This is a genomic window from Pseudoalteromonas sp. Of11M-6 (genome assembly GCF_022347905.1).
In the GTDB taxonomy this organism is placed as follows: domain Bacteria; phylum Pseudomonadota; class Gammaproteobacteria; order Enterobacterales; family Alteromonadaceae; genus Pseudoalteromonas.
The window spans coordinates 57,672-115,342 of the sequence record NZ_JAKRFW010000011.1 but is presented as its reverse complement, the minus strand read 5'-3'; the positions used below and the strand labels follow the sequence as shown (position 1 = coordinate 115,342).

Annotated in this window: 49 protein-coding genes (1 of these 49 only partly in view); 18 read left to right on the top strand and 31 right to left on the bottom strand. The window is 43.4% G+C overall.

Annotated elements, in window-relative coordinates; all coding sequences use genetic code 11:
- The 4 genes from MHN32_RS07870 to pgi all read right to left on the bottom strand — a co-directional run.
- Positions 1-2,476, bottom strand: the 5' portion of a protein-coding gene (locus tag MHN32_RS07870) for a TonB-dependent receptor (protein ID WP_239421458.1). 149 nt of this gene lie to the left of the window's left edge; the window shows 2,476 of its 2,625 coding nt (coding positions 1-2,476); its start codon is at positions 2,474-2,476; its stop codon lies off the left edge, out of view.
- Between the two features lie 735 nt (positions 2,477-3,211).
- A complete protein-coding gene (gene pgl / locus MHN32_RS07865; protein ID WP_102056572.1) occupies positions 3,212-3,922 on the bottom strand; it encodes a 6-phosphogluconolactonase in 711 nt (236 codons plus the stop codon).
- Positions 3,922-5,391, bottom strand: coding sequence for a glucose-6-phosphate dehydrogenase (gene zwf, locus MHN32_RS07860; RefSeq protein WP_239421457.1), 1,470 nt, complete (start codon positions 5,389-5,391; stop codon positions 3,922-3,924). The genes pgl and zwf overlap by 1 nt, the downstream gene beginning before the upstream one ends.
- Before the next feature lie 285 nt (positions 5,392-5,676).
- Positions 5,677-7,323 (bottom strand): glucose-6-phosphate isomerase, encoded by a 1,647-nt coding sequence (pgi, locus tag MHN32_RS07855; protein ID WP_239421456.1) that lies wholly within the window; start codon positions 7,321-7,323, stop codon positions 5,677-5,679.
- 382 nt (positions 7,324-7,705) lie between these two features.
- On the opposite strand from pgi, the gene MHN32_RS07850 reads away from it, so the two are divergent.
- Positions 7,706-8,743, top strand: coding sequence for a LacI family DNA-binding transcriptional regulator (locus tag MHN32_RS07850; protein WP_239421455.1), 1,038 nt, complete (start codon positions 7,706-7,708; stop codon positions 8,741-8,743).
- 50 nt (positions 8,744-8,793) lie between these two features.
- Here the strand turns inward: MHN32_RS07850 and MHN32_RS07845 are convergent, their stop codons facing one another.
- Both MHN32_RS07845 and MHN32_RS07840 read right to left on the bottom strand, forming a co-directional pair.
- A complete protein-coding gene (locus tag MHN32_RS07845; protein ID WP_010606507.1) occupies positions 8,794-9,861 on the bottom strand; it encodes an AI-2E family transporter in 1,068 nt (355 codons plus the stop codon).
- Positions 9,854-10,105 carry a hypothetical protein gene (locus MHN32_RS07840; protein WP_010375515.1) on the bottom strand — a complete coding sequence of 84 codons (252 nt, stop codon included), beginning with the start codon at positions 10,103-10,105 and terminating at the stop codon, positions 9,854-9,856. Before MHN32_RS07840 ends, MHN32_RS07845 begins: the two co-directional genes overlap by 8 nt.
- A 65-nt stretch (positions 10,106-10,170) precedes the next feature.
- Here MHN32_RS07840 and MHN32_RS07835 point away from each other — a divergent pair, with 65 nt between their 5' ends.
- From MHN32_RS07835 to MHN32_RS07815, 5 genes are all read left to right on the top strand, one after another.
- Positions 10,171-10,836: a hypothetical protein gene (locus MHN32_RS07835; RefSeq protein WP_010606506.1), complete on the top strand. Its 666-nt coding sequence runs from the start codon at positions 10,171-10,173 to the stop codon at positions 10,834-10,836.
- Position 10,837: 1 nt separating this feature from the next.
- On the top strand, positions 10,838-12,289 hold the full coding sequence (locus MHN32_RS07830) for a M48 family metalloprotease (RefSeq protein ID WP_239421454.1): 1,452 nt from the start codon (positions 10,838-10,840) through the stop codon (positions 12,287-12,289).
- A 120-nt stretch (positions 12,290-12,409) separates the two neighbouring features.
- The gene (gene arsC, locus MHN32_RS07825) at positions 12,410-12,757 is read left to right on the top strand and encodes an arsenate reductase (glutaredoxin) (protein ID WP_010606504.1); all 348 of its coding nucleotides are present in this window, start codon (positions 12,410-12,412) and stop codon (positions 12,755-12,757) included.
- Positions 12,757-13,308 (top strand): NAD(P)H:quinone oxidoreductase, encoded by a 552-nt coding sequence (gene wrbA, locus MHN32_RS07820; protein WP_102056566.1) that lies wholly within the window; start codon positions 12,757-12,759, stop codon positions 13,306-13,308. The genes arsC and wrbA overlap by 1 nt, the downstream gene beginning before the upstream one ends.
- The gene (locus MHN32_RS07815) at positions 13,305-13,742 is read left to right on the top strand and encodes a DUF2069 domain-containing protein (protein ID WP_102056565.1); all 438 of its coding nucleotides are present in this window, start codon (positions 13,305-13,307) and stop codon (positions 13,740-13,742) included. Before wrbA ends, MHN32_RS07815 begins: the two co-directional genes overlap by 4 nt.
- A gap of 94 nt (positions 13,743-13,836) precedes the next feature.
- Here the strand turns inward: MHN32_RS07815 and MHN32_RS07810 are convergent, their stop codons facing one another.
- On the bottom strand, positions 13,837-15,171 hold the full coding sequence (locus MHN32_RS07810) for an ankyrin repeat domain-containing protein (protein WP_239421453.1): 1,335 nt from the start codon (positions 15,169-15,171) through the stop codon (positions 13,837-13,839).
- A 145-nt stretch (positions 15,172-15,316) separates the two neighbouring features.
- Between MHN32_RS07810 and MHN32_RS07805 the strand changes: the two genes are divergently transcribed.
- The gene (locus MHN32_RS07805) at positions 15,317-15,523 is read left to right on the top strand and encodes a DUF2897 family protein (RefSeq protein ID WP_010606500.1); all 207 of its coding nucleotides are present in this window, start codon (positions 15,317-15,319) and stop codon (positions 15,521-15,523) included.
- A gap of 35 nt (positions 15,524-15,558) precedes the next feature.
- On the opposite strand, the gene MHN32_RS07800 is transcribed toward MHN32_RS07805, so the two are convergent.
- Together MHN32_RS07800 and MHN32_RS07795 are read right to left on the bottom strand one after the other, a co-directional pair.
- Entirely contained in the window at positions 15,559-15,969 is a 411-nt protein-coding gene (locus MHN32_RS07800) for a hypothetical protein (protein WP_017218873.1), read from the bottom strand.
- Positions 15,970-16,075: 106 nt separating this feature from the next.
- Positions 16,076-17,233, bottom strand: a complete 1,158-nt coding sequence (locus tag MHN32_RS07795) for an endonuclease/exonuclease/phosphatase family protein (RefSeq protein WP_239421452.1) — start codon at positions 17,231-17,233, stop codon at positions 16,076-16,078.
- 166 nt (positions 17,234-17,399) lie between these two features.
- Here MHN32_RS07795 and MHN32_RS07790 point away from each other — a divergent pair, with 166 nt between their 5' ends.
- Positions 17,400-19,430: an ATP-binding protein gene (locus tag MHN32_RS07790; RefSeq protein ID WP_239421451.1), complete on the top strand. Its 2,031-nt coding sequence runs from the start codon at positions 17,400-17,402 to the stop codon at positions 19,428-19,430.
- A 32-nt stretch (positions 19,431-19,462) separates the two neighbouring features.
- Here the strand turns inward: MHN32_RS07790 and MHN32_RS07785 are convergent, their stop codons facing one another.
- The 4 genes from MHN32_RS07785 to MHN32_RS07770 form a co-directional block, all read right to left on the bottom strand.
- Positions 19,463-20,434, bottom strand: a complete 972-nt coding sequence (locus MHN32_RS07785) for a RimK family alpha-L-glutamate ligase (RefSeq protein WP_102056561.1) — start codon at positions 20,432-20,434, stop codon at positions 19,463-19,465.
- 169 nt (positions 20,435-20,603) lie between these two features.
- Positions 20,604-21,893 carry a Glu/Leu/Phe/Val dehydrogenase gene (locus MHN32_RS07780; RefSeq protein WP_239421450.1) on the bottom strand — a complete coding sequence of 430 codons (1,290 nt, stop codon included), beginning with the start codon at positions 21,891-21,893 and terminating at the stop codon, positions 20,604-20,606.
- Between the two features lie 86 nt (positions 21,894-21,979).
- Complete coding sequence (locus MHN32_RS07775; protein ID WP_239421449.1) at positions 21,980-23,953, bottom strand: UvrD-helicase domain-containing protein; 1,974 nt, start codon at positions 23,951-23,953, stop codon at positions 21,980-21,982.
- 141 nt (positions 23,954-24,094) lie between these two features.
- A complete protein-coding gene (locus tag MHN32_RS07770; RefSeq protein ID WP_239421448.1) occupies positions 24,095-24,556 on the bottom strand; it encodes an HPP family protein in 462 nt (153 codons plus the stop codon).
- Positions 24,557-24,666: 110 nt separating this feature from the next.
- Here MHN32_RS07770 and MHN32_RS07765 point away from each other — a divergent pair, with 110 nt between their 5' ends.
- The gene (locus MHN32_RS07765) at positions 24,667-25,197 is read left to right on the top strand and encodes a TetR/AcrR family transcriptional regulator (RefSeq protein WP_237117315.1); all 531 of its coding nucleotides are present in this window, start codon (positions 24,667-24,669) and stop codon (positions 25,195-25,197) included.
- Here the strand turns inward: MHN32_RS07765 and MHN32_RS07760 are convergent.
- From MHN32_RS07760 to MHN32_RS07725, 8 genes are all read right to left on the bottom strand, one after another.
- Positions 25,187-25,498: a YciI family protein gene (locus MHN32_RS07760; protein WP_010606492.1), complete on the bottom strand. Its 312-nt coding sequence runs from the start codon at positions 25,496-25,498 to the stop codon at positions 25,187-25,189. The genes MHN32_RS07765 and MHN32_RS07760 overlap by 11 nt on opposite strands.
- Positions 25,499-25,518: 20 nt before the next feature.
- Positions 25,519-25,746: a hypothetical protein gene (locus tag MHN32_RS07755; RefSeq protein WP_237117314.1), complete on the bottom strand. Its 228-nt coding sequence runs from the start codon at positions 25,744-25,746 to the stop codon at positions 25,519-25,521.
- A gap of 551 nt (positions 25,747-26,297) precedes the next feature.
- Positions 26,298-27,176, bottom strand: coding sequence for a heme o synthase (gene cyoE, locus MHN32_RS07750; RefSeq protein WP_239421447.1), 879 nt, complete (start codon positions 27,174-27,176; stop codon positions 26,298-26,300).
- Between the two features lie 13 nt (positions 27,177-27,189).
- The gene (gene cyoD, locus MHN32_RS07745) at positions 27,190-27,549 is read right to left on the bottom strand and encodes a cytochrome o ubiquinol oxidase subunit IV (protein WP_239421446.1); all 360 of its coding nucleotides are present in this window, start codon (positions 27,547-27,549) and stop codon (positions 27,190-27,192) included.
- On the bottom strand, positions 27,549-28,169 hold the full coding sequence (cyoC, locus tag MHN32_RS07740) for a cytochrome o ubiquinol oxidase subunit III (protein ID WP_010606488.1): 621 nt from the start codon (positions 28,167-28,169) through the stop codon (positions 27,549-27,551). The genes cyoD and cyoC overlap by 1 nt, the downstream gene beginning before the upstream one ends.
- Before the next feature lie 3 nt (positions 28,170-28,172).
- Positions 28,173-30,155, bottom strand: coding sequence for a cytochrome o ubiquinol oxidase subunit I (cyoB, locus tag MHN32_RS07735; protein ID WP_239421445.1), 1,983 nt, complete (start codon positions 30,153-30,155; stop codon positions 28,173-28,175).
- 2 nt (positions 30,156-30,157) lie between these two features.
- Complete coding sequence (gene cyoA, locus MHN32_RS07730) at positions 30,158-31,066, bottom strand: ubiquinol oxidase subunit II (protein ID WP_235368021.1); 909 nt, start codon at positions 31,064-31,066, stop codon at positions 30,158-30,160.
- 335 nt (positions 31,067-31,401) lie between these two features.
- Positions 31,402-31,812, bottom strand: a complete 411-nt coding sequence (locus MHN32_RS07725) for a hypothetical protein (protein WP_239421444.1) — start codon at positions 31,810-31,812, stop codon at positions 31,402-31,404.
- A 392-nt stretch (positions 31,813-32,204) separates the two neighbouring features.
- Between MHN32_RS07725 and MHN32_RS07720 the strand changes: the two genes are divergently transcribed.
- The gene (locus MHN32_RS07720) at positions 32,205-33,839 is read left to right on the top strand and encodes a methyl-accepting chemotaxis protein (protein WP_239421443.1); all 1,635 of its coding nucleotides are present in this window, start codon (positions 32,205-32,207) and stop codon (positions 33,837-33,839) included.
- A 304-nt stretch (positions 33,840-34,143) separates the two neighbouring features.
- Here MHN32_RS07720 and MHN32_RS07715 read toward each other — a convergent pair whose 3' ends face one another.
- Positions 34,144-34,599, bottom strand: coding sequence for an NAD(P)H-dependent oxidoreductase (locus MHN32_RS07715; RefSeq protein WP_010375468.1), 456 nt, complete (start codon positions 34,597-34,599; stop codon positions 34,144-34,146).
- Between the two features lie 81 nt (positions 34,600-34,680).
- Between MHN32_RS07715 and soxR the strand changes: the two genes are divergently transcribed.
- Both soxR and MHN32_RS07705 read left to right on the top strand, forming a co-directional pair.
- Positions 34,681-35,187 (top strand): redox-sensitive transcriptional activator SoxR, encoded by a 507-nt coding sequence (soxR, locus tag MHN32_RS07710; RefSeq protein WP_010375466.1) that lies wholly within the window; start codon positions 34,681-34,683, stop codon positions 35,185-35,187.
- Between the two features lie 13 nt (positions 35,188-35,200).
- Positions 35,201-36,985, top strand: coding sequence for a DUF885 domain-containing protein (locus MHN32_RS07705; RefSeq protein WP_239421442.1), 1,785 nt, complete (start codon positions 35,201-35,203; stop codon positions 36,983-36,985).
- A 159-nt stretch (positions 36,986-37,144) separates the two neighbouring features.
- On the opposite strand, the gene MHN32_RS07700 is transcribed toward MHN32_RS07705, so the two are convergent.
- The 4 genes from MHN32_RS07700 to MHN32_RS07685 form a co-directional block, all read right to left on the bottom strand.
- Positions 37,145-39,304 carry a S46 family peptidase gene (locus tag MHN32_RS07700; RefSeq protein WP_239421441.1) on the bottom strand — a complete coding sequence of 720 codons (2,160 nt, stop codon included), beginning with the start codon at positions 39,302-39,304 and terminating at the stop codon, positions 37,145-37,147.
- A 151-nt stretch (positions 39,305-39,455) separates the two neighbouring features.
- Entirely contained in the window at positions 39,456-39,983 is a 528-nt protein-coding gene (locus MHN32_RS07695; protein ID WP_343224381.1) for a hypothetical protein, read from the bottom strand.
- Between the two features lie 70 nt (positions 39,984-40,053).
- The gene (locus MHN32_RS07690) at positions 40,054-40,590 is read right to left on the bottom strand and encodes a DUF2931 family protein (protein ID WP_045965395.1); all 537 of its coding nucleotides are present in this window, start codon (positions 40,588-40,590) and stop codon (positions 40,054-40,056) included.
- A complete protein-coding gene (locus tag MHN32_RS07685) occupies positions 40,575-42,638 on the bottom strand; it encodes a DUF2235 domain-containing protein (protein ID WP_239421439.1) in 2,064 nt (687 codons plus the stop codon). The genes MHN32_RS07690 and MHN32_RS07685 overlap by 16 nt, the downstream gene beginning before the upstream one ends.
- A 247-nt stretch (positions 42,639-42,885) precedes the next feature.
- Here MHN32_RS07685 and MHN32_RS07680 point away from each other — a divergent pair, with 247 nt between their 5' ends.
- Together MHN32_RS07680 and MHN32_RS07675 are read left to right on the top strand one after the other, a co-directional pair.
- Positions 42,886-44,481 (top strand): ABC-F family ATPase, encoded by a 1,596-nt coding sequence (locus MHN32_RS07680; RefSeq protein ID WP_010375453.1) that lies wholly within the window; start codon positions 42,886-42,888, stop codon positions 44,479-44,481.
- A 152-nt stretch (positions 44,482-44,633) separates the two neighbouring features.
- The gene (locus MHN32_RS07675) at positions 44,634-44,864 is read left to right on the top strand and encodes a hypothetical protein (RefSeq protein WP_045965390.1); all 231 of its coding nucleotides are present in this window, start codon (positions 44,634-44,636) and stop codon (positions 44,862-44,864) included.
- A 113-nt stretch (positions 44,865-44,977) separates the two neighbouring features.
- Here MHN32_RS07675 and MHN32_RS07670 read toward each other — a convergent pair whose 3' ends face one another.
- Positions 44,978-45,739 (bottom strand): peptidylprolyl isomerase, encoded by a 762-nt coding sequence (locus MHN32_RS07670; protein ID WP_010606474.1) that lies wholly within the window; start codon positions 45,737-45,739, stop codon positions 44,978-44,980.
- Positions 45,740-46,017: 278 nt separating this feature from the next.
- Here MHN32_RS07670 and MHN32_RS07665 point away from each other — a divergent pair, with 278 nt between their 5' ends.
- Together MHN32_RS07665 and MHN32_RS07660 are read left to right on the top strand one after the other, a co-directional pair.
- Positions 46,018-47,274, top strand: a complete 1,257-nt coding sequence (locus tag MHN32_RS07665; protein WP_010606473.1) for an aromatic amino acid transport family protein — start codon at positions 46,018-46,020, stop codon at positions 47,272-47,274.
- 208 nt (positions 47,275-47,482) lie between these two features.
- On the top strand, positions 47,483-51,688 hold the full coding sequence (locus tag MHN32_RS07660) for a DEAD/DEAH box helicase (protein ID WP_239421438.1): 4,206 nt from the start codon (positions 47,483-47,485) through the stop codon (positions 51,686-51,688).
- Here the strand turns inward: MHN32_RS07660 and MHN32_RS07655 are convergent.
- Together MHN32_RS07655 and MHN32_RS07650 are read right to left on the bottom strand one after the other, a co-directional pair.
- A complete protein-coding gene (locus MHN32_RS07655) occupies positions 51,672-52,778 on the bottom strand; it encodes an amidohydrolase family protein (protein ID WP_239421437.1) in 1,107 nt (368 codons plus the stop codon). The genes MHN32_RS07660 and MHN32_RS07655 overlap by 17 nt on opposite strands.
- A gap of 23 nt (positions 52,779-52,801) precedes the next feature.
- The gene (locus tag MHN32_RS07650) at positions 52,802-53,119 is read right to left on the bottom strand and encodes a DUF962 domain-containing protein (protein ID WP_095727714.1); all 318 of its coding nucleotides are present in this window, start codon (positions 53,117-53,119) and stop codon (positions 52,802-52,804) included.
- Between the two features lie 103 nt (positions 53,120-53,222).
- On the opposite strand from MHN32_RS07650, the gene MHN32_RS07645 reads away from it, so the two are divergent.
- Entirely contained in the window at positions 53,223-53,696 is a 474-nt protein-coding gene (locus MHN32_RS07645; RefSeq protein ID WP_239421436.1) for a DUF5067 domain-containing protein, read from the top strand.
- 94 nt (positions 53,697-53,790) lie between these two features.
- Here the strand turns inward: MHN32_RS07645 and MHN32_RS07640 are convergent, their stop codons facing one another.
- Entirely contained in the window at positions 53,791-54,696 is a 906-nt protein-coding gene (locus MHN32_RS07640) for an OmpA family protein (RefSeq protein WP_239421435.1), read from the bottom strand.
- A gap of 164 nt (positions 54,697-54,860) precedes the next feature.
- On the opposite strand from MHN32_RS07640, the gene rnt reads away from it, so the two are divergent.
- Complete coding sequence (gene rnt, locus MHN32_RS07635; protein ID WP_010606467.1) at positions 54,861-55,535, top strand: ribonuclease T; 675 nt, start codon at positions 54,861-54,863, stop codon at positions 55,533-55,535.
- 46 nt (positions 55,536-55,581) lie between these two features.
- Here rnt and MHN32_RS07630 read toward each other — a convergent pair whose 3' ends face one another.
- A complete protein-coding gene (locus MHN32_RS07630; RefSeq protein WP_206471620.1) occupies positions 55,582-57,234 on the bottom strand; it encodes a FapA family protein in 1,653 nt (550 codons plus the stop codon).
- Positions 57,235-57,671 lie beyond the last annotated feature (437 nt).

Genomic DNA, 57,671 nt, shown 5'->3' with positions numbered 1-57,671 from the left:
CTTCAAAAGTAACATCTAGATAATCTGTAGCCGAGTACGTAGCACTGAAATCAAGCTGTCCATATGCTTTATGTTCACGGTTACCATACCATCCTGGAGCCTCACGAATGATGAACTCAGAGCGCCAGTTATATGCTAGACGAGCAGAGAAGTTATCTTGCTCATAGAAAGCAACTAAATTATAGGTATTCTTTGACGAATCAGAGAAAATACCAACTCTGTCAGGGTAATTTTCTGCAGGAGCTTCAGCATCCGCATAAGTGTAGTTGAATGAATAACCAAAGCCATTTTCAAAAGCGTCTTGAATTTGGAACTCAATACCTTCTATCGAACCACCACTACCGTTTGTAGATGAACTAACAGTCCAACAATCTGTGATACCAGCACCACACGGTGGCTCTCCTGCATCAGGATTATTTGTATAAACTGGAATATCAATACCAATTTGTTGGTTAACCTGTTGCTGTGTCGAAATAAATGAACTCACATCTTTCGTGTAATACGTCAAGCTAACCATACCATCAGCACTGAAGTACCACTCAAGCCCTATGTCAGCTTGGAATGCTTTGAATGGACTTAGGCCTACGTTACCCGTCTGAAGGACTTCATTTAATGGGCGGTTATCTGTATAGCCAGCCAAGCTTCGTGTTGCAAACAGATCAGCATAGTTAGGACGTGAAATAACTTGAGCAGCTGAAGTACGAAGAATAATGTCGTCAGCAACATCAATCACCAAGTTTAAGCTTGGTAGAAACTCACTGTAATCGGCTTTGTCTGTAGATAAAGTAGTATCATATTCACCTGTATCACTTAAATCGTAATAGTCAGACTCAATATCTGTTGAAATATAGCGTATGCCTACATTACCACGGACACCCTCACCGCTGAATTCAGCCATTGCATATAGGGCCATATTTTCTTCTTCAACAGTACCATATGCTTGAGGTCTTTGTGTATAGCCCTCTGTCATTGCCAAGGAGTCAGCAATCATAAGGTCCATATTTGGTTCCGGGATAATAAATCCACCACCAGCAGATATAGTGCTAGGATAATACTCAGATGCATTTCTCATAGGGCGAAGTGCAACATTAACATTAGCACCGTTACCATCCTGTACTACTTTGTGGTCAGCGTAACGGAAACCCGTTTTTATCGCAGAAATTAACCCGAAGTCAACTGGAAAGTCAAAATCAAGATTTAGATAAGTTTCTTCATCTGAGTCTGGATTGTATTCAGGAGCCCAAGTCTGTGGACCGATCACACCCGGTAAAATACCTGAATCAAATGACTGTTTTGCCAGATTATATCGCGTAATGTCACCGGTCATGTCAACTGTGCCATTTAATTCGCTACTATCATTGACCGTCCACTCACCGTAATTTGCTGTTGTTACATCACTATCTGCACTAGTATTACCGACACGGCCTTTAAATGTGAAGTTCTCAGCCTCGTACTGCCAATCAAGGTCAATAGTATCTGACTTCATACTCGCTTTACGAACCCAAGATTGATAAAACGCTGTAGCAGTTCCATCAATATCTCGGAACGTGCAGTTACCAGAAGCATTCGTTTTTGTGCAAGAACCATCACCAGGGAAGATGATTATTTGTGAGTTAGCATTATTGGCGCCTAATTCTAAACTCGTTACATTTAGGCCAAATAATAAAGAGTCTGTCGGTCTATATTGCATTGCTACATTAATAGCCGTGCGATCTCTTTCTTGCTGGAATACAGTGGGAGCCATACCACCAGACCAACCTCCCGATGATTCAATACCATTTCGCTGATATTGAATTTCAGCAAGTGCGCCAGAAACAAGAATACCGAAGTTTTCATCTTCGTTTTTCCAGCTGTAAAGTCCCGAAAATTCAGGATCCGTTTCCTCAGAAACCGTACCGTAGTCAGCCTTTACGCTTGCAAATACTGTGTTAGCATCCAAATCCAATGGTTTACGTGTCTTAACAATTACTGTACCACCGATACCACCTTCCACTAAATTCGCTTGAGAAGACTTATAAACCTCTAAACCGCCAACCAACTCAGAAGGTAAAAGTGAATAGTTGAAACTGCGATCGACCGCTTGTTGGTCAAACCAACTAGTGGAAGCAACAGAATGCCCATCGAGCAAAGTGCGTGTCAATTGTGCTGACGCACCACGAATTGATACTTGCTGGCCCTGACCGAATTGGCGGGATACACTCACCCCTGAAATTCGAGCTAGTGACTCACCTACGTCACCATCAGGGAATTTACCAACGTCTTCAGCAGTCACAACATCAACGACAGCATTTGCGAAACGCTTACCATTGAGGTTTTCTTTATTTGAAGCGCGAATACCACGAACTTCAATGACTTCTACGTTTTCTTGTACTTGATTTTGACTTTCTTCTGCAACTACAACGCCTGAAAAGCCCGCACCTAGTGCGATGCTGACGTTAACTGCAAGTAAGCTTTTTTTGAAATTATTAGCTAACACAGGATTCCCCTTGAATCATTTTGTTGGTTTTTTAAATCACTTCTGCCCAGTGATGATGACAACGCTGTCATCTAATAACAAACCATACACCCTAAATTACATATTCGCTACAATTTTTTTGGCCTGTTATTCAAAAAATATTCATATAGATATATATCTTATTGATAAATATAAATTTAAATATGACCAAGATATGGTTTGTTACAAAAACGATTGGAGAATAGCACAAAAAATTTTGCTGCTGTAGGGTTTTAAGATGGAATTGTCTTAATAAAGGGACATTTTAATTATCTGAATACACACAAGGGGATGTGTATTCAATTCCCTCATCAAGCTTGGGCAGAAGCTAAAGATGAGAATCAATATCAATGACAACGCTGTCATTATAGATTTATCTGTAAGTACTGTCTAGTTCTTTTAAGAGAATTTTTTATGACAAAGGCTTATAAAATCTAAGATTAGCGAGTTAGCTATCACTATCTTTTGCACAAATTTGAATACCCTATTACGGGACTTATTGTAAGAAGTAAGAAGTAAGAAGTAAGAAGTAAGAAGTAAGAAGTAAGAAGTAAGAAGTAAGAAGTAAGAAGTAAGAAGTAAGAAGTAAGAAGTAAGAAGTGTTGTCGCTTCGAGCTGAATGTCTAGAGATATTCAATCAATTGACTCAAGTAATCAAGGTAAGGCCAGCTATCACGCCAGCCTTGCATTTTACTATTTTTAGTAGATGCACTCGGGTTACGGGCACCAGAATACGGTCAAATTAATATCAGGATGATTTAATACTGCACGCAGTGGTACTTCATACTCTGAGCCGGGTTGTTTTGCTGCTTCATACACCGCTTTTTTTTCATCACCAGAGATCAATAAAACAGCCGCCTTAGAATTAGCTATTCCTGCCAAAGACAAACTCATGCGCTCGGTGATCTCACCTGTCACTTCGCTTTGATGAGCATTAATTGCGCACACGGTGTTTGTGGTCGTTAATGCGTGTTCTAGGCCATTTGCACTTGGGAATAAACTGGCGGTATGACCATCCGGCCCCATTCCTAAAATAGTGACATCAAACGGCTTTTTCAACGCCGCATAAGCAGACTCACATAGATCAGCGCCCTCTTCTGCTGACTCTGCCGCATTCTTCATTGTCACAAATCGAGCATTTGCCGCTTTGTCTTTCAGCAATGTCGACTTAATAAATGCTTCGTTAGACTTTTCGTGATCCGGTTCGACCCAACGTTCATCAACCATAGCAACCGTAATTTTGTCCCAGCCTAGCTCAACACCTGAAAGGTAACGATACGCTGGAGCCGGTGATGAACCGCCAGACACTAGCAACACCGCTTCACCGTCTTGCTCAATACCTTGACTGAGCCCAGTTTGAAGTAGCTCTGCAAGCGCTGCTGTCATTTCGTCTTTCGAGTTGAAGTTTCTTTCTGTTAACTGTGCCATTACGCTTGCTCTCCCGCATTGAACCAAACATGTTTGTTTTCTTCAAGCAGTTCATCGGCATCTTCAGGACCCCAAGAGCCAGCACGATAAAGTGACGGAGTCCCTTTACTCTGCCAACGCTCAATGATTGGATCAACCCACTGCCACGCTTGGCGTACTTCGTCACGGTGAATAAATAAAGCAGGGTTATTTGCAGCTGCGTCTAGCATTAAGCGCTTATATGCATCTGAATGATAGCCATTGTTATACTTTTCACTCAATGAGATATTTAGCGTCACTGGCTCTAGTTGCATTTCAAGGTTATCTAGACGCTTAGACATTAGCGTTAATTGAATACTTTCTTCAGGCTGTAATCTTATCACCAAGCGGTTTGGCTGAATTGGACCCGCCGCATCACCATAGACGTTGTGAGAAACAGGCTTGTACTCAACCACAATTTCAGCACAACGCTTTTTCATACGCTTGCCTGTTCTTAAATAGAAAGGCACACCAGACCAACGCCAGTTATCAATGTGAGCACGAATAGCAACAAATGTTTCTGTTTTACTCGACCCTTCGCCCAGCTCTTCTAGGTAACCAGGTACCAGCTTACCTTCAAGGTCGCCTGGTACATATTGACCACGCACAACATTATTATCTACATCTGAGTCAATTAGCGGTCTAAGCGCTTCTAATACTTTAAGCTTTTCAGTGCGAATACTGTTGGCATTAAGTTTATGTGGTGACTCCATCGCAACCAAGCAAAGTAGTTGCAATAAGTGATTTTGCACCATATCACGAAGCGCGCCCGCTTTGTCGTAGAAGCCAGCTCGGCTTTCAAGACCTACCGTTTCAGAGATACTGATCTGAATATTATCTATGGCTTTAGCATCCCATAAATTCTCGAACAGTGCGTTTGAGAACCTAAGCGCCATCAGGTTTTGAACCGTTTCTTTACCTAAGTAATGATCGATACGGAATACTTGCTCTTCCGAGAAGAACTCACCGATTTTGGCATTAATTTCTTCTGCAGATTTACCGCAGTAACCAATAGGCTTTTCAACAACTACACGTGATTGCTCTGTGATTAGCCCTTTGATTGATAATAACTCACAACAACGACCATAAACCGCTGGAGGAAGTGACAAGTAGAAGACACGAGACTTATCTTCCCCATCAGCTAAAATATTCTTCAGCTTATCCCAGTGTTGGTCTTCTTCAGTAACATTGACTATCACAGGTACTAAAAACTGTTCAAATGCGGACCAATCTTTCTTGTTGTATTCGCCTTTGCCAAGGTGAGTTTGTAATGCGATATGTGCCGTTTCGATAAATTCTTGTTGTTTGTTTTGTTCACGAACGGTCGGTAAGATGCGAGTGCCTTCAGGTAAGTTACCTTCTTGATATGCACGATACAAGGCAGGTAGGAGTTTGCGAAGTGCTAAATCGCCTCCCCCACCAAAAATTACGATGTCAAAAGGATTAAGCATAATTCACTCTCATTAGGTTAGGCGTGCACTACAAGCACGCAGTGTTTATTCGATTTGGAGCCACTCCAAAGCCTACCAAACTCATTGTGTAACGGGTGATGATTTCGATTGCAATGCACTAGTAATATCAATTCGACTTAATACCTGCTCAATTTGAGGGATTAAGTAAGTTGGTATAAATGAGTCTTAGAAACCTGTATTTCCTCTCACAAAAATACAGGTTCTAAGCACTCCAGCGCTACCCGTTCAAAGGTATTTTGTTTACTTCCAGTTCCACTCGAAGTATTAATTTGTTCTCTTTTGCTTGTAATAAGCGATTAGACCCGCCGTTGAGCTATCATGCGGGTTAGTAACGCCTTCTTGCGTTAGCTCGGCTTCAATATTTGAAGCAAGCCCTTTACCAAGCTCAACACCCCACTGGTCAAATGAACACACATCCAAAATAATGCCTTGGCAGAAAATTTTGTGTTCATACAAGGCAATTAGTCGGCCCACAGCTTTTGCATCTACCTTATCTAAGATAAATGAAGAGGTTGGACGGTTACCTTGGTGTATTTTATGCGGGATCAACTTGTCGATTTCCGCATCCGACTTACCTTTAGCCGTTAAATCTTCACGAACCTGCTGTGCATCTACACCCGCCATCATCGCTTCCGTTTGCGCAAAGAAGTTAGACAGTAAAATATCGTGATGCTGGCCTACTTTGTTTTGCGGTTCAATTGAAGCGATAAAATCAGCCGGTACAATCACATTACCTTGGTGTAAACACTGATAAAAAGCGTGTTGGCCATTTATCCCTGTCATGCCCCAAATAATTGGCACAGTCGTATAGTTTACCTGTTCTCCTGCAAAAGTAACATGCTTACCGTTACTTTCCATTTCACCTTGTTGTAAATACGCAGGCAGCATATGAAGCGCCTGATCATAAGGCAAAATCGCTTGTGCTTGATACCCTAAGAAACTGGTATTCCAAACGCTGAGTAACGCCATCAACAGTGGAATATTGTCTTCGTTGTTTGCCGTTTTAAAGTGCTCGTCAATTTCAAACGCACCTTCAAGCACTTCGACAAACTTATCGAAGCCTAAATAAAGTGCGATTGGCAATCCTATCGCGCTCCAAAGCGAGAAACGACCGCCAACCCAGTCCCACATCGTAAATACGTTGTCATCGCTAATACCAAACGCTCTGGTCTTCTCAAGATTGGTGCTCACCGCAACAAAATGCTTGGCGATTGCCGCTCTATCACTTGCAGCATTCAAAAACCACTCAACGGCAGTCTTTGCATTGGTCATGGTTTCAGAGGTCGTGAACGTTTTTGATGACACAACAAACAAGGTGGTTTCTGCATCCAAACCTTTTAGTACTGAAGCAATCTGTACACCGTCAACATTCGAAACATAATGCACGTTTAGCGTGTCATCTGCATACGCGGCTAGCGCATCAGTCACCATTTGCGGACCTAAGTTAGAACCACCAACGCCAATCGCAACCACATCTTTTACAGCTTTGCCTGTATACCCTTGCCACTCACCTGAACGAACTCGGTTACTAAATGCTTGTAGTTTTTCTAATTCTGCATTGACTTGTTCAGTAACATTTACACCATCCACATAAATAGGTGTATTTGCTCGGTTACGCAGCGCCGTATGTAAAACCGCTCGGTCTTCGGTGATATTTATTTTTTCACCAGAAAACATCTTTTCTCGCCAAAGCGCGATATCGCTCTCTTTTGCGAGCTGCATCATTTCAGAGAATGTTTGGTCGTCAATGCGTTGCTTGGAAAAGTCGAACAACACACCTGGGATTTGACGAGAGAACTTTTCAAATCTTTGTGCATCGTTTGCAAACATCGTTTTTAAATGCTGCTGCTCTACTCGCTGCGCAGAACTACTGAGCTTTTGCCAACTATCCAAATCTACACGACCACCCATTACATATTCCCCTAAGACGTAAGTGATTGTTAGTTACCTTACTTTTCAGGTAGTAACAACAAAGAAACATTATTAAACAAGCACATTATGCCAAAATGACAACGCTGTCAAATCGCTTCTTTTCAATTTTACATTGCGAATAATAACCTAAAATAAAATTTTTGACACCGGTATCATTCATTTATTTCTGCGAATTGTAGTGCTAAATTCTGTACTTATTAGATAGACTAAGAAAAACAGATGATCCTGTTATTAAGCCAATAGTCACCTGAGCGGCTAAATATCTCAGAAATTGGGCGCTAGCTTCTGCATACATAAAGCGCTACTATTCCTCTGTGCTTAATAATGATCGATACAGACCTGTAAATAGAAGAACAATTACATGAAAGTCACTATTAATGATGTTGCCAAGCTAGCTGGCGTATCTATGAAAACCGTATCGCGGGTAATCAATAAAGAACCTTCGGTTAGAAAAAAAACCTACGATCAAGTAATGCAGGCTGTAAAAGAGCTTAATTATCAGCCTAATATTGCTGCGAGAAACTTAGCTGGTACTTCTTCATTTGCAATTGGCTTGGTCTACGACAATCCCAATGCGTATTATGTCATTGATATGCAAAATGGGGTGTTATCTCGCTGTAGGGATGAAGGGTATGAACTCGTCATCCACCCCTGTGAATCCAATTCGGAAAATATGGCCGAAGAATTCGTCACTATGATCAAACGCTCACGTCTTGCAGGTTTGGTTTTGACTCCTCCTCTATCCGAGCAACAAACCATTATTGATATGCTAGATGAGCTGGGCATTCATTACGTGCGTCTACTTTCAGGCCGAGCGCAAGAAGCGGAAAACAGCGCAAATAACTGTATCTTTGTTGACGACTACGCTGCAGCCTATGAAATTACCGAGCACCTGATCCAACTTGGACATAACAGAATTGCGTTTGTACTTGGCGATGAAGAGCATAAATCAACTGCAGAGCGACTAGCTGGATATCGCGATGCGCTGAAAGCACACGATATAAAACAAGACGATACACTGCTCTATCACGGCACGTACTCATTTGAATCTGGAGTAAAAGGCGCTAAAGCGCTGCTGGCCGATGGTAATCCAAACCAAATCACTGCGATTTTAGGTGGTAACGATGAGGTAGCCGCTGGAGCTTTATTTGCTGCGCGGCTGATGAATATAGAGATCCCGGGTCAATTGTCTATCAGTGGCTTTGAGGACTCTCCATTCTCCCGTCAAACTTGGCCAAAGCTTACGACTGCACATCAGGCTAACAACATTATTTCTGAACATGCTGCGCGTCTATTGTTTTCTAAAACACGTGGACATCGAAAAAATGATAAAGAAGTCTCACATGTGTTCACACCGAGCATGGTGGTTCGTGAAAGCACGGGTAGAGTCACACAATAACTACTTATTTATAGTCGGCTCATGAGCCGACTAACATCAAAAAAACTTCACTATTTCACCAATAGTTCTTCACTCTTACTCGACCATGCATTGATCAGCGCCTTGACCAGAGATGCAAGTGGAATAGCAAAGAATACCCCCCAAAACCCCCATAAACCACCAAAAAATAATACTGCAACAATAATATAAACAGGGTTAAGATCCACAGCTTCTGAAAACAATAACGGCACTAAAACATTACCATCTAATGCTTGAATAATGCCGTACGCGATGAGAATGGTCCAAAATTCTGGCGCTAGACCAAATTGAAACAAAGCTACTGCGGCAACGGGTAAGGTAACGAGTGCAGCACCAATAAATGGGATAAGTACAGAAAGTCCAACCAATGTCCCCAGTAATGCGGCATAGCGTAAATCCAAAATAGAAAAGGTCACAAAGCTCACTACACCAACGATGACAATCTCAAAAACTTTACCACGAATATAATTCATGATTTGTTGGTCCATCTCATGCCACACTTGTGAAATAAGCTTTCTGTCCTTAGGTATAATTTTTGACACTCCAGATGTAAGTTCTGACTTGTCTTTCAACATGAAAAAAGCAAGCAGTGGCACTAAGACCAAATAAATCATCCATGCGACAACGTCTTTTAATGAGGTTAACGAGGCTGAGACAATAACTTCGCCAAGCTCTAGCAATTTACTTTCCACAGAGCTCACAATTGCCTGTACCTGAGTTGTAGAGATCAGCGTCGGGTAGTATTCAGGTAAATGTAAAAGGAAGTCCTTACCCTCTTCTACCATGGTTGGACTTTCTTGGAGCAAGTTACTTAACTGTTGCCACAGAACAGGAACGATACCAAATACCAGCCCCAAAGCGACGCCCACAAATACCGCCATTACGACTACTGCTGATAACATCCTACTGCCAGTCACTCGGGTGAGCTTATTCACTGGCCACTCTAGTAAATAGGCGATCACAATTGCGACCAGTACCGGCATGACATAACTGCCAAAAAAGTACAGCAAAGCAACCGTAGCAACTAGCATAAGCAATAGAGTAACGGAATGTGGATCTGAAAACTTTTTGATATACCACGCTTTTACTAACTCAAACATCCATGATCTCCAAACACACTTCACCGCTTTCAATTTCAATAATTTGGTAACTCACCGAGTTACCATCCAAATACTTTTTGATATCTAACAAGCTCTGATCCTGACTCATCAGCAATTTTAGTTTGCCTAGAGTATAGTCATGGCGCTTTAACCGCCACTTAAACTGAACAAATAATGCAGGACAGGTAAATTCTCGTAGATCATGTACAAATTTTGTCGTCTTGTCTCCACACAAATCACTCAATGCGGTAGCCCTCAAGGCGTTGATGGTTTATTCTTAATAGCATACTCTACTTCTTGGGAATCTTAATGCCAGGCGTTAATAATAAGGCCCGATTGCCAGCCAATCCAACACTAAAAGAAATAAATTGGTACAAAAAGCAAATTAATTGGGGAGAACTTCCGCCTTTTTATCACCTTGTCGCCTCAGCGGTAAGTGAATGTGAAGGTCTGCTCCATCACGGCTTTGACAATGCGGTAAAGCGTTTGCTAGATAAGCGAAATTGGAATATAGAACTATTAGGTGGTTATGAAGATGACAGTGGCATAATTCACTGTGACAATAAACCTCAAATCGCGTTACATCAAGCATTTACTGACAGAGGTTTTGAGCTTTGGGCTTACCCAATAGCCAAAGGCACCAAGATTGATGCCTATGTTAAAGACAATCGTTTTTTGGAGTTTCGAGTATGGGATCCGCATACGATGAAAAACTTACTGCGCATCAACCAGCTCCATAAATTCATTGCGTTTTACTTTGAACGCGGTGATATAGCTGACAAAGCTCTGATACTTCATGCGCACAAAGTGCTGCATATGACAGTGACGTTTTTGCAAAAAGAATTGAACATCACTAGTGTTGCTGGGGTCTCAATAAAAGATTTTTACCAACTTTGTGAAAAAGATGCTCGAGCATGCAATGATGAAGTCGACTTAGCTAGGATCATGCTCGGAGAAGACCTTAAAAGGGATTAAAATGCGGTTAAAACCCCTATTAAATTCAATCGTTTTAACATTTGCGCTCGCTGCATCAAGCAGCGCTATTGCACAAACAGAACTGAAACTACCAGATTTAGGCACTTCAGCTCTCCAAGTACTACCTATTGAAAAAGAACAAGCGATCGGCGAAGTCATGATGATGCAGCTGCGCTCTCGCTCCCCAGTGGTTGGCGATCCGGTACTTGAAGAGTACTTAACCAGCCTAGGCAATCGCCTCGTCGCCAATGCTAATGACGTACGCTTTCCATTTACCTTTTTTTGGATAAATAACAAAGATATTAATGCCTTCGCTTTTTATGGAGGCCACGTTGGTGTACATACGGGACTCATTGCGCAATCCGATAATGAGAGTCAATTAGCATCCGTTATTGGCCACGAAATTGCGCACGTTACCCAACGTCATTTAGCACGCCGCGTACAAAACGCAAAAGACAACAGCGCCTTGACCATAGCGGGGCTTATTACTGGTATTTTGGCAACCGTAGTTGCCCCAGATGCGGGTATCGCCATTTTATCCGCAAGCCAAACGCAATCATCGTTGAACCAACTAACGCATAGCCGAAAAGCCGAGCAAGAAGCCGACCGATTTGGTATGAATACACTACATAAAGCCGGCTTTGACCCCTATGCGGCCAGTGAGTTTTTAACTAAGCTCTCGGATCAAATTCGTTTTAAAAATAAGCCCCCTGCATTTTTGCTTACGCACCCGTTACCTGACAGTCGAGTGTCGGACGTTAGGCTTAGGGCACAACAATTCGAGAAAAAGCATTATCCCTCAAGCCTTTCCTACGCGTTAGCTAAAAGCCGTGTGCTTGCACGATACTATTATTCAGAAGATGCTGGTGAAGCCTTTTTCAGAAACGCTCTAAAGCACTCAGCAGAGCTCGACAAGCGCCCGCTACAATACGGATTAGCAATTACGTTACTCGATCAAAAAAAATACGAGGAAGCTGGCAAACTATTGGATGAGTTGTTAGAAAAAGATCCGAATAACCTGTTTTATCTTGATGTGTATACCGATTATTTAATTGCGACAGAGCATTCTGGCAAAGCGGTTGAGATGCTTCAAGCTCAACATCAACTCAGACCCAATAACCAAGTTATCACGCTAAACTATGCCAATGCCGCAATAAAAGCAAAACAGTATGAAGTTGCCGAGCAATTGCTTAAGATCTTTTTGCTTGAGAAACCGGATCATATTCTCGCCCGTGATTTACTCACACAAGCCTATGAAGCCCAAGAAAACAAGGCTGCGTATCATGAGTCAAAAGCAGGGGTTTACGCACAATATGGCGCATTTACTAAAGCCGCGGATGAAGTCCAGCGTGCACTCAATCATGTCGAAGATAACGAAGATATCAAGCGTACCAGATTAAAAGCGCTACTTAGCCAATACCGTAATATGCAAAAAGAAATCGCTAAGCTGTGATGCTTGGCGATTGCTTACAGCAATAGTAGAAACGTATTTAAGCCAATTTTCTTGCACATCGCTTTTCGTCATCTCTACATTAAGCTATGATCCGTTTACATTACGAATTAGAGCGAAATCATGTCAGTAGAAATCTATCACAACCCGCGTTGTTCAAAATCACGTGAAACCCTAGCTTTACTAGAGTCCAATGGCGTTAATCCTACCGTTATTGAATACCTAAAGACGCCAATCGATAGTGACACTTTGGCTAATTTACTTTCTAAACTTGGATTTAGTTCTGCTCATCAGCTTGTACGTAGCAAAGAAACGCTCTACAAAGAGCTTGGACTATCGAAAGAATCGGATGAAGCGACACTGCGCACTGCCATGCTTGAAAACCCTAAACTGATTGAGCGTCCTATCGTTGTTAAAGGTGATAAGGCGGCGATTGGCAGGCCTCCAGAGTCGGTGCTTAATATCCTGTAATGAGTAAAATTCTTATTTTATACCACTCCAGTCATGGCTCTGTGGCGAATATGGCGCACGAATTTGCAGACACCATAGTGTCACAAGGTGGTGAAGCCATAGTGCGCGTATTTGAGAAGCGCCAAGACCATGATGTGATCGTAACAAAGCAAGACTTAGTAGCATGCGACGGGTTAGCGTTCGGTACTCCAACACGCTTTGGCATGATGGCAGCCCAAGCGAAAGCGTTTTGGGAAACCACCAGCGATTTGTGGCTTAAAGGCACGCTCATCGATAAACCAGCCTGCGTATTTTCGTCTTCAAGCAGTATGCACGGTGGCAACGAGGCTACCCTACTCAACCTCTCCTTACCGTTATTACACCACGGCATGATGTTGTTAGGTATCCCCTATGATGTTCCAGAGCTTTTGGCGACCGAAATGGGCGGAACGCCTTACGGTGCAACACATGTTGCGGGCAGCCAAAACAATGTTTCACTCACTCAAACAGAAATCAAAATTTGTCGTGCAGCAGCGAGTCGACTGCTACGCGTCGCGGAAAAGTTAACATGAATGAAATTGCAAAAAAGCCCATCACTAGACGCTTTCAACGCTTTGCGCTAGTCGGGTATTTTGGTCTTTTGATCCTGATGCCACTGTGGCTCTTTGTGCTTGCACCAAGAGAAGGTTACAGCTTGGGCTTTGTCTTCGTGGTGTACGTTTTACCTTTATTACTCCCGCTTAAAGGTATTTTACAAGATAAGCCATACACTTATGCGTGGGCAAACTTTGTCGTAATGTTTTATTTTATCCACGGCTTTACCCTGTTGTGGACATCTCCAGACGAGCTATTGTTAGTCCTGCTTGAGATTGGCTTTGCAACGTCCATGTTTATTGGTTGCACTTACTATGCAAGACACAGAGGCCAAGAGTTAGGGTTGAAGATCCGCAAGTTAAAAGAAGACCTTGCTGACGAAAAGGCAGCGCACGAGCATAAAGAGCCATAATCTCGCTCGCATAACTCCATTAAAAAAGCGCAGTCTTCAATGAAGTAACTGCGCTTTTTAGCATCAATCCGTCAGCTTAGTTCGTCACTGTAAGCTACTGCAACGATAGTACGGCTATCAACACCAATACTGAAAACAATATCTGCACACCAATACTAAGCCATGCTAACGCATTTACCCCGATCAGTGACCAAGGCGTTGAGCTGTTTGGGTATAGAGGGTTGCTGCGTTTACGCCTCGCAAAAACAAAAATTGCGATAGAAGCTGCCGTAGTGACAAGTGTTGCGATGGTTTTTTCATCCACCTCATCAGTAAAGAATAAAAATAACTGCAGTGGTAGCAAAATAGCAGCAAAGGCATAAAGAATATGGACAGTTTTTATTTTTTGATACTTTGCCTCATTAGAAAGCTCGATAATACCGTGCTGCTCAAATGTTTGCTTAGAAGTAAGCGCCTGATTTTTCATAGCCACACGGTAAGGGGTGTCGCCATGAATATCCGCAAGCGTCGGGTCATCACCATGTTCAAAAATCATTTCGATCATAGCTGCAGAGTTCGATGCCGCCGCATAGTGCATTAAGTTCCTGCCCGATTCGTCCAATTCATTTACTTTATGGTGCGGCAACATGGTTTCAACCGCGCTCACAAAGCCATTTTCAACCGCTAACATAATAGCTGAGCGCCCACTGCTATCTCTCGCAGTTCCTGTCGCGCCCTGCGTGACTAAGGTGATAATCGCTGATTGCTTCACCTGTTGTTGGGTTAGCTGGAACAATAGCGCTTGTTCCAAAAGACCCGTTACTTCATCTTTGTCACACATAGTGCAAAGCAGCTCAAAAGTCTGCTGTCCATCCAGCAAACTATCTGTTGCTAGTTTAGCCGTGGCTGCTCGGTCAAGCAGACAAGTATCAATATGAGTCAATAGTGCCGCATGTGTTGCCTCCGAGCTGTTGCACCACAGAGAAACAATTTCTTTCGCGCTAAACTTAAGCCCTTTCTCCAGTAGCCATATCAGCGTTTTTTCATAATGTTTGTCACTGAGCAACTCTACAAACGATAAGCTTTGCTCTTGCACCTGAGCTTGAATATTAGAGTACTGGCCAAGACGCTGAATGAGTGTTTTTATTAGCTCATCCTGATCAGTATCATTTTCCTCAATGTGTTGAATCACGCTATTAACGTATTGACGCTGTTTATCGTCATAGTCATCAATATGCTGAAAATAACAGGCTTCGAACGGCTCTAGCGGTCGTAACCAAGCGAGGTAAAATAAAGGAGGTAGAACAGTGGTCGTTACGCCCTGCTCATCTTTCATTTGTTGGCAATTCGGCCATGCCTCTATGGCATCTAGAATGTAAGCACCGTTTTGTTCGATTAACCCCTTTAACAGCATGGGATACTGAGCAGGCCAAATTAACACTTGTTCCATGAATGCGCTATTATCCTCAGAATGTAAATATATGCAGCATAATTATCGCGAAATGACTAGGTGGTGAATAATATCAACAGTCGCGCTAAAATGCTCACCTATTTCAGGACAAATTTAAAAAATAGGGCTTTTTTGAGGAGCTAGAATGGGCAATCAATTAGAAACATGGCAAGTGGTCTTGATCATTGCTGGCGTGTTAGGGGTGATTTGGAGCAATATTGCGTTGTTAAAGTATTCCGCCAAATTTGAAATGAAAAAGAAAATAGACGAGCAAACGGCACCTTTTGACAAAGATAAAGTAACATCCAAAAACAACACGCCTCAAAACAATCCAAAAAAGGATGAAGATTGAAGCATGTTGCGACGTTAGACGTGCTGACTAATCATTCATCCACATTTGAAATTTAATCGCACATCATAAGGCTTACCGAGCGCACCATCGGCTATTCCTCCACCTATGGTCATTGCAGCCCCTGCATCATCGACACTATTTCGACCAAAAATCCACATCGCCATACCGGCAGCCTCAACGGCGTTAGCTACGCCTTTTTGCGTGATATAAGTACTCTCAGGCGTATCGCTGTTATAAATGATATCTAGATTCACAACATACGCGACCATATCAGCTTGTTTGCAATAGTGTCTAGCCTGCTTTAATGCTTCTTTACTACCCGCATCACGGCTGTCGGAAAATAACATAATATTATGCACACCATCAGACGATGGACGCACATCATCATGATGAGCACACCCAGATAACCAAACCGCTAAACCAACACTTAATAGAATTCTTTTCATCACACTCTCCTATTCATTAAGCGCAAGCTTAGAGGTTATTTCGGTTTAGTTCCGTTAGTCATTGTTTAAATTTGTAGTAAGCGACACGGTTGACCAATCACTGAGCTCACTTAACTTCCACGTCCACCCAAACTAGGCGATGATCGGAGCTGGCATGACGACTTTCCACTAAACGGAATAATTCATCTTCTTTGCTTGGCCAGAAAACCCCGCTGCTAAGTACTCGAAAGCCGAACTTGGATGGTAGTACGTAATCTACGCGTGCCCCCCAATGTGCGGTATAGCTGCGACTCGCACTTTCCTTGCTATGTTCACTTCCGCCTCTACTCGTTGGCGCTAAGTCCGAGAATACTTTAGGGTTATCTAATAATTGTTCTATCACACCAGGTCTATGTTTATCCCCTGTATCGGCAGCATTTAAATCACCGACAATGACAAACCGTGTATCATTTTTAAGGCCACCTTTAACGCCATTATCATCATAAATGTACTGGCTACGTTTAGGGTCGATATAATCGGCCATTAATCGGATCTCATCGTGATTTCTGTTGCCATTTCTATCCTCTTCACCATCAAAAACTGGAGGCGTTGGATGCATCGCCAGCAGGTGAAATAATTTACCGTTCACTTCAATTGGCAGATCCCAGTGAGATTTTGAGCTTAGTCTCAAATTTTGCCACTCTTGCTCACTATACCAAGGCTGTTTCGTCACAGGGTCTGTTGTGACCTTATGGTCTGGCATATCTTTCCAAAGAAAGGTCTGCAGAGTTCGGGCCTGCTCTTTTTTAATCGGGTACTTTGACAGTACAACCATCCCATATTGCCCCTCATATAAACCAAACCCTTGGGCATCACCGCCATAACTAGATTGCTTGCCGTCATTATCTAAATCATACGGTGTTGGTAATCCAGTATTGACTGGCGCAATATAAAAGTAAGGGTACGATATCGGCTGCTGATCCGCTTGAGGTTGCGCTAGATAGTTATTTACAAATGCCCGTACACCTTTATTTGGTTCAGCGATGTAATCAAATTCATTAAGTAGAATCACATCTGGGCGAACACGCTGAATGATTTCTGCAATATTTCTGATTTGTTGATGTTGACCATTCTGTAGCAGTTTACTGAGCTTTTGAGAGTCCAGTGCTTGCCCTTTTTGTTGATAGTTCGTTGCTTCCATACTGACATTAAAGGTAGCAACACGAAGTGTTTGTGCACTTACGACCGTTGTCATTAATAAAAAAAGTAGACCTACGTATTTCATAGACTTGCCTTAAAAAATTGTGAAAATCCCGCGTCGACTATTTTATTCATAATCCTTTGAAAAACGGAAATTATCTCGACAGATTCAAACGATTTAATGTTGGCAAGTTAGCAAAGAGCGGTTAAAGTTAAGTGATTAACTGCCTTGTACTGCCAATGTGAAATTTGTGAGTATTTTAAAACGATTACACCTCATCACCACAAACCAAGACACCACATTTGAAGAAAAGGTGACGGCGCTGCTGACACTTGGCCTCGATGTGTTTGAGCTTGATATTGCAATCGTCAGTGAAATTCAAGCTGATATATACACAGTAAGGCATGTGATCACTCCAGATAATTCTTTGTTAGCAGGTACGGATTTTGAACTGGCGAACACCTATTGCTGGCACACTTTACAAGCTGACAGCGCACTGTCTTTTCATCACGCTGGTATCAGCGAAATTGCCACTCACCCTTGCTACGCAAACTTTGGCCTAGAGAGCTACATTGGTGCGCCGATTATTGTTGATGGTAAACGCTATGGTACCGTCAACTTTTCCGCATCTAGTGCCAAAGCCCAGGCGTTCAGTCAGGAGCACTTAGATTACGTAAGTTTATTAGGTCAATGGATTGGTGTTGAAATTTCTCGGCAAAAGGCGTTAAAAAAGATACAACACCGATCACAAGCATTAGCAGCGATGAGCCGTCTTGCTGATATTGGCTCATGGGAAGTCGATTTTAAAAAGAACAAAGTGTATTGGAGCCAACAAACGCGACTCATTCATGGCGTTGATGATAACTTTACACCAACACTCGACAATGCCATCAGCTTCTATAAACCCGGCGTACATCAAGGAAACATTAAACAAGCCATAGACGACGCCATCACCTCCAAAACCAAATGGGACATAGAATCCATTATTATTGATGCCAACGGCAACGAAAAGTGGGTCGCCTCTCACGGTCAAGGTGAATATGAAAATAGCGAATGCGTTCGGGTTTTTGGTGCCATTCAAGATATAGATGAACAAGTCAAAATGCGTATTGCATTGGAGCAAAAGCGCGAAGAAGCGGAGCAACTTCTTAAAACCCGGAGTGAATTTATCGCCAAAATCAGCCATGAATTAAGAACCCCGCTGAACGGATTAGTCGGCATGCTTCAAGCGTGCAGAAAAGAAACCGACATAAAAGAAATCAAGAGCAACCTGAGCGTCGCAGTCAACAGTGCAGATATGTTGATCACATTAATAAACGACGTATTAGACTTCAGTAAGTTAAATAGTAATAACCTGAAGCTAGACAATACTCCGTTTGATCTTCATCAGTTAGTCGAACAAGTTGTAGGCCTGTACAGTCCAGCCTGTCGCGAAAAAGGGCTTTCAATTAACTTCCATATTCATAAACAAGGCACAAATTGGCTTTATTCAGATCCGACGCGAGTTAAACAAATTATTGCAAACCTCGTGAGTAACGCCATCAAATTTACACCAACGGGTAGTATCGATATTTATGCCGACGTGCTGGGAAGTGAAACTTCACCGGTTCTACAATTAAGTGTCTCAGACACAGGCATAGGGATTGCTAAGACCAATCAAGTACATCTTTTTCAGCCATTTAGCCAAGGCGATGCCAGTGTAAGTCGGCATTTTGGTGGTACTGGCCTTGGCCTTTCAATCGTATTTGAGCTCTGTAATTTGTTGCAAGGCGAAGTACAGGTAGAAAGTGAGTTGGGTAAAGGAAGTACCTTTGTCGTTACCTTCCCAATAGAATTTGCAGACGAGGCCGACGACGTACAAGAACAAAAGACTGAAGAGCAGCATATTTCCTTATCAGAATGTAATATCCTGCTTGTAGATGATAATCAAATCAACGTACTGGTGATGGAAAAGTTACTGAATCAGTTTGGTGCAACTCACATCGACAAAGTCTATAACGGAGAGCAAGCCGTAAAATCATGCCAAGACAAAACCTTTGATATTGTGTTTATGGATTGCGTCATGCCGATTATGGATGGCTTCGAAGCCACTCGCAGTATTCGTAGGCTGTCAAAAGAGAAACGCCAAGGGCCGCACATTATTGCGTTGACCGCCAATACTTCAGAGTCGGATAAGGAAGCCTGTTATGAAGCTGGCATGAATAACTTCCTGTCCAAGCCTATTCAGCTCGACGCACTACGAGGCGCGCTTGAGCCCTTCACGCACAAAAAAGGAGCTTGACCTAGCTCCTTTTTCGTTATTACTCAGCGCTATTATTCCGCTGCTTTTTCTTTGCTCGCTTTAGTACCGTTACTGCTCTTCTTTGGTTGACCAGTGCGGTTAAAGATCCCTAAGCGAATGCGTATAAAGTGTAAAATCTCTCTCGCCACATCAATGTCTACAGCCTGTTCAAGCCCCTCAAAACCTGGACTTGAGTTTGCTTCACAAATTTTAAAATGCTCTTCATCGAATAATAAGTCGATGCCAGCGACATCTAGATTCAAGATATTAGCAGTTTGTGTTGCTAGCCATTCGATTTCAGGGGTGATCGGGTGTGGGCTACCTTTTGCACCTAAACTCACGTTGGCCTTAAAGTTCTTACCGCCAGAATTGCGCTCCATACACGCTACAGCACGGCCGCCAATGGTCAATACACGTAAGTCTCGACCATGACTCGACTTCACAAAACGCTGCAAAATGATATTTGCTTTTGGATTTGTTGCTTCAATAAGTTGCATCAAATCATCAAATTCACCGCGTGATTTAGACAAAAATACGCCGCTGCCCTGCGAGCCTGACAGCGTTTTAATCACGACTGGGAAACCAATTTGCTTCTCTACCAGTTCAATATTTACAGGGAACTTAACCAACATGGTTTTTGGTGTTGGTAAGTTTTGCTCTGCAAGGATCTGCTGCGCGTACAGCTTATCTTTTACGGTTTCGATAGATTGCGAAGAGTTAAAACAATGTACGCCTAAACGTTCAAGGTGACGAATAATCGCAAGCGTAAAGTAAGTCGTGCCTGCACCCATACGCGGCAGTACAAAGTCAGGTAACGCAACCGGCTGACCATCGATTAGAATACTTTCTTCATCTTCCCTGGTTACTAATAGATCGAATTGATCTGGTGAGTAAACTTGAAGATCAATACCTTCTTCCTTTGCCACCGCCATTAATCTATCTATTTCATAAATTTCAGGTTTTAACAAACTGGCAGAGTCTTTGTAAATGATCCAACCGCGCATACGAATTGCCCCTTGAGTAGCGGAATAAGAGGGTCGCTGTCGACACGAATTGTTAAGTGAAAACACCTAAGCAGGTTCGTGTATCACCGGCCCCCAAACAAAAGCGCGATTATGTGGACTCACCAGAAAACAGTACAGCAAAAAAAATTTATCGACACAATCTAAAAAACTACTCACGATTTTCAAAGTAAGATTGTGTCCCGTGGGCTTCCAAGGCGCTCTCAATACGTTTTAATGCCAGTTTGTATACGGCATCTCGCATTTCAAGCCCTTCATCACTTCGCAGCTGCCACGCCGCTTCAAATGCATTCGATAAATATTGCGCCAATTTATCTTGCACAGTTTGCTCGTCCCAAGCCTCTCCTTGGCGATTCTGACACCACTCAAAATAGCTTACTATGACGCCGCCGGCATTAGCTAAAATATCAGGGATAACTATCACGCCCTGTTCATGCAAGATTTCGTCGGCGTCCGCCTCAATGGGTCCATTGGCAATTTCGACAATATATTTTGCTGATACTGCTTTGGCGTTATCTCGGGTGATTGCGCCGGATAGTGCTGCGGGCACCAAAATGTCCACATCCAGCGCAAGCAGCTCTTCATTACTCAGCATTTTATGTTCAACGCTTTCACATACTGAATCATCACAGTACACGGCTTTAAGCGCCTTATTGCGTTGCTTTTCTTGATAAATGCTTTCTATATCTAAGCCATCTTTAAAGTAAATCCCGCCTTTTGAATCGCTTACTGCAACGACTTTATAACCCGCTTGCTGCAACAGCCTTGCACAGTGATAGCCACCGTTACCAAAGCCTTGAATAGCTACCGTTTGTTCCGCTTTATTCCAATTATTTTTTTCACTAAGCCGCTCTATCATTAAAAATGCACCGCGACCCGTGGCGGACTCTCGCCCTTCACTCCCTCCAAAAATAAGCGGTTTACCAGTGATCACGGCAGGACTTTTTTTACGGACGATTTTCTCGTATTCATCCATCATCCAACCCATGATCCTGGCATTGGTGTACACATCCGGTGCGGGAATATCTTGATTGGGTCCAATAAAATCAGCATTAGCTCTAATATATGCTCGAGCAAGGCGCTCTAGCTCCATGGGACTTAGTGATTTAGGGTCAACGGTTACAGCACCTTTACCACCGCCAAATGGCACGCCAACCGCCGCACACTTTAGTGTCATCCAAAGGGCTAAAGCTTGCACCTCACTCATATCAGATTCTTGATGGAAGCGTATTCCGCCTTTTGTTGGGCCTAGTAAATCATTGTATTGACAACGATACGCCTTAAAATAATCAAGCTTACCGTTGTCACGACGAATTGAAATGTTGCTCGACAGCGTTCTTTGAGGCTGGGCTAACGCTTGATAGGTAGACTCGTTAACTCCTGTTTTTTCAACTATATGGTTTAATCTTTTCAACGCGTCTTTTAGTAGATCCGTACTCATCCTTTCCTCGCTTATTTTTTAATTCAACAAGTAATTGTATGAGTGCCTGGCGCAAAAAGATCAAGTCCATCAACAGGGATTAATAATTATGCGATTTCCTCTAAGAAGTAGGAAGGCGCATCATTTGGTGCTAATAAAAAGCATTGTTTCTTCGCTCTGGTTAATGCCACATAGAATAAGCGCCGCTCTTCTGCGTCAGGAAATGCCCCTTGTGCAGGTAAAAGCGCATCGACAAATGCTGGCGTTTTTACCTGTGATGGAAAGTTTCTATGCTTGAGACCAAATACTATCGTAAAGTCTGCTTCAGTCCCTTTAGCACCGTGAAAGGTGTTATGTGAAATAATAAGTTCTGGATAGAGCTGCCGCCACTGCGCAATCTTTGATTTATCAGGTAATGCTCTGTGATTTCTTGCCAGTAGGGCAACGGAAGCTTTTCCTTCGTTGCGCTGCTCGATAAGATTGAGCAGTTGTTGCGCCTGCGACAATTCGTCATCCACCATCACTTTCACCACACCCTGCCCTGCCACGCCTGTGGTATGAGAAGTGATATGCTTGGTTATTTGTTCTGGGTTGCGGCAAATAAACTCACTCGCCGTATCTAAAATGGTTTGAGGATAACGGAATGTTTTATCCAAATATGTGGTCGTCGACTTACCAAAATAGCGAGTAAATTCGGTAGTTAGGCGCATATCGCCACCACTAAAGCGATAAATAGCCTGCCAATCATCACCAACGGCGAACAATTGCGAGCCGGCTTTTTTATCTAGCAGCACCTTAATGAGCTTTGCCCGCACACGGGAGATGTCTTGAAATTCGTCGACCAAGATGAACTTCCACGGTGAAATAAACTGACCAGACTCTACGTAATAAATAGCCCGCTCCAGCATGTCATCGAAATCGATGCTAGATTCATTGCTTAGATACAGCTGATATTCCGCAAGAACTGGCATGATCACACTCATTTGATTGCTAAATTGCGTTAGTAGTTGCTCAACCTCCCCCATTATTTGAGCATGCTTCATCAATGGTAATACCTGACTTATTAAGTCTATTGCCTGTGACGCTTGCTGTGTGCTCGAACTTTTCAGAAATAGCGCAAAATCTCGCTCAAAGTGGCTTTCTTGTCGCAACGACTGCACGGTGTCTGCAATAAATTGTTTAAATAGTTTTTTATCCGTTGCTAGATTTGAAATTGTTGGCTTTACCCCTGTAACCGCTTCGATGATCTGCATGCCAAGCGAATGAAAGGTAGAGCAATTTAAGGTATTACAGAGAGGCTGACAGCGCTGACGCATCTCCGTCGCGGCATCATTACCATACGCAAGCAATAACAGCTCATTCGCCTGAGCTAATTTACGATGCAAAAGATACCCAACTTTGGCCTTGATAACGCTTGTCTTACCCGTGCCTGCGCCAGCAAGCAGTAATTGCCTGTCATCCTGGATCACACAAGCCTTACGCTGAGCTAGCGTAAGGGGATTTGATTCAATGCTGTCAAAATAGTTGGCGTCTTTTGCCAAGTAGTGTTCGACAAAAGCAGACTGAAATTCCGCAACCTCACGCTCATTCCAAAGTGCAATTTCTCGCACTGTTGCTAATTGAGGCTTTAACGAACTTGGCACGATATTGTCATCTAGGTGCTGCCAGCTGGACCATAAGGCACTGCAAACATGACGCACTAGACTTTGATTATGATGGCTAAGATATCGGCGTGTTAATAACAGCTCAATTTTACGAACTTTGACTTGCAAGTGCTTGCCATGGTGTAAAATCCAAAGTCGTTGCAATTGTTGCACTAACTCATCTGCACCTTGATTTTTAACACTTAACACATAGGTCTCGTGACCCTGTTTGATCAGGACTTTTTGAGCAAGCCAACCACGCTGAGGTGCTGGTGGAACTGTCATAGCGCTAAAGGGGATGAAACTATCAGCAGATTTCGACTTAAGGAGGAGGCCTTCTTTCGTACATTTGGCACCACGTACCCCATAAAACAGCCGACTAAAGAGATGTAATGCTATCAATTGGTCAATCAGACAAAGTAATTCCGTTGCTGCCATGCTAGCACGAAACCCAAAAACGCGCTTAATGAAATTTTGTCATCGCTATTTATTTTTTATTAATTTCAATGAACTAATCTAATACCTAGCTAACAGATTGTGCTTGAGAAGGCAGGCGAATAAGGCCTGCACATCAACATATCAAGCAGCTGTTATTGTAGTTAGCTTTGTTTTAGCCGCTAACGTTGCTTTACCAACCAGGACTAGCACCACGGCGCCAATAATCACAGGCGTAAATAAAAAGCTCCATCCCTCTAGTGCCAACATGATCAGTATTGGATTCGCGCCAGCCGGTGGGTGGGTGGTTTTTGTTACTAACATACTAAATACGCCAAGCCCCGTTGCTAATGCCAAAGTGAATTCGTTAACACCGATATACTGCGCAAAAATAATCCCGATTGTTGCGGTAATGATATGTCCAAAGATGACGTTTTTAGGCTGCGCTAGTGGACTTTCGGGCACACCAAATACCAGCACTGCCGTTGCGCCCAAAGATGCCATTAAAAAAATATGCTCAGCACTTATCGTTTGACTAAACGCCAATATTGCAATTGCGATAAACGCCCCCGCTCCAGCAATTAAAGCAAGTTGTATTTCTCTCATTGTATTCTTTCCCTTTCCAAAAAGTAGACCAACTTGTCTACTCCGCAAATGGTAGACAAGTTGGTCTACTTCTGTCAACCTATAATCACGGTAATAAACATGGCTGACTGATGAGTACAAAAAGACAACAACTGATCGATTGCGCAATGGACCTGTTCTATCAACATGGCATTCATGCCATTGGCATTAACGAAGTATTAAAGTCATCTGGCATTGCTAAAAAAACCCTGTACAACCATTTTGAGAGTAAAGAGGCACTGGTGCTTGCAACACTTGAGCAGCGGCATCACCTATTTATATCTTGGTTATCTCGTTGCCTCGAAAATGCTCGAACGAATGAACAGCTCACAGAGCAGCTATTTTCAGCGCTAGATCAGTGGATTAATAACAAAGTGGCAGTGCTGGGCGATTTCCGTGGTTGTTACTTTATCAACACGGCGGCAGAATTTGGTGAGCTTACCAATCCAATAAATCAACTATGCCAGCGGCACAAACTTGCGGTAAAAGCGTTACTCAAACAATCGTTCAACGACGCTGATGATGCCGCTGTCGAGCGCCTGTTTCTATTGAGCGAAGGGATTATTTCAACGGCCTATACCTGCCACGATACGGACGTGGCCAAGCGGGCACTCAAGAATTAAGGTATTTCTCTACTTCTGTAAAGCAAGATGCAAACTTGCTTGGCACAAACTCGATAATGTCATACCGAGCCACTTCGGCGACATAAAAGGGATCTTGACGAACAATATCAAGTAGCTCAGTTTTACTACTCGCCTTTGCCAAAATCACCCCACCAGTTCGTGGGATTTTTCTGCCAGAGGCGATAAAAGTACCATTGGCATAGAAGCGATCTAAAAACGCAATGTGAGGGGCGAGCAGCGGCTCTACCAGTTCAATTTCAGTAACATAAGTAAGGTTAACAATAAATATTGAAGCTGACATTAAACTATTTTCCTGTGAGATTATGGTTCTGATTTGGGTGCTTTTTTACGTTGTTCTTGTTTGGCTTTAGCGACATTTTTAAAAACGGGTGGTGGAATAGGAAAAATAGAGATGAGCGGCATTAAAGCCAAAAATAGATAAGCGCCTTTTGGCATTTTTTTGGCCCATAGCACGACCTTAAAAAGTAAAAAGGACGCGATAAAGATCGCCGTAAATAACAACAATACTTCTGTGATCCCTATATCCATTATTATCTTCTCATCTATTTAACCTGAGGTTTGGATAACGAATGTTCTAACTCATTACTGCTAAAACACAACTTCGTTTTTCTCTTTGTCTAGCCAGAGAGTTTTAGGGGAAACAAGGCGAATTTACGCACCAATAGCTGGCTATTGGAAGTGGATTCAACGCAGTTAGCGCTAAAACTGGCTGCTAGAAAGGCATTGATTATCCACAGCTCAGGTTACTCAATAAGCTGGATATGGAGATAAAATGGGTAAAAAGCAAGCGACGTAAAATAATACCAACTTGCTTAATTAAGTGGTCTATTTTGAGGCGAGAAAATCTTGTCGATAACTCCGCTACCGCGTCCTGCTATCGCCAAGGTACCTAAATCCGTGTAGGCAAGGCAAAAATTTTGCTATTTAGTTGTTCTAAATGAGGAATTTTTAACGCTGTTAGCGTCAGATTTACTCCTTCAAATTGAGCAAGTATTAAGTCAAATTGGTATAAACTAAGATAAGAACGAAAAAAGGCCCCGTGGGCCTTTGGATTTTAGTTACTTTGGGATAATCTGCGATCAGTACAGCATCGCAGAAACTGTGCTGTGATTATCAATCGCCATCGCGATACTTAGGACTGTGATATTGGCTATTGAGAATGCAAATACTTGCCTCGCCCAACCATGTAAATCTAAGTCTCTTTGGTATCCTTTTAGCGCCATCAATAACCACCAAAAACTGGTTGTACAGGCCACAGCCATAAATGCTATGCCGGTATAACCGCTAAGCGGCAGTAACATCACCACCAGTGCATAAATGGCGATATACAAAACAATGTGATGCTTGGCCTTTTCAATACCTTGCGCGACTGGCAACACCGGAATATTCGCGGCCCGGTAATCTTCAAAACGGAAAATCGCAATGGCATAAGAGTGCGGCATTTGCCAAAGACAAAACATCAATAATAAAATGGCAGCGCCAGAGTCAAACACCCCGCTTACTGCGCAGTAACCAACCACAGGAGGCACTGCCCCTGACAGGCTACCAACCACCGTGCCATACACTGAGTTTCGTTTCATGTATAAGCTGTAAACACCGACATAAATAAAAAACCCAAATGCGGCAAAACCCAGCGCAATCCAACTGGTGAAATAGGCTAAGAGCCCAAAGCCAGATAATCCGAGTACCAGACTATGTGACAGTGCAGCAACTGAGGAAATTTCCCCAGTTACTGTCACGCGAGTTTTAGTGCGAGCCATTGCCGCATCGATATCCCTGTCGATGACATTGTTAACTACACAACCTGACGCAACGACTAAAGATAGCCCTAGCAGAGTCAAGGCAAATAGCAGCCAATCAACTTCACCTCGAGAGGCCAATAAAAAGCCTCCTGCGACTGAAATCAAGTTTCCCATAATGATCCCAGGTTTTGTCACCTGAAAATAACGACGCAGCATGAGTACTCTCCTGTTAATACATCATCATGGCGTTCGATTCGTAGATGATCCAGACCGACAGCCCCACTACCATCACAATAATCAACGCACTAAAGATAAAGGAAAGCGTGCTTGCCTTACCTTCTTCCGTAACAAAATTCAGGTGTAAAAAGTACTTTAGGTGCACCCAAATTTGCACTAACGCCGTTGTCACTAACGTCCAAAATGTCGTGCTAGATGACAAGCTGCCACTCATCACGGCAGCAAAAGGAATGGCTGTCAAAATAACGGATAGCACAAAACCAATTAGATACGACTTCACACTACCGTGGCTGTCGTGTTCATGCTCATGAACATCCATCTGTGCTAACGCTTTAGATCCACTATGGCTCATTACATTGCCCCCATTAAATAAACAACGGTAAATACACAGATCCACACGATATCTAAAAAGTGCCAGAACAAGCTTAAGCAGCTCAAACGCGTTACCGTTTGTGGCTTAAGACCACGACGTGTCACTTCAATCATCATCACAGTCATCCAAATCAAGCCTGCCGTCACGTGCATGCCGTGCAGACCCACCAATGAGAAGAAAGAAGTCAGAAAAGCACTATGCTGCGGTCCATGACCATGTACTATTAAGTGATGGAATTCATACACTTCCATACCAATAAACACCGCACCAAAGGCAAATGTCACCGCAAGCCAAGATAAGGTTTGCGACTTTTTCTGTTTGTTTGCCGCTATCATAGCAAACCCAAAGGTAATACTACTTAACAGTAAGGCCGCGGTTTCAACCGCAACAAAGCCCAGCTCGAATATGTCTTTGCCAGACACGCCACCTGCCGTGTTCATGTACAACACGGCATAAGTGGCAAAGAACGAAGCAAACAACAAACAGTCCGTCATCAGATATAGCCAAAAACCGAATACGGTATTTGAACCTGTGTCATGATCTGCATGCTCGTGAGCATCTTCTAACGCATGCAGCGTAGCGGGAGTAATTGCACTCATGAATTAACCCTCCTGTAATGCGCGAGAAAGGTGGGCAGACTCAATCTGCTCAATCTCGTCAACCTGAACATAATAATCAACGTCGCTGGTGTAACAACGCTTAATAAATACCGCGATAGCACTGACAAAACCCACCGCCGCTAACCACCAAATATGCCAAATCATGGCAAAGCAAAACACGGTCAATGACGCGCTGATAAGCACTCCAGTCGGGGTATTTTTTGGCATGTGAATAGGCTGATAATGTGCAGGCTTTTGGTATGCCTGTCCCTGCTCTTTCATTTCTGTCCAAGCGTCAATATCGTCAACCACAGGGGTTTTCGCGAAATTGTAGTACTGCGGAGGAGAGTCCGTTGACCATTCCAGAGTATGCCCATTCCACGGATCGCCTGTGGTGTCTTGCAATTGCTCGCGGTTTTTGTAACTCACCACTAGCTGTACCACTTGGAAAACTATCCCAAACATAATGATAAAGGCACCAATACACGCGATGTATAGCCAAATGTTCCACGCTGGCGTGTTGGTATGATTAAGACGACGTGTCATGCCCAAGAAGCCGAGCACATAAAGCGGCATAAAGGCCACAAAAAAGCCAACCAGCCAGCACCAGAATGAGGCTTTCCCCCAACGCTCATCAAGCTTGTAACCCATTACTTTAGGGAACCAGTAAGCAAAACCCGCTAGATAACCAAACACTGCCCCGCCGATAATGGTGTTATGAAAGTGTGCGATCAGAAAAAGACTGTTGTGCAGCACATAATCCGCGCCAGGAATTGCAAGCAGTACGCCAGTCATCCCACCTACGGTAAAGGTCACCATAAACCCTAACGTCCAAAGGACCGGCACCGTGATCCGCAAACGACCGCGATACATGGTAAATAACCAGTTAAAGAGTTTTACCCCCGTCGGGACCGCAATGACCATCGTCATGACCCCAAAGAAAGCATTAACATTGGCGCTTGAACCCATAGTAAAGAAGTGATGTAGCCAAACAATGAAGCCCAAAATAGAAATCGCACCGCTGGCATACACCATCGACTTATAGCCAAACAGGCGTTTACCTGTAAAGGTTGAAATAATTTCTGAGAAAATCCCAAACGCAGGCAAAATCAAAATATAAACTTCAGGGTGACCCCATGCCCAGAACAGATTGATATACATCATGGCATTACCACCGGCTTCATTGGTGAAGAAGTGGAAATCCATATAACGGTCAAGCGTTAGCATCGCTAGCACCGCAGTAAGAATTGGGAAAGACGCAGCAACTAGGATATTTGCCCAAGTACAAGTCCAAGTAAAAATAGGCATTTTCATTAGCGTCATGCCAGGTGCACGCATCTTAAATACGGTTACCAAGAAATTCACGGCAGTGAGCAATGTCCCAAGTCCGGATATTTGCAATGCCCAAATATAATAATCAACCCCGACACCCGGACTAAACGACAACTCCGACAACGGCGGATACGCCACCCAACCGGTTTTTGCAAACTCACCAAATGCCAAGGACAAGTTGATCAGAATTGCCCCGCCCGCCGTCAACCAAAAACTGAGGTTATTCAAAAACGGAAAAGCAACATCTCTAGCACCAATTTGCAGTGGCAAGATGATATTCATCAAACCAATCATAAATGGCATCGCCATAAAGATGATCATGATCACCCCATGTGCGGTAAAGATCTGGTCATAGTGCTCAGGAGGTAAGTAACCGGCAGCGCCGCTTGTAGCCATCGCCAACTGTGTACGCATCATGATGGCGTCGGCAAAACCACGCATTAACATAATTAATGCCAAGATAATGTACATCACGCCTAGGCGTTTATGATCGATTGAAGTAATCCAATCGTGCCACAGCACGCCCCATTTTTTGTGTTTTGTGACCATTGCAGCCACAATTAGACCAACAATCGCCACTACAGCCAACGTCACCATAATGATGGGTTCGTGATAAGGGATTGCCTCGATGGATAATTTACCAAACAACGACATAATTACTCCTCAGCCTTGCCGTGATGTGGATGCGCAGCATGCTCTGGTTTGGCGTAATAACTCATTTCGCCATGGCCCTGCATGTACTTCATAACTATGGTGTGGAATAAACCCTGCTCTACCGAGCCAAAATATTCAACGGGGTGATATTCCGAAGGCTTAGCCAGCTTCGCATAACGACCAGCGGTTAACGCTTCACCGTTAGCTTTGACATCGGCAACCCAGTTATCAAAACTTGCTTGATCTTTGGTCGCAATGGCATCGAACTTCATACCCGTAAAGCCCGCTCCACTGTAATTAGCAGAAAAGCCTTTGAACGTCCCCGGCTCGTTGGCAATCAGGTGAAGCTGTGTTTCCATCCCAGCCATCGAGTAGATTTGGCTACCAAGCTGTGGAATGAAAAAAGAGTTCATGGTGCTTTCGGAAGTGATTTTGTACTCCACTGGTACATTCGCTGGAAACACCAACTCATTCACTGTAGCAATGCCTTGCTCAGGATAGATAAATAACCACTTCCAGTTTAGCGATACCACCTGAACAGTGAGGTGTTCACCCTTACCTTCCAACGGCTTGTACGGATCAAGTGATTGTGTAGAGCGCCAAGTGATAACCCCAAGTACAATAATAATCACAATCGGAATGGTCCAAACCACGGCTTCTATTTTGTTAGAGTGAGCCCATTTAGGTGCATAGATCTCGTGGTCACGACCGTCTCGGTACTTCCACGCAAAATATAAGGTAAGAATAATAACTGGTACTACAACGAGTAACATCAGTACAGTGGCAATGATGATCAAGGACTTCTCATCCATGCCAATTTGCCCCTTGGGATCTAAAATGCCACCACTACAGCCGGTGAGCATAAGCCCCAATGAAGCGAACGCATAATTCACAACACTACGTTTATTCAATTGATTACCCTTCAACGATAAGCTGCGGCTCGAACTTCAAGCACGCTGAGTATCTATTTGTGCAAGCTATGCTGCACAAGTTCGAATTGCACTGTATCCATCAGGGAAAATGCATTAGTGAAGGGAAATGCTCCTTTGATACCAGTCACTAACCATTTACCAAATAATCGATACAGTAAACGGACAATCACATTTGCTAAGCTTACAATTCTCCCTAAAAGGGCTGTAAGTAGCCGATTAATGTAATTGAAACTGAATTGCTGACTGCTGATCCAAATCGCGTAAATCAAACGCCCTGGACTCAAATATTGCGATTACGCAAACAGGCAGCGGTATCAAAAAGGAGGAGCACGACAACCATGTGCGCTAGGCACCGGTTGAGGTTGAATAGCCTCAGTAGAGGCGAGTGCCGTTTTACGCAGGACAACGCCAGCGCGTGTAGGCAAAATAGTATGGAAAACTAACCAATAAAGACCTATCAATAATTGTAATGACAAGATAGGCTGAGCCCAAAACTCTCCGAGCATCACCAAAACAGAGTCAGGTAGTGAATTATCTGCAAAAAGTGCTTCTAATTCAGCTACATCACCTAGCATGCCAGTGAATAATAATGCCGCGTTAAACATCATCAATGCGCTTAGCACACTGAAAATACGACCGAATAACTGCGCACGCGTCATCGCACAACCTTGATAGGTTGTGTCGTTAGTAGTAGCAGTTTGTCGAGCATAGCTTAACAGTGGCACAGATTATCCTGATGTTTTTATCTTGATAGAATTGATTAGTTCAGAACTTTCAGTCTAAACTGAAAATTCGCAGCGAGTATAACAAAGTCGCTATTCGATTCAAGCGATATCTGCAATGATCTATATCAAATTTCCTTAATCTACCTCTAACCTTCATCCTTCTCTAAGACAAAATACTTAAACACACTTATTGGAAATAGTTCTCATTCACAATTATTTACAAAACGTGAATGTTAACATTTTTATTAACTATCAATTAGATAGCCGTCTGCACGGCTTAACACCTTATTCATCTTTTGTTCATGCTATTTATTTTTGGTTCGTTCTAAGTATGATCCTCGCCAACTGACATCGCTGTCATTTTAACTAATTCTTTGTTACTAGAGGAACTCATGAAGCAGCTGAATAAACTCTTAGGTTTGATGAAAGTGCCCAATAAACTCAGACTCAGTCTGCTTTTGTCTGTCGTGATCATTACCCTTGTGCAACTCTCATCAGCACTCGTTTTACGAGACAGCTTAACGCAAGAAAGACGTATTAATGCAAAAAACCTAATGGAAACCACAGTTGCACAACTTAATATGGTTGCCACCGAGGCCTCACTCACCCCACAACAAAGACAAGAAAAAATAAAAAAGCTCATTGATGCCGCACGCTATGGTGATGCAGGTTACTTCTTCTTATTTGACCTCGATGGGAATATGGTAACACACCCCATTAAGCCACTGCTCAATGGCACCTCAATGACTCACCATCATGAACACTTTATTCGCGAAGCATTCAGCCAGTTCGTCGTCATTGCGAATCAAAATCAACAAGGCTTTGCCCAATATCAATGGCCAAAACCGGGGACAAAGGAGCTTGAGGGCAAGCTCTCTTATATTGCTAACTTAGGGCACTATAACTGGGCAATTGGAACTGGCATTTACCTTCAAGACGTTGAAGAACAGTTTTATGACCGCCTCATGTTGATGACTGCTGAAACGCTCGGCTATGCGATATTACTTATTTTTCTCTCTAGCTTGATCAGCAAAAATATTACCAAGCCACTGGATAAGCTCACTCGCACTATGGGACTTATTTCAGCGCAAAAAGACCTCACCATTGCACTGAAAAGCCACGGAAAAGACGAGCTTGCCCAAATGGCTATCGCATTTAATAAAATGAACTCGCATTTTCGTGATGTACTGCATGATATCAACGAAAACACCCATTCTTTGGCTTCCCAAGCAGAGGAATTATCCTGTATTACCGAGCAGATCCAAGCTGGTATTGGACAACAAAACAGTGAAACAGAATCGCTGCAAAACCGCATGCAATCGCTTAATCAAGTGGCACAAGCTGTCAATAATGAGTCAAAGCGTGCGCTTGATAAAGTGACAGAGACAACCACACTGACGACCCAAGGGCTGACGCATGTAGACGAAAATGTGGCTGTCATAGCGCATGCCTCTCGTAGCGTCGACTCAGCGCAACAAGCTGTGCTCGAACTACAACGCTCATCAACCGAGATTGGTGCAGTACTTGATGTCATTAAAAAAGTGGCAGATCAAACTAATTTATTAGCATTGAATGCGGCCATCGAAGCTGCGAGAGCAGGAGAACAAGGTCGCGGTTTTGCCGTGGTGGCCGATGAGGTAAGAACACTAGCTCAGCGTACGCAACAATCTACCAATGATATTCAAGCGATCATTGATAAACTGCACAATGGCGTCGCCACAACCGTTGAAGAAATGGAGAGCTGCCGTGCAGCATCCGAGCAAAGCCTCAAAGTGAGCCAAGAATGTAAGCACGCACTAGAGCAAATCAACCTCTCCATCGCAACCGTGCATGATATTAACGTTAATATCGCCACTTGGAGTGAAAAGCAATCCGAAGATCTTAATGACATGACTGACAACATCAGTGGTATCGCAACAGTGGCAAACCAAACCGCCCTTGGCGCTGAACACACCAAAGCGTCGAGCCAGCAATTAAGCGAAATGTCACAACGACTCTCGCAAATGGTCAATGAATTCAAGGTGTGACCTTGCACCTATTCGCATAGGCGGAAGTGCGTACTTCCGCTGAGAAATGTCGGGTAGCAAGGGGGGGTTAGCGCGCCAGTCACAAACTACTCGGCGGGTAAACCGTCTCCTACCAGACTGGTTTTACTTCGGAGTAGGAGCTGCTTTACGCAGCGATCTTTAAAAGCCTTCACCCTCCTCTAAATAAACACCAGTCACAAACCGCCTTATACCAGACTGGATTTACTTCAGAGTAGGAGCTGCTTCACGCAGCGATCTTTAAAAGCCATCGCCACACAACCCCACCTAACAAAATCCACAGCGATTAATCAGCATAAGGGTAATGAACATGACGCTGCTCTTGTAATTTCATACCCAAATATTCAAAGGTTCCCACCAGCATCTCAGTAAATGGTGCCGGTGCTTTCTCTTGGCATGAGGTTGATAAAATCGAAAACTGCTTTTCACGTAGCGTTCTAAGCTCCGGCTTTAACGCTTCTATGTCCATAAAGTCGGTTATTCTGTCGATAAATGCCTTCATTCTTGGTGTCACTGCATACCAATAAACGGGGGATGCAAAAATGATGTGCTCAAAACCAAGTACCCATCTAAAAAGGTTAACAAAGTCATCATCACTGTGAGAGTGTTTGTAGCAATACTCACCAATTTTATAACGGTCTAAATAGATGAGCTCAGCTCTTTTTTCTTCTGCTAGTGCCTTTGCAGATTGGTAGGTATTTCCATTGGGGTTTGAGCTTGAGTAAATAACGACTGTTTTCATAATCTTCAATTCCAGTTGCACTAATAATAAGTTGGGTGCTACCTTAAAACCTCACCTTAAGTTAAGGTAAAGTACTAATTTATGAAAACTGAAAAATTATTAAGAGACGAGCCGAACCTCAGTGTCGGTAAGGTTGCCCAAAGAGCTGACGTTGCGGTGTCTGCACTGCATTTCTATGAGAACAAAGGGCTTATTCGCAGTTGGCGTAATAACGGTAATCAACGCCGTTATAAAAAGGATGTGTTGCGCCGTATTGCCATTATTAAAGCTGGCCAAAAGATGGGGATAACCCTAGGAGAGATAAAAGAAACCCTTGATACTCTGCCCGACTCAAGAACACCAACTAAAGCGGACTGGGCCAAACTTTCTACAGCCTGGCAAGCAAAGCTGGACGAAAAAATCGCTTACATGCAACGTTTAAGAGACTATGTCGATGGTTGCATTGGCTGTGGCTGTTTGTCGATGAAATCATGCCCTATCTACAACCCCGATGACATCGTTGCCAAAGAGGCTAACGGTGCGGTGTGGTTGGATGAGCCAGACAAAGCAAATAAAGCAAAATCTTGTTATGATAGCGAAAACCATTAAATAGGACACAATAATGAAAAAGACTGCCTTGTGCATGGCGCTAGCCATGGCAATGGGCCTGACTGGCTGCTCACTTTCTCCTTCGTCTGTCGAGACGACGCCTTCAGCTTCACAGCAAACAGTAGCAACAAATGCACAATTCGCTGACTTTTCTCAGCAATTTATCAATGACTTATGGAAACAGTACCCAGAAGCGTCGCTCTGGGCAGGCTTTGGCAAGTACGACGATATTATCACTGTACCAACCCAAGCGACTCGTGATGCAAGTGTTGCCTTCTCTCAGGCGCAACTGGCTAAGTTACAACAGTTCGACCTTGCTAACTTAAGCAATAGTCAAAAAATCGATTATCACTTGATTGAAAATCGCCTAAAACGCGATATCTGGCATATTGAAACCTTCAAAAGCTGGCAGTGGAATCCGTCAAACTACAATGTTTCTTATGGCTTTGCGACGATACTCAATAGCCGCTTTAAAACGGATGACGAAAAGCTCAAGCTCGTTTTAGCACGTCTTCAATATGTGCCAGCGTATTATGAAGCAGCACAAAACAATATTAACAATCCAACGCTCGAATATACTCAGCTTGCGATTGCACAAAACCAAGGCGCATTTAGTGTATTAAACGACGAGTTGCTTGATAAACTCGCGACTTCATTATTAACAGCCGAGGAAAAAGCCCTATTCAAGCAGCGCTTCGCTGCCGCGAAATCTGCCATCAATGGATATGTATCTTACCTTAGCAACCTTGAAAAAGAGTTAAGCGAAAACGGTAATGCGCGCTCATTTAGAATTGGTGAGAAGCTGTACGAAGAAAAATTTGCCTTTGATATTCAGTCTGGCTACACCGCCAAGCAAATGTATGAAAAGGCAATGGCCGACAAAGCCCGTGTTACTAATGAAATGGTTAAGATTGTTGATCAACTCTGGCCAACGTATTTTGCTGACAAGCCACGCCCAAAATCTGACATTAATGCGATTGCCACGCTTATCAAGCACCTTTCGGTCAAACACGTAAAGCGTGAAAACTTTGTGAGCGAAATCAAGGCGCAAATTCCAGAACTTGAAAAGTTTGTGATGGAAAAAGATCTCATCACGCTAGACCCTGAAAAGCCGCTAGTTGTTCGCGAAACGCCTGAATATATGCGCGGCTTTGCTGGCGCTTCAATCAGTGCTCCGGGCCCATACGACAAAAAGGAGAACACCTATTATAACGTGTCTCCGCTGGACTCAATGAGCGACGAGCAAGCTGAATCGTATCTACGTGAATACAACCATTGGATCCTGCAGATCCTAAATATTCATGAAGCCGTGCCAGGCCATTACACTCAGTTGGTTTACTCTAACGAATCTCCGTCTTTGGTGAAGAGTATCTTAAGCAATGGCGCGATGATTGAAGGCTGGGCAGTATACACTGAGCGCATGATGCTAGAAGAAGGCTATGGTAACTTTGAGCCTGAAATGTGGTTAATGTACTACAAGTGGAATCTACGTGTGATCTGTAACACCATCCTAGATTACGGTATCCAAGTAAAAGGAATAAGCAAAGAAGAAGGCTTAGATCTGCTGATGAATGGGGCTTTCCAAGAGCGTGCAGAAGCCGAAGGTAAATGGCGCCGTGCAACCTTGAGCCAAGTACAATTAACCAGCTATTACTCTGGTTATCGCGAAATTTACGACTTCCGTGAAACGCAAAAACAAAAGCTTGGAAAGGAATTTGACTTAAAGACATTCCACGAAGAGTTCTTAAGCTTTGGTAGTGCTCCGGTGAAGTATATCCGCCAGTTAATGGCAAAGTAACATAATAATGCCGGCCTCATGGCCGGCATTATTTTTCGAAAAATTGATATCACCCGTTAGTCGGCCTTTAGGCCGACTAACGTTTAAACCTAAAGGGTACCCTTTAAACCCAAAGACTACCCTTTAAACGTTGGGGGGATTGTCGACCTAAAGGTCGACCTACTTTACTATCTTCATTTCATCTAACAGGTTTTGTGCATTATCAACCTTGTCCATTACCCATAACATGTAACGCGAATCAACATGAATTGAGCGGTTTAGGTTTTTATCGTAATCCCAGTCACCAATAATGCTTTCATATACACCGTCAAACAGTAAACCTACTAACTCCGCTTTCCCGTTTAAGGTCGGCGAACCTGAGTTACCACCTGTGGTATCCACGTTAGAAAGGAAATTCACCGGTACGGTATTCATGCCACCTGTATATTGACCATATACTTTTTCGCGGATCAACTGCTGTTGCTTTTTCGGCGCGTTAAATGGTTCAACATCGGTATTTTTAGCCAGTAACCCTTCAAGCGAAGTAAATGGCGTTGCCACTAAGCCATCTTGCGGTGAGTAGCCACCTACCGTACCGTAAGTGACACGGAGTGTGCTGTTAGCATCTGCGTAAACTGGCTTATTTTGCGACTTGTTGTAAGCAATAATGGCTTCCATCAAAGCTGGACGTGCAGATTGCTGCTTACCAGCCAATTCTTTTTCTTCATCTTCGATTTGCTTCATCACTGCAAAAATCGCTTTTGCATATTTAATGAATGGATCAGAGCTTTGATTTAACTGCTCAAGCTCTAAATCTAACATCCAAAGACGGGCTTTTTCATCAGCAAGCTTAGAGTTGGCATACATCTCATCTAGCAGCGCTTGGTGCTTTGCTTTATTGAAGCCGTTTTCAAGTTGAAGCTGCTTATCGATTTCAGCTAAACGCGCTTCTTTTGGCAAGGCTGCATAAAGCTCCATGAAGTAAAGCATAATCGCTTTATCAACTGTTTCATCATAGCGGCGCGTCATACGCTGAAGCCCCGCTTTGATTTTTGGCATATCACGTTCTTGATAACCACTCTCACGCTCAGCATCAGGCTTTTGTTTTTCAACCGCCAAGCGATAAAGCTTACGCGCAGTAGACATCATTTGCGAACGGTGGATATAGCCAACCATCATATCACGCTCATAATGAGCTTGAGATTGAGCAACCAACTCGCTCAATTCGTTTAGCACGGCGCCATACTTTGCTTTACGGTCTGCATCGGCATTGATCCAAGTGCTAAGATCGCGCTCAAATTGCTGCTTGCGGCTATACATACTGCCTTTTTTGAAGCTTTCAATCATAGAGCCAAAGTTTTTGATGTAGTTGTTGTAACCTGCAATGGTGCTTTCATAGGCGATACGAGCTTGCGACCCTTCTGGTGCATTTTCTTCAATTAGTGCCACATACTTTGAGTTATGTTTACGTACCATGGGGTAAACCGTGTTAAACACATAATCTACTTCAGAAGCAATGCGATAACGGTTGGTACGACCCGGATAACCCGTCACCATTACAAAGTCGCCCTCTTGCACGCCTTTTGCACTCACACTCAAGAATGACTCTGGGTTGTAGGGTACGTTATCTTTAGAAAACTCAGCGGGTTTACCATCTTTACCCACATATGCACGGTAAAAAGCAAAGTCGCCAGTGTGACGAGGCCACATCCAGTTATCTATATCGCCGCCATATTTGCCCACACCCATCGCTGGTGTATATGCTAGACGAACGTCTTTTATCTCTAGCGATTTAATGAGGTAATATTCCAATCCACCATGAAAGGTATAAACATTACAGCGATAGCTTTCATCTTGCTCACACTCGGCAACAAGTTGTTTGCGCTTACTGTCAATGGCATCAAAACGTGCTTTACCGGTCAGTGAGTCCGTCCCAGCATTAACTTTATCCGTTACGTTCGACACTTCTTTTGTCACATAAACGCGTGAGCCCGGTGCCGCCGGCAAGTCTTCACTTGGCTGTTTTGCTAAAAAGCCATTCTCAAGAATATTGTTATCTGTTGTTGAATTGTATTGAATAGAGCCGTATGCACAGTGATGGTTTGTCACAACCAGACCTTTAGGAGAGACAAATGACGCCGTACAGCCACCTAAGCTAATCACCGCATTCATCGGGAACTCAGTGAGTTTTGAAATTGACTTAGCATCAATCTCTAGTCCTTTAGACTTTAAAATAGATTCAAGTTCAGGTAGTTGATGTGGTTGCCACATGCCTTCATCGGCAGCAACGTACTGAGAAAAGGCCAACACCATGCCCGCGGAGATAGCTTTAATACGCATATTCCAATCCTAAATGTTATATTATTTTAATTGCGGTCAGTAATGTGACCCAAGATAGCGCCAAATAGCAATTTATTTCGGTGGAATTCGATAAACCGATGTAAACAACCATGCAGAAAGTACCAAGATAAAACGTCTAGTTTTCACTTTTTTAGCGAAACATTTCATCGGTTAATTCAAAGGGTTCCCAAGTCGCTTGTACCGAACCAATTTCTTCTAAAATGCGTCCTTCCACGCCATCAAACGGTGCATTAGAAATCCACATTTTTACTTCACCCTTTTCACCAAAGCCGAAGATAATATAGGGATCAACATCGGTTTCTGTTTCGCCTGTGTAATGGGTAATGCTCGGTAAATTACCCGCGATTTCGTATGCCTTGTCACGCTGTACAGTTAACGCTGCACGATAATGCCTGCCCTGCTTGTAGTCCCACCACTGCGCTTTTACTTTATGTGGTATTTCGGCTCCCCAAAACGATCCATTTTTTTGCGCATTCCCCCAACAGCAACCTATTGCGCCCGCTGGGGGGGAAAATCTATCATCAAATATCAGTTTCACCATCAAATCGCTTTTTTCATACGCAGATATAGCTATATTTAATTTTTCGAGCTCGGAATGTGAAGAGCAACTACAAAGCAGTATTACTAGCAACAAAATGATGTAGAGTTTATTTATCATCCTTTTCTCCAAGTCGAACATCCCTTGTTTTATTTGTTTTTTATCTTAACTTTGTATTGTGGGCGCTTATCTAATTAAACATCTCATCGGTTAATTCAAAGGGTTCCCAAGTCGCTTGCGCCGAGCCAATTTCCTCTAAAATGCGCCCTTTAACTCCTGCAAATGCTGAATTAGAAATCCACATTTTTACCTCACCTCCTTCACCAAACCCAAAAATGATGAATGGATTCACATCATCATCAACACGTCCTGATGCAAATGTAACAGGAGTCAATTCGTCAATTATATGGTAGGCTTTCTTCCGCTGAACTTTGAATGAAGCTCTGTAAAGTTTTGCTTGCTTGTAGTCTCGCCATTCAACATCCACTTTATGTGGGATTTCAGCACCCCAAAACGATCCTTTTTTCTGAGCATTTCCCCAACAACAGCCTATCGCTCCTGCAGGTGGAGAAAATTTATCATCAAACACTATTTTGACCATCAAGTCACTATTTTCATAAGCTGAAATACCTATATCCAATTGCTCAATGGTTTGATTTGTTCTACACCCTGCTAACGCTAAAATCACAATCATAAATAATAAAACTTGGGTTAACCTTTTCTCCATACCACCTTCCCTCCAACTCTAAAACTTGTCCATATATCAACTTTTGGGAGCTTTAATCCGTTATTGTAAAACATTTCTCTTTGCCCATTTTCAGTGACGTATTTTGCCTTTCTTTCAGCTCCATGAGCCAATTTATCCGCAGCTCCCGTAAACCGAGAACTAATATGAATATAATGCTCGTATAACTTCTGCCAAGCTTGGCTTGCTGGCCCAGCTTTAAGAGCTTTAGGTACCAAAGTTGCCACCTCGTGACTAAGTTCATAAGGGTAGATACTTTGAAGACGCGCCATTTCTTTTAGCGGAACGCCATGTTGAATCGCCTCGTTATACATTTGGTGCAGTCCATAATGGGCAAGAGTATTATCTATTTTACGTCTCCAAACAGGCCGGTATGTGGTGTAAAAATCCTTACCTCTTCCCGAGCGACTTGCGCCATATCTTAGCCTTTTAAAGCGGTAGACCATATCCACGTTAATACCAGGCCACTGATATTGCCGTTCGATTGCCAATTTCGCCTGTTGTACCTTTGCTTCATGCTCTGGATTTCCGGGAATACCACGAATGCGCTTTAAAGGATACTCAATATCAATACTGATAGGGGCATATCCGCCCCCAATATCAGAATGAACGCCTGGCAGATAATCTTCTTTATGGTTAGCAAACAAACTTCCACCTTTATTTTTCAATGAGTTTAGTGGGAATTTATCGCGCCGCTCATCCCAAGCCGTTAAGTGATACACAGCCCCAGCACTAGCTTGATTAAGATCGAGTCTAGCTGCATCGTCTAACTCATCTCTAGCATACAGCTCACTATGATCATTATCTCCATCCCCTCCAATAGACGCAACGGTATCGAAAATACCCACAAAGCGAAATACCACCTCTTTACCAACCAATCTAATATCTTGCGCTTCTCTCATTTCATTAACCAGATTCACAAATGCTCTTGCTGCCGCTGCGCCACGGCTAAAACCAAAACAGTCAAGTAAAACGGTATTAACCAAAATCAGTTCGTTAGTGTCTATAGATTCAAAAATGGATGCCAACGCCTTCAGTAGACGCTCATCAAATGAATAAGCAACAGCTAAATCTATGATCGAGTCTTTCTTTCCTGCCGCTGTACCAACTCCTTCTATGTATTCTGAAAAAACAAACTTTTTTCCAGTGTCATACAACTCATGGAGCTTAGCGATATTCGTCGGCTCTTTATCATCAAAGGGGTCCAAAATATCGTTGTACTTGTTGTTGCCTGTACCATCAAAGAAGATCCCGATACTCGGTGGCTCGCTAATAAAATATAGGTGTACATTACCCTCACCTGACACTCTGTGTTTAATCAGCTGCACTCCGCCCTCAGCGCCAATCTTAAGTGCTTTTACTTTTTCTATATCAAGTAGGTCTGCATAGGGCACATTGTTAAAAAGCACCTGCTCCGGCACACCCAAGATTTTTGCTTTTAGACTATAGCGACCATCTTCACTCAACTTGCCGAATATCAAAGGCGTTTGTGTTGTCCCTTCAGAAGCTCTGGACAATGTGGGAGTATTAGCACCTAGGATCACAAAACTCACCGCCAACTCCCCTTCCAGCGACACCAATATGCGCTTTTCAGCCACCTCAGGTGATTTATCGACGTTAATCGAGGCCAATACCTGTTCAACCGGTGTTAACGGGTCTAATTGGCTTGCGCCAATGGGCTGATTAGGATCAACCCCACCACTGCTTGTAAAGGCATTGTTTCTAATCTCTGCTTTGAAATAAGACTTGCGTTTAACGATGATTAGCTGCTCTCTAGAACTGGCAGCACTGCCAGACCTTACACTTTGTAAGCCCTTTTTGGTCTTTATAAAAACACGAGTAAATTCGTCACGCTGAACATAGCGCCAATTATGTCTTTGTTGCAATACTATCCAATCACTGGCATGAGGCTTTAGTTGCGTTCTAATTTCTGACGGTAAATGAGCGGTTGTGGTATGGGGTGGTAAAACTTCCAGCTCATCGATTTGTTGGTCAATCAACCAATTATGTTTTTCTTCAACTATTTTCATCCTTGTTCACCAGAGTTAGTTTTTTATATCATCCTTTCGCATTAAAACAGGCTAACATTCAACCACCCAATTGGTAAATAAAATTTAATAAAATCGTAAACAAAACATCTTATGGCGATAAGTTTTCAACGCCTAGGTCTTTGCTATATCAGCCGCAAAAGTAATGTGTGAGTTAGCCAAACTTTTTACATCATTTGTCACCCATAAATGATAGGATCGCCGCAATTGTCAGTAATGAGTCAAATTTATGCTTTCGTGTAACAACATCACTATGCAGTTTGGTGCAAAACCACTGTTTGAGAATATTTCCGTTAAGTTTGGTGACGGCAACCGCTATGGCCTAATAGGCGCTAACGGCTGCGGTAAATCGACCTTTATGAAAATCCTAAGCAAAGAGCTAGAGCCAAGTGCAGGTAACGTAAACTACGATCCAAACGAGCGCATCGCTAAGCTAAATCAGGATCAATTTGCCTACGAGCAATATACGGTTGTAGACACAGTGATCATGGGTCATAAAGAGCTGTGGGAAATCAAGCAAGAGCGCGATCGCATTTACTCATTACCAGAAATGAGCGAAGAAGACGGCATGCGTGTTGCCGACCTTGAAACGCAATTTGCTGAAATGGATGGCTATTCCGCAGAAGCAAAAGCGGGTGAATTACTCCTCGGTGTGGGTATTCCAACCGAGCAACATTATGGCTTGATGTCAGAAGTTGCTCCTGGCTGGAAATTGCGTGTACTACTTGCACAGGTATTATTTGCAGAGCCAGATATCATGCTCTTAGACGAACCAACCAACAACTTGGATATCTATACTATCAAGTGGTTGGAAGACGTATTGAATCAGCGTGATTGTACTATGATCATCATCTCGCACGACCGCCACTTCTTAAACTCAGTGTGTACACACATGGCGGATATCGACTATGGCGATCTGCGTATTTACTCAGGTAATTATGATGAATACATGTTTGCTGCGACGCAAGCTCGCGAGCGCCTGTTGTCAGACAATGCTAAGAAAAAGGCGCAAATCGCTGAGCTACAGCAGTTCGTTTCGCGCTTCTCTGCAAACGCCTCAAAAGCGAAGCAAGCGACATCTCGTGCTAAGCAAATTGACAAGATCCAACTGGAAGAAGTTAAAGCATCAAGTCGTCAAAATCCATTTATTCGCTTTGAGCAGGAAAAGCCGCTATTCCGTAACGCACTTGAGCTTATCTCACTATCACAAGGTTATGACGACACCCTATTCTCTGACCTAAATGGCCTTGTTGAAGTCGGCGAGAAAGTTGCCATCATCGGTGAAAATGGTGCCGGTAAAACGACACTACTCAACACCTTAGCAGGCCGTAAAGCGCCGCAAGCAGGTGAGTATAAATGGTCAGAAAACGCCAATATTGGTTACTATGCGCAAGACCATGCTGACGAATTTGAAAAAGATCTGGATCTTTTCCAATGGATGGAACAGTGGCAACAGCCAGGCGATGACGAGCAAGTCGTACGCGGCTTCCTTGGCCGTATGCTGTTCTCTCAAAACGACATCAAAAAGTCAGTTAAGGTGATCTCAGGTGGTGAACAAGGCCGTATGCTATTTGGTAAAATCATGATGCATAAGCCAAATATCCTACTAATGGACGAACCAACGAACCACATGGATATGGAATCAATCGAGTCTCTCAACTTGGCACTTGAACAATACGAAGGTACGTTATTCTTCGTATCGCACGACCGCCAATTTGTCTCATCACTCGCAACGCGTATTTGGGAAATTAAAGACGGTAAGATCACCGACTTCCATGGTACGTACGACGAATACCTCGCGAAGAAAGCGGCTGAAGCCGTATGAGATTAGACTGTGAAGGGCCAAATTGGCCCTTTTTATTTTCTCAAGCACAGCGGATCTTTGCCCCCTCACAAACCAGCACAAAAAATAGACAAACACACAATTTTGCTGTTAGGATTGTTCTCGCAAAAATTGGAATAATAAAAGGGTCGGCTATGGAACGTTTACAGAATATGTATTCGATAATGTTGCTGTCTAAGCTGAAAGCAAGCTTTCCAGAATCGTGCGATATCAATCACCACACTTTTTCACTCCCATACGTAGATCAACAACTACTCGAAGACGTTGTGACTACTCACCTCAATGAAGGGCTTATCCAAGTGGATGGCCGTGACCAGTATAGTTTGACGACAAAAGCGATTGCACTGTTTGGCGAAGACGAATAACTTAATAATAAAGAAATAAGCGCACCGAAGTGCGCTTCCAAGTTATTAACCTGAGATCAGGTTAACTAGGGACTGTGATGCTATCGTTAGCATCTGCAACCAAAGTAACTTGGTTACCTATGAAATCTACGTCTAAATCCGAAAATACCAGCCAGCAACATAAGGCCGGAAAACATTGAACCACCAGATGAATCTGAGTCTGTCGAGGGTTTATCAGGCACTTGATCAATCAAGGTATTTGCTTTTGGGCTTAAGCCTTGAGCTGATTTGGGATCATCATCCAGCACAGTAATTGCGTTTATGGTTACAAAGTTAGCTGCCCCCGGCTCACTATTGCTATCTTTACACTGTTCATCAGTGAAGTTAACTAATGGCACATTACCACAACGAGGAATTTTTGCTATCGCTTCTATTATATCCATGCCACTGTCAGTCACCTGACCAAAGACCGTGAAGCCACCATTGTCAACGTCCAAATTTTTACTGTTGTCTACCAAGTTAAAGAACCATTGGCTTGTCGCACTATCAGGTCTATTTGCTACCTTTGCCATTGCAATAGTGCCTTTTACGTTAGACCATTTAGGTTCATTTTTTACAGCATCGTAAGTAGCGATGGCATCAAGAGGCACATCTCCTTCATATTTGAAGCCACCACCTTGCACAACAAAATCTGGAATAACGCGGTGAATTACCGTATCAGAATAACGCCCGTTATCTACGTATTTCAAAAAGTTTTCCACGGTTTTAGGCGTACTTTCATCAAATAAATTGACCTGAAAGCTACCATGAGAAGTTTGAAATTCGACAATCGTTGCATTAGCAGCGAAGCTTCCCAACAAAGTTGAAGCGAGCAATAGAGAGTTTAGCTTGAACATACTTTTCCACTTGGTTATTTTAATTCTCTTTGCAAACTAGAATAAAAATTTATTTATAAGTCGGCTAGCAATTCATTGCCAGTGGTAACAATTAAGAACATTTGCAGACTTAGATTTACAATAACCGGTTAAGAACCCACCACACCTTGAGCAAGTTTTAGTCAAACAAACGTATTTCACCGCATAACTCCTCGGAGTAGACGGTTTATACATGCAACACTTCGTCATTTTTTATATGATGCGCCCGATTATAATTCTAAATCCAGGACAACAAGTATATGAGTAATTCCTCTGAAGCGATGATGGAGATGAATACCATCAGCGACGGGCGCTGGACCCAACACGACACACATTGGGTATTAAGTTTATTTGGCACTGCGGTCGGCGCAGGTATCTTATTCTTGCCAATTAACATAGGTATTGGTGGTTTTTGGCCACTCGTTATCATGACAGTGCTTGCCTTCCCTATGACCTATTTAGCACACCGAGGATTGGCCCGGTTCGTCCTTTCATCAAAGCAAAAAAATGCCGATTTTACGGATGTAGTAGAAGAGCACTTTGGCGCAGGTGCTGGCCGTTTAATTTCCTTACTTTACTTTTTCTCTATTTTTCCTATTTTGCTTATCTATGGTGTTGGCCTAACCAATACCGTCGACAGCTTTATTGTCAATCAACTTGGCTTTGAATCGCCATCTCGTATTTTACTCTCCGGTTTGCTCGTTGCCGGGATGATTGCCATTATGCTAGGCGGCGAAAAGCTGCTACTGCGTGCTTTTGCTATTTTGGTTTACCCGCTGGTTGGGGTATTACTGTTTTTGTCACTCTATTTAGTGCCTAACTGGCAAATGCCAGTGATAAGCACGCCTGACGTTGCGAGCTTAACCGAGTTGCTTTGGCTATCCGTTCCTATCGTAGTATTTTCATTTAGCCATGCAGCCGCTATATCTAGCTTTGCTAACGTGCAGCGTCGTCACTACAAAAGTGAGGCAGTTCAAAAATCAGAAGCCATTCTTCGTACGACCTCCATTATGTTGATCGTGTTTGTTTTGCTATTCGTGTTCTCCTGCGTATTCTCTCTAACACCAGAGCAAATGGAAGAAGCAAAATCGGCGAACGTCTCTGTTTTATCCTATTTAGCTAACGTGTATAACAATCCATTTATTGAAATGCTTGGCCCTCTTGTGGCATTTATCGCGATTACTTCGTCTTTCCTAGGCCACTTCCTTGGTGCACGCGAAAGCTTTAACGGCCTTGCAACCAAGCAAACGAGTATGAGCTACAAGCTTGCTGACAAGCTAGGCGTGGTATTTATGTTTGTTGCTATTTGGGTGTGCGCCGTATTAAACCCAAGTATTTTGGATATGATGGGGGCTATCTCAGGCCCGATTATTGCGATGATCTTGTTTATCATGCCAACCATTGCCGTGTTTAAAGTACCGGCACTACAAAAATACAAAAGCCACATTGGCACTTACTTTGTACTATTCGTCGGCTTGCTGGCGGTTTCTGCATTACTGTATAACATGCTAGGCTAACCAAAAGGGAGGCATCGCCTCCCTCACCTCCCTTTCTTTCTTGTTGCTTATCCTCATGGCAGTTCAGACTAAATATAGTACTAGTTTTCAGTGTATTGAATGAACCACCATAACCGAAAAATGAACTTTGACTTTGTTTATCTTCATGGCAGTTCAGACTAAATTATGGTAGTTTTCAGTGTCTTAAATTGAATACTATAACCAAACGATGAATTTTGACTTTCCACCAGCAATTAACAAAGAAATCACAGCGCTAATCAATCAAGTGCATAACCTACCTATGCACGAGCAAACGCTGTTGAGTGTGCTGGCGGTCGTCTATAAACCCGTTTCAGCAATCAAACTCAAACGCCTAGTTCAAGCACTCGTGACAAAAGATATCATCCCCGAAAATGACTTTGAACAAGGTGTAAGTCATAGCCAAATTATGAAGTGGCGCTCAGACGGGTTAGTGACTTTTAACGAAGATGGAGTGCAAATAAATCTAAAACTCGCGACCAGTTTAAGCCATCGAGTCATGGCTGACGGCCAGTTTTTAGCAATCCTTAACGCTGCTGAAGAGTTTATCCCTGTATTGAATGCTTATGAATGGGAACGCCAATTTGCCGATGAACAGCGACTCATTCGAGACTTTTTATTTATCAACCAACTACCAAAAGCCCGCAATCATTTAGAACTGGCGAAAGACCCACAGGCGGTGTGTCATAAGACCAATCAAGTGCTATTACCACTGTATTTTTATCCTTTTTCAGTTGAAGGATTTTCGGCGCTTGCTGATGACTTGCAATATCAAGCTTTTGCAACTTTGCTCTATACCTTACTACAAGGTGGTCACAGCATTAGCTATGCACTTGAAGTACTCACACAGGTTCAAGCCAAGACACAGAGCCCACTACTGACCTGCTTATTAGCAGAATATCAAATCTATACCCTGCAATTGGATAAGGCTCAGGCGTTGGTAGCCAATATCCAAACCGCTTATAGTGCACAAATTATGGCAAGCATTGCTTTTTTACAACAACACGACGATATTATCGTTTGTTTTGAACAAGCACTAAAAGCCAAAGACAAAATCACCAAACGTAAAAAGCAGTACCTAGGTAGAACACTGGGTTTGTTTCATAAGTTGGCGTTATTGCAGCAAGCCAATAGCCATGATGCCGCATTATTTGACACCCTTTCTCAACAGCTTGAGTTTGAAAGCCAAGACAGCAAAGCGCCTTATAATAACTTCTTTGCCAATAACGTGCTGTTATACTGCGCAGAGAGCTTGTCGCAAAACAGTACCTACAGCAGCGCCCATTTAAATTATTCAAGTCTGAAGAAATCTCATGTTTTTGACTATTCCTTAGGTCGCTTGCTCGACTGCTTTGCACACTTCTGGTGTAATCAAAGCTTAGATGCCAAAGCGCTTGCCAGTCTCGACGACTGCATCGCAATTTTTGAGCGCCTCTCTTTACCTCTTTTTGCTGGGCTTGCAAAGCAGTTGATGCTGGCAATGCACGGTGAGCAATATCCGCTTGCATTTAATCCCGAGCTGAATATTAGCCATCTCGTTGCTAAAAAGACGGCGTGGGATCTGGCATTGGACAAACTTATTGCGCTCAACCCGAATGCAAATACCAGCCAAGAAGTTGACGAACAATTTCGCCTGATTTGGCAAATTAGGCAAGGTCGCTTTGATATTGAGTTTTTAGCACGCGAGCAAAAGCGGGGTAAAACAGGCTGGGGAAAAGGTAAGCCAATTTCCTGCAAACAGCTGAAACAGCAGCCTGAGCAATTTAGTTATATCAGCCAGTCTGATAAAAAGCTGATCGACGCCATCGCACCACAGTCAGGTTATGGCTACAATGCTCGTGCGGACTACGCCCTTGCGGGAATTCCCGCGTTAAAAGCCGCAGTCGGCGCCACCAACCTATACCATGAAGAAGACTTAAAACAAGCCATTACCATTGCCGAGAAATCTCCCGAGTTACACATCCGTCAACATGGCGACGATCTGCTACTCTCTATTCCAAATTTACCCAGCTATTTTGGTCAACCGCAAACCTACTCATTTATTCAGCAAGCTGAGCATCACTACGAGTTTATTGTGTTTAACCAATCACATATTCAGGTCGCTGAGATTATTGGCGAGTCTGGACTAACCGTGCCTACCAGTGCAAAACAAAAGGTGCTATCGAGTATTAAAGCCATCGCACCTTATCTTAATGTACAGTCTGATTTAGCTGATATAGATACTGGGCTGGATAGTATCGAGGCGCAATCGGCGCTTGTTATTAACATTCAACCTTATCATCAAGGCCTCGATTTTCACTGCGTGGTCATGCCCTTTGGCGAAAAAGGGCCGATTTTTCATCCGGGACACGGTATTGCCACTGTCAGCGCCGAAATTGATGGTAAGCGCTTATCCACCACCCGAAACTTGTTACTTGAGCAGCAAAGATTGGATGAGTTAGATACGCACTGTCCGCTATTTTTGGAGATGACGGATAATCGCTTAAGTTTAGCCGAAATGGATGAAGCGCTAGAGGTGCTGCAAGAACTTGAGCTGGTGATTAATCAAGAGCCTTGCCCTATGGCACTCAAGCTCAGATGGCCTAAAGGCAAAAAGGTTAAGCTCAGTAGCAAGCTCGAAAGCCAACATTTGCAACTTGCCATGAGCAAGAAAAATGAATGGTTCGACATGACCGGCGAGCTACAAGTAAATAATGACCAAGTTATCGAACTTAAACAGCTTCTAAAAATGGTTGCCACCAGCAATGGCCGCTTTATTGCGCTGGACGGTGAGCAAGTACTCGCCCTTTCAAGTGACTTAAAAGCGCAACTTGACCAGCTCAATAACGCGACCGAGGGCGGAAAGTTTCACCCGTTAGCCGCGCCTTTAATTGCTGAAGCCACCACAGGAATGCGGATGAAAACCTTGCCGGCTTGGGAAGAGCAAAACGAAAAAATGCAGCAAGCCGTTGCATTAACTCCAACGCTTCCTTCAACATTACAAGCTGAGCTGCGCGACTACCAGCAGGCGGGCTTTGACTGGGCAATGCGACTTGCCCATTGGGGTGCAGGTGCGTGCCTTGCCGATGATATGGGATTGGGTAAAACCATCCAAGCGCTGGCGATGATATTGGCCCGTGCCAATGTCGGCCCGACACTTGTCATCGCGCCAACATCGGTCTGCTTCAACTGGCAACAGGAAATCCAAAAATTCGCTCCAACCTTGTCGGTGAAACTCTTTTCTGACTATCCACATTCTGATGCTAGAGCTGAGATGCTGAGCAACTTACAACCACTGGATTGTGTGATATTAAGTTATGGTCTACTACAGCGCGAAGTTGATATCTTAAAGCCTATCGCTTTTGAAACCATTGTCGCCGATGAAGCCCAAGCGCTAAAAAATCCTTTAGCAAAACGTACTCAAGCCGCGTGCGCGCTCAGAGGCAAATTTAAGCTGATCACCACAGGGACCCCAATAGAAAATAACCTCACCGAGCTTTGGTCACTCTTTCGTTTTGTAAACCCAGGGTTGCTCGGTAACCTCAAACGCTTTAGCGAAAAGTTTTCCGCTCCCATTGAAAACGCCAATGAAGATAAGCTCGCAGCACACCGTGCCCGTAAAGGCCTCAAACACCTGATCCAGCCTTTTATTCTGCGCCGTATGAAGCATCAGGTATTAACTGAATTGCCACCACGCACTGAGATCAATGTACCAATTCAATTGAGCCAAGAAGAACAAACCTTTTACGAAGCGCTGCGCCAAAATGCCATTGACGAAATTTCACAGTCAACACAGCAAGACAGTGCCAATGAACAACGCTTTAAAATGCTGGCAGCGCTAACCCGCTTGCGCCAAGCCTGTTGTCATCCAAAACTGTTAATGGCAGAAAGTCAGATAACCAGCTCGAAATTAGCGGCATTGGATGAGCTTCTAACCGAGCTGCAAGAGAACAATCACAAGGCACTTATATTCAGTCAGTTTGTAGGCCATTTGCAACTTATCAAAGCTCGCTTGGAAAAACGCGGGATCAGGTTTCAATATTTAGATGGCAGCACCCCAAGCAAAGCACGTCAGCAGGCCGTGAATGCCTTTCAAAAAGGTGAAGGCGAGGTATTTTTAATAAGCCTCAAAGCCGGAGGCTCTGGTTTGAACCTTACCGCTGCAGATTATGTTATTCACATGGATCCTTGGTGGAATCCTGCGGTTGAAGAGCAAGCGTCAGACCGCGCACATAGAATGGGACAAACACGCCCCGTTACTATTTATCGCTTAATTGCCAAAGGCACGATTGAAGAACAAATTGTCGAGCTCCATCACCATAAAAAAGACCTCGCGGATCAATTGCTCGCAAACACCGACAAAGTGATGAAGCTAGACGTAAACGATGTGCTATCCATGCTCAAGGAGACGCTGTAATACAAATCTCTGGCGCGCGATAAGGTAAATCTAACAGCGAAAAATAGTTTTGACCTAAGGCGATCCGGCGAAAAGCATTGTCGTCAAGAGAGGCGAGAATTCGGCTATTGATATCGACTTCTTCTAAATAATCGAAAAAGCGTTTATTTTTACTGGCGACGAAATCACTGCCCGGCAAAAAGCGCTCAGCATGGGCATTAATAAATTCAACATACTGCCCCTGAATTTTCGGGTCGCTAAAATAATAGTCGTACAAAATTCGCCATGACAGATCGGCCTTTAGGTTTTTATATTGGGAGAATAACCGCTCCATGGTGTTTATGTGTAGCTCCGGATCAATTTGGCTTAGCTCTTTTGATACTCCCATGTGCATCCAAATAATATCGTTTTCTGGGTAGCGCTTTAGCACTTCCTCAAGCAAAGGTAAGTATTTAAGTGGCGTGTTGTTATCGCCTAAGTCAGCGTGCAGAGCAAGCGGAATACGCTTTTCTTTTAGCACAGCCATAAATGGCTGCCACTTGGCGATAGTCTCTTTTTCTACCGCTTGATGCCCATTACCAAAATGCGCCGCTTTGACTAAATTCACTTCTCCCATCCAACGAAATAATTCACCAAACTCGTCTTCAAGTAGTGCCATTTTTGGCAAAATAGTCTCTGGTTTGTGTAAGTCAGCAAAGGTCATAGACAAGGTAATATGCACGTTATCTGCGCCATATTTAAGATAATTGCTCGCATTTTTAAAGTCATTTTGAATGCTGGGTGAAATCAACTGACTGTAGCACCCACGCTCACCAAAGCAATCAGGCTTTCGCTCGTAGGTTTGACCAATGCCATAAACGTTGACAAACACCACTCCCGCACGCTCTGCCCAAGTAACGAGCTTATCAAATGGGACCGCATCTCCCCGAAATGGCTGAAAATGGTGATGAGAATCAACGGCAAAATAACTAGATTGCGCCTTGCGGTCGTAGCACTGAGTATTATCTACACTAAAAGTTGCTAACGTGCGTGTGCCAGTGGCTGACACACTTTGGCAACCAGCCAGTAAAACGGCACAGCTCATAGCAATAACACTTTGTTTTACATTCATTTTTATTATCTACTGAGTCTCCTTTACCAAGGTACTTTACCACGGATAATGTCCTTGTACATGACCCAGTCACCCATCAAGCTATACAGTGGATATTGAAATGTCGCAGGCTTATTTTTTTCAAAAAAGAAATGCCCCACCCAAGCAAAACCATAACCCGCGATTGGCAACAACCATAGTAAAGACCAATATGCAAAAACCAGCGCAAAGAGCAAAACCAACAGCACTAAGGTTGAGCCAATAAAATGCAAGCGACGACAGGTTTTGTTTTTGTGCTCCGCGAGATAATAAGGGTAAAACGATGCAAAAGAATTGAACTCTTTGTTATTATTTTTGGTCATGGGAGTATGCGATTCGTTATTCGACTGTAATACTCAGCATAGTGCAAAGTATTTACGTTGAAAATAAAAAAGGAATGAGCGTGGCAACAGGCTCAAAAACAGTATGTTGAAACCCCTAATGATGATCACCGCTGCTATGCTGCTCCAAGCTTGCAACGACACCGCCCCAACTACAAAATCAGAGGCAACGATGAATGCACAAAGTAACATTCAATGCAGTGTGAGTAAGGGTTCCGACTCAGGTATGACCTACCCCATTAATTTCACTTTTACCAACGCAGGCCATAATGATGAAAAGTTTCTAATTTGGCATACCCCTTTTGAAGGCTGGTGGAGCCAATTTTTAGAGGTAACACAAAATGGTAAGTCGCTTAATTATCAAGGACCCATGGCGAAACGACTCGCGCCGACAGCCAATGAATTTATGACCCTAAATGCTGGGCAAAGTAAAAGCGTAGAATTAGATTTAGCACTGGCTTATGAGATAAACACCACACAGCCCATTACCATCACCTATCACAATCAGCTAAGCCATGCCAATGCATTAAAAGCGTCATGTAGTACGGTATTAGAATAAAACCGATATCAGCACCGTGTCTCGGCTTGTAGGTCGGCTTTTAAGCCGACAACCCAACTAACCAACAACCCACTACAAAACCAAAACCCCAACATCAAGGTCTTGAAATTTGGATCACGACTCGACGGTTCTTACCGCGACCAATAGCATTGTCGTTGGTATCAATATGGCGTTTTTCGCCAAAGCCGTCAGTCATAATCTTATTCTCTTCAACCCCTAAGCTCGCCATATATGATTTAATCGCCTCGGCACGTTTCTTTGACAACCTCAGGTTGGTATCACGGCCGCCATAACTATCGCTATAGGCCGAAATATAAATTTGCTCAATTTTCGAGTCATTTTTAAGATATTCGCCGATCATATCCAAGCGTTTGCGTGACGACTTTGTCAGTTCGCTGGAATTTTTCTTGTAATTCATCACCGTAAAAGCGATGTCTTCAAAGCTGTATGGCAACAAGTTATCGCGACATTGTAAGAACGCCCAATATGCTTGTTTAAAGTTCACTGACGACAAAGAAACTGAGATTTTATCTACGTCGTTGTGCCAATCTTTGTAATAAAAAGTGGGAAAGTAGCCCTTTTCAAGCTCAGTCAGCAACTGCCACGCGACGTCATTTTCAAGTTCACCGTCAAATTTTTTCAGTAATTTCATTTGCCCGATGCTTCTTGCCGGTTTGCCGGCTCGCCAAAGCGGTGGCACCGATTCAAGTCCTGCAAAATCGTAACTTTCAGGACGTACCATCATATCAAGGTTAAAGGTTAAGTCTTTATTTTTACTGGCATTACTTGAAAATATAGCTTCACCGTAATACGGAACTTCATGATTAAGCGCACAACTCAAGCGATTGTTTTGGTCAACATTCCAATGTGATGAATCAGCTTCGGCAGCGTATTGCCGCATTGCAGCCTCGCTATTAAAGGTAATGGCGCATAACGATATACCAACCCAACCTAATGATTTATATAACTTTATCACCCCACACCTCACAACATCAACCATTAATCTACATGCGCTCAACACGCCAAAAACTAGAGCTTATCTCTACCAATTCGCGCTATTTAGAGTTAAGCAATAAATGTACCATACTAAGCGCTCTCAAGCTGCTCGCTTCTTGTCGAGGTATCAGTATAATAGGCCGCTAAATTTCACAAACCAAGAAGATTATGTCTGATACCGAGCAAACGCTATTTTCAAAACGCTTTCGCGGCTTCTTTCCTGTAGTTATCGACGTGGAAACCGCTGGCTTTAATAAAGATACTGACGCCCTACTAGAAATTGCCGTCAGTATGTTAAAAATGGACGATGACGGGGTATTAAGCTTAGATCAGACAGTACACTTTCATGTTGCGCCTTTTGAAGGCGCAAATATTGAGCAAGCTGCGATTGACTTTAATGGCATTGATCCATTTTCACCACTCAGAGGCGCAGTTGCGGAAGATGAAGTGCTGAAAGAAATTTGCAAAGCCGTGCGTAAAGCCCAAAAAGCCGCGGGCTGTCAACGCTCCGTTGTCGTTGCCCATAATGCCGCTTTTGATCACGGTTTTTTAAATGCAGCGATTGAGCGTAACAAGATAAAACGCACACCTTTTCACCCATTTGTCAGCTTTGACACCACTTCACTTGCCGGGCTTGCTCTAGGGCAAACGGTGCTTGCAAAGGCATGTCGTGCAGCAGGTATCGAGTTCGATAACAGTCAAGCACACAGTGCACTTTACGACACAGAGCGCACCGCAGAGCTCTTTTGCTACATAGTCAACAAGTGGCAAGCATTAGGTGGCTGGCCATTACCAGAGCCTGAAGCCGAGTCAGAACCTGATTCAACAACCGACACCGAATAATAAAAATGCCAGCAAATCCAGCTGGCATTTTTATAAGTGCTCGTTTTTAAGCTATTTCTGCGGTTTTGGCAGTCGTAAACTGCTGCATGATCTTACCTTCATGCAATTTAACGAAATTAGGCGGGTAAATTCGTGAAAACAGTTTAGTGTCTCTCGCTATTTTCACTTCAGTTCCGGGGTGCATGAGCTCATTAACAGTGACTCGACTCAAGCGTGCTAATCGATGTATTTTTTGCTGTATTAACCCGATGTTACGCTGATTACGGCCGTAGTGTTTGTTGATTTGCATTTCGCTGTGCTGCAACTTGGCAAGATATGCATCTCGTTTTTGCGATTGCGGCGACGCCTGTGCTTTATTCATGGCTTGTTTAATATCGATGACTTTGGACGCCAGCACCTTTTCCAGCTCCACTAATTCGCGGTGCTTATCGTGCAAACTATCCCAATCTTGGGCTAATGAAATACGCGTTCTTGTGCCTGATGGTGCTCCAAGTTCACCCGTTTCAATACGCATGGCATCCAATACATTTCCGCCAATCAGCTTGCCTCTGGGGGTTTCACCTTTACCGATTTTGATTAAACGCTTGGAAGCCAAGTCACAATGCAAGGCTTGACGTTCAATGAGAATATCTTGTTCGCTTTCAATTCGGCAGTACTGCGCATAGCCTAACGAAACACTGCGCTTTGCTTTAATCGAACACGAAAAAGGTTCGCCTTCGGTGCGCTTACGGCCAATGGTGCCAAGCATTATCGTGACCGCGCTACCACTTTCAAGAATGGCCGATTCCACAAAGCCAATAACAGTAATATCGCCCGAAGCCTTAACACGCATTCCATCTTTAATATCACCGCTCACAATCACGCTGCCATCAAACTCAACATGCCCAGTCGTCACATCAATGTTTTCATAACACAGCACATCGTCAACACGCATGCCACGAGGAACGGCTACAGGCACGCCTTTTGAATCGGCAATAAGCAGGTTCTTATCGTTGGGATCGAGCTTGGTGCCTTCTGACACCTCAAGTGGCGCGTCTTTGCCTGGTTTAGGGTCAATCACGTCACCAAACACGGTATAGCCCGGCTCGCCTTCAGTTGGCGGGACTTTTTTCATTAATGGGCTGCCCGGCTTTACGGTGATGATAGCACCTAAGTTGCGCATATCGACTTTACCGCCGCTCGATTCTTGCGGGCTGAGCACTCTGTCCTGCGCTGTCATACACAGGCGCACAAACCGTGCGTCATTGCCATCTTTGGCTCGTTGACCATGCGCAACAATACCATTGTAAGTGTGTCCAGGAGGGAGTTCTAACTGCTGACCGAGAAGATTATCGAGGGCTTTGCCACTGACACCTTTTTTAATACCAGCTTGCTTTAATGCTTGTTTGGCTTTGTTCATACAAACCAACTTACCGCCTCGGGCTGTGGTTACTCTCGCTTCAGCAAGCATGTTGCCTTCTTCAATACGCACAGAAATAGACGCATCGATAGCGCGAGCCACAATCAGCGAGTCCTGCTCGGGCGTCTCACTAGCAGCAAATAATTGACCTATATTGGCATGAATGATTTCAAAATCCGCATATGGCGACTCCTCAATCATCTCTATCAATTGAGACGAGCTCGCCGGAAATCCGGATTCCACTGGATGAGAGAGCAAGTAGACATAGCCCTCATCCTCATCAAAACGAAATAATGACATTCATCAACCCTGAAAAGTATGCACGATCTTATTGTTATGTTGTTATTTTTAATGCAGCGAACTCATTTGAGCATAACTTCGCCAAATTGTTAAGCTTAACATTACCTGAACTGCTACAAATTATAAATGAATGTAAATCATTCCGTGCATTAAAAGTACAACTTATTATTTTCCTTAGATTTATCGACTTTACAGTGCAGAACTTTAGACAAACTTTGGGATTTCACGCCAAATGGCGGCAAATTCATAACTAAGTCTCACCAGCGTTTGCGTTTGGCCACAGATAGGGTAATTTCAATCCATGCGAAAAGAAAATGAATTTTTTGGGGACAACCACGACAAAATACATACATCTCTGTTTTACCGACTCTAATAACTACCCACACGTAAACGTTTGCTATCGACAGCTCAAGGGCTAGCAAAAGCTTAATCTTATC

What these genes read in the sequence shown, in the direction of transcription:
- pgl (WP_102056572.1), bottom strand. Translation starts at nt 3,922, where the DNA reads ATGGCACAGTTAACAGAAAGAAACTTCAACTCGAAAGACGAAATGACA.
- zwf (WP_239421457.1), bottom strand. Translation starts at nt 5,391, where the DNA reads ATGCTTAATCCTTTTGACATCGTAATTTTTGGTGGGGGAGGCGATTTA.
- pgi (WP_239421456.1), bottom strand. Translation starts at nt 7,323, where the DNA reads ATGGGTGGTCGTGTAGATTTGGATAGTTGGCAAAAGCTCAGTAGTTCT.
- MHN32_RS07850 (WP_239421455.1), top strand. Translation starts at nt 7,706, where the DNA reads ATGAAAGTCACTATTAATGATGTTGCCAAGCTAGCTGGCGTATCTATG.
- MHN32_RS07845 (WP_010606507.1), bottom strand. Translation starts at nt 9,861, where the DNA reads ATGTTTGAGTTAGTAAAAGCGTGGTATATCAAAAAGTTTTCAGATCCA.
- MHN32_RS07835 (WP_010606506.1), top strand. Translation starts at nt 10,171, where the DNA reads ATGCCAGGCGTTAATAATAAGGCCCGATTGCCAGCCAATCCAACACTA.
- MHN32_RS07830 (WP_239421454.1), top strand. Translation starts at nt 10,838, where the DNA reads ATGCGGTTAAAACCCCTATTAAATTCAATCGTTTTAACATTTGCGCTC.
- arsC (WP_010606504.1), top strand. Translation starts at nt 12,410, where the DNA reads ATGTCAGTAGAAATCTATCACAACCCGCGTTGTTCAAAATCACGTGAA.
- wrbA (WP_102056566.1), top strand. Translation starts at nt 12,757, where the DNA reads ATGAGTAAAATTCTTATTTTATACCACTCCAGTCATGGCTCTGTGGCG.
- MHN32_RS07815 (WP_102056565.1), top strand. Translation starts at nt 13,305, where the DNA reads ATGAATGAAATTGCAAAAAAGCCCATCACTAGACGCTTTCAACGCTTT.
- MHN32_RS07810 (WP_239421453.1), bottom strand. Translation starts at nt 15,171, where the DNA reads ATGGAACAAGTGTTAATTTGGCCTGCTCAGTATCCCATGCTGTTAAAG.
- MHN32_RS07805 (WP_010606500.1), top strand. Translation starts at nt 15,317, where the DNA reads ATGGGCAATCAATTAGAAACATGGCAAGTGGTCTTGATCATTGCTGGC.
- MHN32_RS07800 (WP_017218873.1), bottom strand. Translation starts at nt 15,969, where the DNA reads ATGAAAAGAATTCTATTAAGTGTTGGTTTAGCGGTTTGGTTATCTGGG.
- MHN32_RS07795 (WP_239421452.1), bottom strand. Translation starts at nt 17,233, where the DNA reads ATGAAATACGTAGGTCTACTTTTTTTATTAATGACAACGGTCGTAAGT.
- MHN32_RS07785 (WP_102056561.1), bottom strand. Translation starts at nt 20,434, where the DNA reads ATGCGCGGTTGGATCATTTACAAAGACTCTGCCAGTTTGTTAAAACCT.
- MHN32_RS07780 (WP_239421450.1), bottom strand. Translation starts at nt 21,893, where the DNA reads ATGAGTACGGATCTACTAAAAGACGCGTTGAAAAGATTAAACCATATA.
- MHN32_RS07775 (WP_239421449.1), bottom strand. Translation starts at nt 23,953, where the DNA reads ATGGCAGCAACGGAATTACTTTGTCTGATTGACCAATTGATAGCATTA.
- MHN32_RS07770 (WP_239421448.1), bottom strand. Translation starts at nt 24,556, where the DNA reads ATGAGAGAAATACAACTTGCTTTAATTGCTGGAGCGGGGGCGTTTATC.
- MHN32_RS07765 (WP_237117315.1), top strand. Translation starts at nt 24,667, where the DNA reads ATGAGTACAAAAAGACAACAACTGATCGATTGCGCAATGGACCTGTTC.
- MHN32_RS07760 (WP_010606492.1), bottom strand. Translation starts at nt 25,498, where the DNA reads ATGTCAGCTTCAATATTTATTGTTAACCTTACTTATGTTACTGAAATT.
- MHN32_RS07755 (WP_237117314.1), bottom strand. Translation starts at nt 25,746, where the DNA reads ATGGATATAGGGATCACAGAAGTATTGTTGTTATTTACGGCGATCTTT.
- cyoE (WP_239421447.1), bottom strand. Translation starts at nt 27,176, where the DNA reads ATGCTGCGTCGTTATTTTCAGGTGACAAAACCTGGGATCATTATGGGA.
- cyoD (WP_239421446.1), bottom strand. Translation starts at nt 27,549, where the DNA reads ATGAGCCATAGTGGATCTAAAGCGTTAGCACAGATGGATGTTCATGAG.
- cyoC (WP_010606488.1), bottom strand. Translation starts at nt 28,169, where the DNA reads ATGAGTGCAATTACTCCCGCTACGCTGCATGCGTTAGAAGATGCTCAC.
- cyoB (WP_239421445.1), bottom strand. Translation starts at nt 30,155, where the DNA reads ATGTCGTTGTTTGGTAAATTATCCATCGAGGCAATCCCTTATCACGAA.
- MHN32_RS07720 (WP_239421443.1), top strand. Translation starts at nt 32,205, where the DNA reads ATGAAGCAGCTGAATAAACTCTTAGGTTTGATGAAAGTGCCCAATAAA.
- MHN32_RS07715 (WP_010375468.1), bottom strand. Translation starts at nt 34,599, where the DNA reads ATGAAAACAGTCGTTATTTACTCAAGCTCAAACCCCAATGGAAATACC.
- soxR (WP_010375466.1), top strand. Translation starts at nt 34,681, where the DNA reads ATGAAAACTGAAAAATTATTAAGAGACGAGCCGAACCTCAGTGTCGGT.
- MHN32_RS07705 (WP_239421442.1), top strand. Translation starts at nt 35,201, where the DNA reads ATGAAAAAGACTGCCTTGTGCATGGCGCTAGCCATGGCAATGGGCCTG.
- MHN32_RS07700 (WP_239421441.1), bottom strand. Translation starts at nt 39,304, where the DNA reads ATGCGTATTAAAGCTATCTCCGCGGGCATGGTGTTGGCCTTTTCTCAG.
- MHN32_RS07695 (WP_343224381.1), bottom strand. Translation starts at nt 39,983, where the DNA reads ATGATAAATAAACTCTACATCATTTTGTTGCTAGTAATACTGCTTTGT.
- MHN32_RS07690 (WP_045965395.1), bottom strand. Translation starts at nt 40,590, where the DNA reads ATGGAGAAAAGGTTAACCCAAGTTTTATTATTTATGATTGTGATTTTA.
- MHN32_RS07685 (WP_239421439.1), bottom strand. Translation starts at nt 42,638, where the DNA reads ATGAAAATAGTTGAAGAAAAACATAATTGGTTGATTGACCAACAAATC.
- MHN32_RS07680 (WP_010375453.1), top strand. Translation starts at nt 42,886, where the DNA reads ATGCTTTCGTGTAACAACATCACTATGCAGTTTGGTGCAAAACCACTG.
- MHN32_RS07675 (WP_045965390.1), top strand. Translation starts at nt 44,634, where the DNA reads ATGGAACGTTTACAGAATATGTATTCGATAATGTTGCTGTCTAAGCTG.
- MHN32_RS07670 (WP_010606474.1), bottom strand. Translation starts at nt 45,739, where the DNA reads ATGTTCAAGCTAAACTCTCTATTGCTCGCTTCAACTTTGTTGGGAAGC.
- MHN32_RS07665 (WP_010606473.1), top strand. Translation starts at nt 46,018, where the DNA reads ATGAGTAATTCCTCTGAAGCGATGATGGAGATGAATACCATCAGCGAC.
- MHN32_RS07660 (WP_239421438.1), top strand. Translation starts at nt 47,483, where the DNA reads ATGAATTTTGACTTTCCACCAGCAATTAACAAAGAAATCACAGCGCTA.
- MHN32_RS07655 (WP_239421437.1), bottom strand. Translation starts at nt 52,778, where the DNA reads ATGAATGTAAAACAAAGTGTTATTGCTATGAGCTGTGCCGTTTTACTG.
- MHN32_RS07650 (WP_095727714.1), bottom strand. Translation starts at nt 53,119, where the DNA reads ATGACCAAAAATAATAACAAAGAGTTCAATTCTTTTGCATCGTTTTAC.
- MHN32_RS07645 (WP_239421436.1), top strand. Translation starts at nt 53,223, where the DNA reads ATGTTGAAACCCCTAATGATGATCACCGCTGCTATGCTGCTCCAAGCT.
- MHN32_RS07640 (WP_239421435.1), bottom strand. Translation starts at nt 54,696, where the DNA reads ATGGTTGATGTTGTGAGGTGTGGGGTGATAAAGTTATATAAATCATTA.
- rnt (WP_010606467.1), top strand. Translation starts at nt 54,861, where the DNA reads ATGTCTGATACCGAGCAAACGCTATTTTCAAAACGCTTTCGCGGCTTC.
- MHN32_RS07630 (WP_206471620.1), bottom strand. Translation starts at nt 57,234, where the DNA reads ATGTCATTATTTCGTTTTGATGAGGATGAGGGCTATGTCTACTTGCTC.